Source organism: Microbacterium sp. USHLN272 (genome assembly GCF_037149655.1).
GTDB classification, from domain to species: domain Bacteria; phylum Actinomycetota; class Actinomycetes; order Actinomycetales; family Microbacteriaceae; genus Microbacterium; species Microbacterium galbinum.
Genome location: NZ_JBBCRA010000001.1, coordinates 1,357,103 through 1,412,629, shown reverse-complemented (window position 1 = coordinate 1,412,629; position 55,527 = coordinate 1,357,103). Strand labels below are relative to the sequence as shown.

The 55,527-nt window shown below is 68.3% G+C and carries 57 protein-coding genes (2 of these 57 only partly in view); 37 read left to right on the top strand and 20 right to left on the bottom strand.

Going from position 1 to position 55,527, the window contains the following annotated elements:
- Positions 1-1,197 carry the 3' portion of an MFS transporter gene (locus tag WFJ97_RS06870; RefSeq protein WP_336640914.1) on the top strand. It extends 267 nt beyond the left edge of the window, so the window shows 1,197 of its 1,464 coding nt (coding positions 268-1,464); the start codon falls outside the window, past its left edge; it ends in the stop codon at positions 1,195-1,197.
- A gap of 9 nt (positions 1,198-1,206) precedes the next feature.
- Here WFJ97_RS06870 and WFJ97_RS06865 read toward each other — a convergent pair whose 3' ends face one another.
- The 4 genes from WFJ97_RS06865 to WFJ97_RS06850 are packed head-to-tail and all read right to left on the bottom strand — an operon-like array spanning position 1,207 to position 3,546.
- Entirely contained in the window at positions 1,207-1,611 is a 405-nt protein-coding gene (locus tag WFJ97_RS06865; protein ID WP_336640913.1) for a VOC family protein, read from the bottom strand.
- Complete coding sequence (locus WFJ97_RS06860; protein WP_247623282.1) at positions 1,611-1,820, bottom strand: hypothetical protein; 210 nt, start codon at positions 1,818-1,820, stop codon at positions 1,611-1,613. The genes WFJ97_RS06865 and WFJ97_RS06860 overlap by 1 nt, the downstream gene beginning before the upstream one ends.
- A gap of 15 nt (positions 1,821-1,835) precedes the next feature.
- Complete coding sequence (locus WFJ97_RS06855; RefSeq protein WP_336640912.1) at positions 1,836-2,789, bottom strand: DNA-3-methyladenine glycosylase family protein; 954 nt, start codon at positions 2,787-2,789, stop codon at positions 1,836-1,838.
- A 46-nt stretch (positions 2,790-2,835) separates the two neighbouring features.
- Positions 2,836-3,546: a winged helix-turn-helix domain-containing protein gene (locus WFJ97_RS06850; protein WP_247623280.1), complete on the bottom strand. Its 711-nt coding sequence runs from the start codon at positions 3,544-3,546 to the stop codon at positions 2,836-2,838.
- Positions 3,547-3,871: 325 nt separating this feature from the next.
- Between WFJ97_RS06850 and WFJ97_RS06845 the strand changes: the two genes are divergently transcribed.
- The 5 genes from WFJ97_RS06845 to WFJ97_RS06825 all read left to right on the top strand — a co-directional run bounded on the left by WFJ97_RS06845 (position 3,872) and on the right by WFJ97_RS06825 (position 10,891).
- Positions 3,872-4,180 carry a GNAT family N-acetyltransferase gene (locus tag WFJ97_RS06845; protein ID WP_247623279.1) on the top strand — a complete coding sequence of 103 codons (309 nt, stop codon included), beginning with the start codon at positions 3,872-3,874 and terminating at the stop codon, positions 4,178-4,180.
- 52 nt (positions 4,181-4,232) lie between these two features.
- Positions 4,233-4,697: a DIP1984 family protein gene (locus WFJ97_RS06840; protein ID WP_336640911.1), complete on the top strand. Its 465-nt coding sequence runs from the start codon at positions 4,233-4,235 to the stop codon at positions 4,695-4,697.
- 326 nt (positions 4,698-5,023) lie between these two features.
- A complete protein-coding gene (locus tag WFJ97_RS06835) occupies positions 5,024-6,469 on the top strand; it encodes an MFS transporter (RefSeq protein WP_336640910.1) in 1,446 nt (481 codons plus the stop codon).
- A 120-nt stretch (positions 6,470-6,589) separates the two neighbouring features.
- Positions 6,590-7,759, top strand: coding sequence for an exonuclease SbcCD subunit D (locus WFJ97_RS06830; protein WP_336640909.1), 1,170 nt, complete (start codon positions 6,590-6,592; stop codon positions 7,757-7,759).
- Entirely contained in the window at positions 7,760-10,891 is a 3,132-nt protein-coding gene (locus WFJ97_RS06825) for an SMC family ATPase (RefSeq protein ID WP_336640908.1), read from the top strand.
- Between the two features lie 112 nt (positions 10,892-11,003).
- Here the strand turns inward: WFJ97_RS06825 and WFJ97_RS06820 are convergent, their stop codons facing one another.
- Positions 11,004-11,561: a phosphorylase family protein gene (locus WFJ97_RS06820; protein WP_247632818.1), complete on the bottom strand. Its 558-nt coding sequence runs from the start codon at positions 11,559-11,561 to the stop codon at positions 11,004-11,006.
- Positions 11,562-11,675: 114 nt separating this feature from the next.
- On the opposite strand from WFJ97_RS06820, the gene nadE reads away from it, so the two are divergent.
- From nadE to WFJ97_RS06805, 3 genes are all read left to right on the top strand, one after another.
- Complete coding sequence (nadE, locus tag WFJ97_RS06815; protein WP_247632817.1) at positions 11,676-12,494, top strand: ammonia-dependent NAD(+) synthetase; 819 nt, start codon at positions 11,676-11,678, stop codon at positions 12,492-12,494.
- A 70-nt stretch (positions 12,495-12,564) separates the two neighbouring features.
- Positions 12,565-16,068: a TM0106 family RecB-like putative nuclease gene (locus WFJ97_RS06810; RefSeq protein WP_336640907.1), complete on the top strand. Its 3,504-nt coding sequence runs from the start codon at positions 12,565-12,567 to the stop codon at positions 16,066-16,068.
- A 148-nt stretch (positions 16,069-16,216) separates the two neighbouring features.
- The gene (locus WFJ97_RS06805; protein WP_336640906.1) at positions 16,217-16,861 is read left to right on the top strand and encodes a GNAT family N-acetyltransferase; all 645 of its coding nucleotides are present in this window, start codon (positions 16,217-16,219) and stop codon (positions 16,859-16,861) included.
- 15 nt (positions 16,862-16,876) lie between these two features.
- On the opposite strand, the gene upp is transcribed toward WFJ97_RS06805, so the two are convergent.
- The gene (gene upp, locus WFJ97_RS06800; protein WP_247623271.1) at positions 16,877-17,509 is read right to left on the bottom strand and encodes a uracil phosphoribosyltransferase; all 633 of its coding nucleotides are present in this window, start codon (positions 17,507-17,509) and stop codon (positions 16,877-16,879) included.
- A 91-nt stretch (positions 17,510-17,600) separates the two neighbouring features.
- Here upp and WFJ97_RS06795 point away from each other — a divergent pair, with 91 nt between their 5' ends.
- Positions 17,601-18,056, top strand: coding sequence for a nucleoside deaminase (locus tag WFJ97_RS06795; protein ID WP_336640905.1), 456 nt, complete (start codon positions 17,601-17,603; stop codon positions 18,054-18,056).
- 17 nt (positions 18,057-18,073) lie between these two features.
- Here the strand turns inward: WFJ97_RS06795 and WFJ97_RS06790 are convergent, their stop codons facing one another.
- Positions 18,074-19,045 carry a cation diffusion facilitator family transporter gene (locus WFJ97_RS06790; protein ID WP_247632813.1) on the bottom strand — a complete coding sequence of 324 codons (972 nt, stop codon included), beginning with the start codon at positions 19,043-19,045 and terminating at the stop codon, positions 18,074-18,076.
- A 60-nt stretch (positions 19,046-19,105) separates the two neighbouring features.
- On the opposite strand from WFJ97_RS06790, the gene proC reads away from it, so the two are divergent.
- A complete protein-coding gene (proC, locus tag WFJ97_RS06785) occupies positions 19,106-19,945 on the top strand; it encodes a pyrroline-5-carboxylate reductase (RefSeq protein WP_336640904.1) in 840 nt (279 codons plus the stop codon).
- Positions 19,946-19,947: 2 nt separating this feature from the next.
- Positions 19,948-20,235 carry a DUF1905 domain-containing protein gene (locus WFJ97_RS06780; protein WP_336640903.1) on the top strand — a complete coding sequence of 96 codons (288 nt, stop codon included), beginning with the start codon at positions 19,948-19,950 and terminating at the stop codon, positions 20,233-20,235.
- 31 nt (positions 20,236-20,266) lie between these two features.
- Here WFJ97_RS06780 and WFJ97_RS06775 read toward each other — a convergent pair whose 3' ends face one another.
- Together WFJ97_RS06775 and WFJ97_RS06770 are read right to left on the bottom strand one after the other, a co-directional pair.
- Positions 20,267-20,938 carry a potassium channel family protein gene (locus WFJ97_RS06775; RefSeq protein WP_247623266.1) on the bottom strand — a complete coding sequence of 224 codons (672 nt, stop codon included), beginning with the start codon at positions 20,936-20,938 and terminating at the stop codon, positions 20,267-20,269.
- Positions 20,931-22,361: a TrkH family potassium uptake protein gene (locus WFJ97_RS06770; RefSeq protein ID WP_247955665.1), complete on the bottom strand. Its 1,431-nt coding sequence runs from the start codon at positions 22,359-22,361 to the stop codon at positions 20,931-20,933. The genes WFJ97_RS06775 and WFJ97_RS06770 overlap by 8 nt, the downstream gene beginning before the upstream one ends.
- A gap of 104 nt (positions 22,362-22,465) precedes the next feature.
- Here WFJ97_RS06770 and WFJ97_RS06765 point away from each other — a divergent pair, with 104 nt between their 5' ends.
- The 9 genes from WFJ97_RS06765 (at position 22,466) to WFJ97_RS06725 (ending at position 27,081) form a co-directional block, all read left to right on the top strand.
- Positions 22,466-22,882 (top strand): ArsR/SmtB family transcription factor, encoded by a 417-nt coding sequence (locus WFJ97_RS06765; protein ID WP_247623264.1) that lies wholly within the window; start codon positions 22,466-22,468, stop codon positions 22,880-22,882.
- A 270-nt stretch (positions 22,883-23,152) separates the two neighbouring features.
- Positions 23,153-23,344 carry a helix-turn-helix domain-containing protein gene (locus tag WFJ97_RS06760; protein WP_247623263.1) on the top strand — a complete coding sequence of 64 codons (192 nt, stop codon included), beginning with the start codon at positions 23,153-23,155 and terminating at the stop codon, positions 23,342-23,344.
- 136 nt (positions 23,345-23,480) lie between these two features.
- A complete protein-coding gene (locus tag WFJ97_RS06755) occupies positions 23,481-23,579 on the top strand; it encodes a 30S ribosomal protein bS22 (protein ID WP_003792170.1) in 99 nt (32 codons plus the stop codon).
- Positions 23,580-23,676: 97 nt separating this feature from the next.
- Positions 23,677-23,979 carry a rhodanese-like domain-containing protein gene (locus WFJ97_RS06750; RefSeq protein ID WP_247623262.1) on the top strand — a complete coding sequence of 101 codons (303 nt, stop codon included), beginning with the start codon at positions 23,677-23,679 and terminating at the stop codon, positions 23,977-23,979.
- Positions 23,976-24,239 (top strand): glutaredoxin family protein, encoded by a 264-nt coding sequence (locus tag WFJ97_RS06745; protein WP_247623261.1) that lies wholly within the window; start codon positions 23,976-23,978, stop codon positions 24,237-24,239. The genes WFJ97_RS06750 and WFJ97_RS06745 overlap by 4 nt, the downstream gene beginning before the upstream one ends.
- On the top strand, positions 24,236-24,538 hold the full coding sequence (locus WFJ97_RS06740; RefSeq protein WP_247623260.1) for a Dabb family protein: 303 nt from the start codon (positions 24,236-24,238) through the stop codon (positions 24,536-24,538). The genes WFJ97_RS06745 and WFJ97_RS06740 overlap by 4 nt, the downstream gene beginning before the upstream one ends.
- A 145-nt stretch (positions 24,539-24,683) precedes the next feature.
- Complete coding sequence (locus WFJ97_RS06735; RefSeq protein ID WP_336640902.1) at positions 24,684-25,496, top strand: basic amino acid ABC transporter substrate-binding protein; 813 nt, start codon at positions 24,684-24,686, stop codon at positions 25,494-25,496.
- Positions 25,497-25,531: 35 nt separating this feature from the next.
- Positions 25,532-26,329: an amino acid ABC transporter permease gene (locus WFJ97_RS06730; protein ID WP_336640901.1), complete on the top strand. Its 798-nt coding sequence runs from the start codon at positions 25,532-25,534 to the stop codon at positions 26,327-26,329.
- The gene (locus tag WFJ97_RS06725) at positions 26,326-27,081 is read left to right on the top strand and encodes an amino acid ABC transporter ATP-binding protein (RefSeq protein WP_336640900.1); all 756 of its coding nucleotides are present in this window, start codon (positions 26,326-26,328) and stop codon (positions 27,079-27,081) included. The genes WFJ97_RS06730 and WFJ97_RS06725 overlap by 4 nt, the downstream gene beginning before the upstream one ends.
- Before the next feature lie 66 nt (positions 27,082-27,147).
- Here the strand turns inward: WFJ97_RS06725 and WFJ97_RS06720 are convergent, their stop codons facing one another.
- The 6 genes from WFJ97_RS06720 to WFJ97_RS06695 form a co-directional block, all read right to left on the bottom strand.
- The gene (locus tag WFJ97_RS06720) at positions 27,148-27,324 is read right to left on the bottom strand and encodes a YegP family protein (protein WP_247623256.1); all 177 of its coding nucleotides are present in this window, start codon (positions 27,322-27,324) and stop codon (positions 27,148-27,150) included.
- An 87-nt stretch (positions 27,325-27,411) separates the two neighbouring features.
- A complete protein-coding gene (locus tag WFJ97_RS06715) occupies positions 27,412-28,503 on the bottom strand; it encodes an ABC transporter ATP-binding protein (protein ID WP_336640899.1) in 1,092 nt (363 codons plus the stop codon).
- The gene (locus tag WFJ97_RS06710) at positions 28,500-29,294 is read right to left on the bottom strand and encodes an ABC transporter permease (protein ID WP_247632808.1); all 795 of its coding nucleotides are present in this window, start codon (positions 29,292-29,294) and stop codon (positions 28,500-28,502) included. The genes WFJ97_RS06715 and WFJ97_RS06710 overlap by 4 nt, the downstream gene beginning before the upstream one ends.
- On the bottom strand, positions 29,291-30,247 hold the full coding sequence (locus WFJ97_RS06705; RefSeq protein ID WP_442928390.1) for an ABC transporter permease: 957 nt from the start codon (positions 30,245-30,247) through the stop codon (positions 29,291-29,293). Before WFJ97_RS06705 ends, WFJ97_RS06710 begins: the two co-directional genes overlap by 4 nt.
- Entirely contained in the window at positions 30,226-31,365 is a 1,140-nt protein-coding gene (locus WFJ97_RS06700) for an ABC transporter substrate-binding protein (RefSeq protein ID WP_247955671.1), read from the bottom strand. Before WFJ97_RS06700 ends, WFJ97_RS06705 begins: the two co-directional genes overlap by 22 nt.
- A 146-nt stretch (positions 31,366-31,511) precedes the next feature.
- On the bottom strand, positions 31,512-32,027 hold the full coding sequence (locus WFJ97_RS06695; RefSeq protein ID WP_336640898.1) for a GNAT family N-acetyltransferase: 516 nt from the start codon (positions 32,025-32,027) through the stop codon (positions 31,512-31,514).
- A gap of 125 nt (positions 32,028-32,152) precedes the next feature.
- Between WFJ97_RS06695 and WFJ97_RS06690 the strand changes: the two genes are divergently transcribed.
- A complete protein-coding gene (locus WFJ97_RS06690; RefSeq protein WP_336641865.1) occupies positions 32,153-32,935 on the top strand; it encodes a sulfite exporter TauE/SafE family protein in 783 nt (260 codons plus the stop codon).
- A 394-nt stretch (positions 32,936-33,329) separates the two neighbouring features.
- Here the strand turns inward: WFJ97_RS06690 and aspS are convergent, their stop codons facing one another.
- The gene (gene aspS / locus WFJ97_RS06685) at positions 33,330-35,111 is read right to left on the bottom strand and encodes an aspartate--tRNA ligase (RefSeq protein ID WP_336640897.1); all 1,782 of its coding nucleotides are present in this window, start codon (positions 35,109-35,111) and stop codon (positions 33,330-33,332) included.
- A 116-nt stretch (positions 35,112-35,227) separates the two neighbouring features.
- On the opposite strand from aspS, the gene WFJ97_RS06680 reads away from it, so the two are divergent.
- Positions 35,228-35,626 carry a DUF5684 domain-containing protein gene (locus tag WFJ97_RS06680; RefSeq protein ID WP_247623250.1) on the top strand — a complete coding sequence of 133 codons (399 nt, stop codon included), beginning with the start codon at positions 35,228-35,230 and terminating at the stop codon, positions 35,624-35,626.
- A gap of 1 nt (position 35,627) precedes the next feature.
- The gene (locus WFJ97_RS06675) at positions 35,628-36,257 is read left to right on the top strand and encodes a histidine phosphatase family protein (RefSeq protein WP_247623249.1); all 630 of its coding nucleotides are present in this window, start codon (positions 35,628-35,630) and stop codon (positions 36,255-36,257) included.
- Positions 36,258-36,282: 25 nt separating this feature from the next.
- Here the strand turns inward: WFJ97_RS06675 and WFJ97_RS06670 are convergent, their stop codons facing one another.
- The gene (locus WFJ97_RS06670) at positions 36,283-37,188 is read right to left on the bottom strand and encodes an NAD(P)/FAD-dependent oxidoreductase (RefSeq protein WP_336640896.1); all 906 of its coding nucleotides are present in this window, start codon (positions 37,186-37,188) and stop codon (positions 36,283-36,285) included.
- A gap of 265 nt (positions 37,189-37,453) precedes the next feature.
- Here WFJ97_RS06670 and WFJ97_RS06665 point away from each other — a divergent pair, with 265 nt between their 5' ends.
- From WFJ97_RS06665 to WFJ97_RS06640, 7 genes are all read left to right on the top strand, one after another.
- Positions 37,454-37,939 carry a MarR family transcriptional regulator gene (locus WFJ97_RS06665; protein WP_247623247.1) on the top strand — a complete coding sequence of 162 codons (486 nt, stop codon included), beginning with the start codon at positions 37,454-37,456 and terminating at the stop codon, positions 37,937-37,939.
- Positions 37,940-38,177: 238 nt separating this feature from the next.
- The gene (locus WFJ97_RS16445; protein WP_442928389.1) at positions 38,178-38,480 is read left to right on the top strand and encodes a helix-turn-helix domain-containing protein; all 303 of its coding nucleotides are present in this window, start codon (positions 38,178-38,180) and stop codon (positions 38,478-38,480) included.
- Positions 38,481-38,485: 5 nt separating this feature from the next.
- The gene (locus tag WFJ97_RS06660) at positions 38,486-38,866 is read left to right on the top strand and encodes a MerR family transcriptional regulator (protein WP_336641864.1); all 381 of its coding nucleotides are present in this window, start codon (positions 38,486-38,488) and stop codon (positions 38,864-38,866) included.
- Between the two features lie 92 nt (positions 38,867-38,958).
- The gene (locus WFJ97_RS06655; RefSeq protein WP_336640895.1) at positions 38,959-39,582 is read left to right on the top strand and encodes a hypothetical protein; all 624 of its coding nucleotides are present in this window, start codon (positions 38,959-38,961) and stop codon (positions 39,580-39,582) included.
- Between the two features lie 293 nt (positions 39,583-39,875).
- Entirely contained in the window at positions 39,876-41,006 is a 1,131-nt protein-coding gene (locus WFJ97_RS06650) for a hypothetical protein (RefSeq protein WP_336640894.1), read from the top strand.
- Between the two features lie 78 nt (positions 41,007-41,084).
- Complete coding sequence (locus WFJ97_RS06645) at positions 41,085-41,525, top strand: metallophosphoesterase (RefSeq protein ID WP_336640893.1); 441 nt, start codon at positions 41,085-41,087, stop codon at positions 41,523-41,525.
- A 3-nt stretch (positions 41,526-41,528) separates the two neighbouring features.
- Positions 41,529-41,897 carry a hypothetical protein gene (locus tag WFJ97_RS06640; protein WP_336640892.1) on the top strand — a complete coding sequence of 123 codons (369 nt, stop codon included), beginning with the start codon at positions 41,529-41,531 and terminating at the stop codon, positions 41,895-41,897.
- Between the two features lie 612 nt (positions 41,898-42,509).
- Here WFJ97_RS06640 and WFJ97_RS06635 read toward each other — a convergent pair.
- Complete coding sequence (locus WFJ97_RS06635; RefSeq protein WP_336640891.1) at positions 42,510-44,552, bottom strand: KAP family P-loop NTPase fold protein; 2,043 nt, start codon at positions 44,550-44,552, stop codon at positions 42,510-42,512.
- A 459-nt stretch (positions 44,553-45,011) separates the two neighbouring features.
- On the opposite strand from WFJ97_RS06635, the gene WFJ97_RS06630 reads away from it, so the two are divergent.
- From WFJ97_RS06630 to ccsB, 6 genes are all read left to right on the top strand, one after another.
- The gene (locus tag WFJ97_RS06630) at positions 45,012-46,349 is read left to right on the top strand and encodes a hypothetical protein (RefSeq protein WP_336640890.1); all 1,338 of its coding nucleotides are present in this window, start codon (positions 45,012-45,014) and stop codon (positions 46,347-46,349) included.
- A 725-nt stretch (positions 46,350-47,074) separates the two neighbouring features.
- Positions 47,075-47,326: a MerR family DNA-binding protein gene (locus WFJ97_RS06625; RefSeq protein WP_336640889.1), complete on the top strand. Its 252-nt coding sequence runs from the start codon at positions 47,075-47,077 to the stop codon at positions 47,324-47,326.
- Between the two features lie 63 nt (positions 47,327-47,389).
- Positions 47,390-48,040 (top strand): TlpA family protein disulfide reductase, encoded by a 651-nt coding sequence (locus tag WFJ97_RS06620; protein WP_336640888.1) that lies wholly within the window; start codon positions 47,390-47,392, stop codon positions 48,038-48,040.
- Positions 48,037-48,807: a cytochrome c biogenesis CcdA family protein gene (locus tag WFJ97_RS06615; RefSeq protein WP_336640887.1), complete on the top strand. Its 771-nt coding sequence runs from the start codon at positions 48,037-48,039 to the stop codon at positions 48,805-48,807. Before WFJ97_RS06620 ends, WFJ97_RS06615 begins: the two co-directional genes overlap by 4 nt.
- Positions 48,808-48,850: 43 nt before the next feature.
- Positions 48,851-50,629: a cytochrome c biogenesis protein ResB gene (gene resB / locus WFJ97_RS06610; protein WP_336640886.1), complete on the top strand. Its 1,779-nt coding sequence runs from the start codon at positions 48,851-48,853 to the stop codon at positions 50,627-50,629.
- Between the two features lie 4 nt (positions 50,630-50,633).
- Positions 50,634-51,611, top strand: a complete 978-nt coding sequence (gene ccsB / locus WFJ97_RS06605; protein WP_247623242.1) for a c-type cytochrome biogenesis protein CcsB — start codon at positions 50,634-50,636, stop codon at positions 51,609-51,611.
- Between the two features lie 191 nt (positions 51,612-51,802).
- Here the strand turns inward: ccsB and WFJ97_RS06600 are convergent, their stop codons facing one another.
- Both WFJ97_RS06600 and WFJ97_RS06595 read right to left on the bottom strand, forming a co-directional pair.
- Complete coding sequence (locus tag WFJ97_RS06600) at positions 51,803-53,683, bottom strand: YhgE/Pip family protein (RefSeq protein ID WP_336640885.1); 1,881 nt, start codon at positions 53,681-53,683, stop codon at positions 51,803-51,805.
- On the bottom strand, positions 53,680-55,527 hold the 3' portion of the coding sequence (locus WFJ97_RS06595; protein WP_336640884.1) for an efflux RND transporter permease subunit. It continues 924 nt past the right edge of the window; 1,848 of the gene's 2,772 nt are visible here — the last part of the coding sequence; the start codon falls outside the window, past its right edge; it ends in the stop codon at positions 53,680-53,682. The genes WFJ97_RS06600 and WFJ97_RS06595 overlap by 4 nt, the downstream gene beginning before the upstream one ends.

Here is a 55,527-nt window from a genome sequence, read left to right as displayed (position 1 = left end):
GCAGCACTCGTGCTGCCGTTCACCGACTCTTTCGGGGTCTTCCTCGTCGCGTGGACGCTCATGGGCTTCTACGTCGTCTGGCTGCCGCTCGAGATCGCCCTGATCTGGTCGCGGTCGCGCCGGATGGAGGGGCGCTCCACGATCACGGCGAAGGCCGCGGGTCTCCTCGTCGCCGCCCTCGAGGGGGGAGCGATCCTGGGTGCACTCGCCGGAGGTGCACTCATCGATGTGCTGCCGCTGACGGTCGTGCTCCTCGTGCCGGCGATCCTCATCGTCGTCTGCTTCTTCGTCATCCTGTTCGGGGTGAGGGAGTCGCCCGACCCCACGGGCGGTGCGTTCGACACGGTCGGGCTCATCCTCATCTCGCTCGCCCTCGTGTGCTTCACCGGTGGACTCAGCCTGCTGCGCCTCGAGGGCGGCCTCGTGAACCCGTGGTCGTGGGCGGTGGTGCTGCTCGGGATCGTGCTGGTCGTGCCGTTCGTGCTCTGGGAGCTCCGCCGCGACGATCCGCTGATCGACGTGCGCATGTTCCGCTCACCGGCACTCGGCCCGGTGTTCCTCACCGCCGGTCTCTTCGGCGTCAGCGTGCTCGGCGCGCAGGCTCCGCTGTCGACCTTCGCGCGCACGGACCCGGGTGCGCACGGCTACGGGCTGGGCACCTCCGGCTTCCAGACCTCGCTCATCATCGGGCTCTATCTCATCGCGATGATCGCCGGCGCTCTCCTGTTCCCGCTGGTCGCCCGTCGCACCACGCCCCGGCTCACGCTGATGGGCGCGTCGCTCCTGGTCGGGATCGGGTTCCTGCTGTTCCTGCCGTTCCACGACACCTACGCGCAGGTCGTGACGAACATGGTGATCGCCGGGCTCGGCTCCGGAGCGCTCGTGGCTGCGCTTCCCGCGGCGGCGGCATCCGGTGCGCCCGCCACGCAGACGGGCGTGGCGACCGGCCTGACGAACTCCGTCAAGACCGTGGGCGGGGCGATCGCGTCGTGCGTGTTCGGCATCGCGCTGTTGAACGGCGTGGCCGAGTCGGCCGGTGCGGCGGCCGAGGGCACCGCTGGGTCGCTCGCCGGGTACTTCACCGTGTGGATCGTGTGCGGCGTCACTGCCCTGGTGGCGGCCGTCACTCTCGTCTTCGTGCCGAAGACGGCGTTCACGGATCGTCCCGCCGAGGTCGAGGCGTCGCCGGTCGTCTGATCTCGGGTGTCAGGCGTCGCGCGGCGGGTTGTGCATGAATTCGATGCGGATGCCGCCGTCGTCCTCGACGAACGACGCGTAGTAGCGCTCGGTGAAGCGCGGGTACTCCTTGGGCTCGCGCACGGGTGTCCAGCCGGCGGTGACCGCGATGGCGTGCAGACGCTCGACGTCCTCGCGGGAGCCGACGGCGAACGCCAGGTGCTGCCAGCCGACGCGTCCGTGACGGTGCGGTTCGGGGTCGTCGTCGCGCGGTGCCATGAGGATCAGCTCGGTCTCGTCATCCTTGTTCCAGGAGAGCGAGTGATCGTCGCCGTGACCGATCGCGAAGCCGAGCGCGGCGAGCACAGGCGCGAACTGGGCGCGCCCGCGTTCGAGGTCGGCGACCGTGATGCCGAGATGATCGAGGAGGGGCATCAGAGCTCGATGCCGTGGTCCTCGTCGTTGACGCCGGCGTTGTGCCCGCGCCGCGACTCGTAGCCGAGGAACCACCCGATCCAGACGATGGCGGCGAGCAGCACGCCGAGCCAGACGTTCTGGAAGATCAGGCCGATCACCACGCCGAGCACCAGCAGGCCGACGGTGACGATCAGGCGGAGCGCGAGTCGACGACGAGACGGGTTCATGGTCACAGCCTAGGGCTAGCGGGCGCGGTGGTCCTCGGGCGCGAGGCGCGGACCTCGGCGCGGCTCCTGCACGCCGCTGGCGTGGATGAGGCGGAGCACCCGCTGCCGATGGCCCTCCCACGGGGCGAGGAGCGCGAGCATCCCGTCGTCGTCCGTGCGCGTGCCGGTCAGTGCATAACCGACCTGGTGCGCCAGGTGATAGTCGCCGACACTCACGGCATCCGCATCTCCGAGCGCGCGGATGCGCGTCTCGGCCGAGGTCCAGAGGCCGATCCCGGGCAGGCTGGTGAGCACGCGGTCGCGGTCGACGCCGGTCTCTGCGGCGCGCGTGGCGCGTTCGATGCTGTCGCCGCGCTGCGCCGCGCGCACGAGCGTCTTCGACTGCGGCGGCTCGACGCCGGCGCGCTGCCAGATCCACGACGGGATCGTGCGCCAGACGGAATGCGGGGGAGCGGCGTGCATCGGCCGCGGGGTCGGGCCGGGGGCGCGCTCGCCGTAGCGGGTGACGAGGTAACGCCAGGCCCCGAAGGCTTGCATGCCCGTGACCTTCTGCTCGATGATCGCGCACGCGAGCGCGTCGAACACCTCGTCGGTACGCGTGAGCCGCAGACCGGGGTGACGGTGGGCGGCATCGGCGATCAGCGGATGCCGGGTCGGATCGAAGCCCTCTGCGTCGTCGTCGGCCCCGCAGAGCCGGGGGACCCGGTCGAGAGCATCGCCGGCTCCCGGGCCCCAGGCGGTCGCCCGCACCTCTCCCGAAGAGGCGCGGAGTGCGATCGTCGCGATGCCGGAGGGGGTGCGCAGAGCGCGCCAGATGACGCCGCCGTCGATGACGGTCGTGGGGTCGTTCCGTCCGCGACGCAGCATCCCCACGGTCCGCAGCAGGTCGAGCGGATGCTCCGGTCGGTACACGATCTCGTGCGGAGCGCGCGCGGCCTCGGCCGCATCGGCATCCGCTGTCATCGTCATGCGCCCACCCTACGTCGGGCGTCCGACAGAGCGATGGGTGCGCGGGTCAGAAACGGTCGGGCGAGGGGGTGCCGTGTCCGTAGCGGATGACGACGTCGGCGTGGCGATCGAAGCGGTAGCCGATGCCGCGCACGGTGCGGACGATGTCCTCGTAGCGGCCGAGCTTGGCGCGCAGTCGGCGAACGTGCACGTCGATCGTGCGCTCACCGGGCGTCTCGTCGTCCTGGGCCTGCCACAGGGCCGAGACCAGTTCCGAGCGCTCGATCGTGCGGCCCTCGCGGAGCACGAGGTACTGCAGCAGCTCGAACTCCTTGTAGGTGAACGCCGCGGACTCGCCGTCGATGAGCACGCGCTTGCGCGAGATGTCGACCGTCACGCCGCCCTCTTCGTCGACGGCGTCATCCTCGGCCGCGGCCTTGGTGCGGGCGATCGCACCGGGCTCGTGCAGGGCGAGACGCACCACGTCGAGGTCCTTGCCGCCGGAGCCGTGCGGGGCGAGGGCCACCGTGGCGTGCGTCTCGGCGCCGGGGGCGAGTTCGGCGAGCGTGCGGCGGAGGGCGTCGACGAGCAGCGGAAGGCTCACGCCGGCCTCGGCGGCCTTGATCTCGTCGAGACCGACATAGAGGGCGAAGCCGCGCGGCGAACGGGCGGCGGGAAGATCGGCGGCGGTGTTCAACGGTGCGTCTGCCTCGGTGCGTGCGGGAACGGTGCGCAGCGGGGCGGTGGCGGGACGCTCGAGAAGTGCGATGTTCGACATGATGATGAAGTCCTCAGGACGTGAGCCGATGGGCTCTGATGCGTTGCATGAATGACCGGGGCGAGCCGGGAAGCGAGCAAAGGGTGGATGCTCGGGGACCCCTGCCTCGAAGATCGCGAGGGACGGGGTCGGCGGGTGGCTGTTCGTTCAGCTGCACATTCGGCAACACATGCCAACGCGACCGGGCATCATCATCCCGGCAGTCCCGTTCGCCTCCTGGGCGGACAAAGGGCGTGCGTTGGTGGTCATGGGGGGATTATGTCCGATCGTGTCGGCCCGTGTCAAAACGACCACACGATCGCGCGGCGGGCGTAACGTGGTTCCGATGACGAAATCGACGCTCGCCTCCGGCTTCATCCTCACCGACGAGAAGGACGCCTCCCGCTACACGCTGACCCGCGACGGGCAGCTCGTGAGCGTGCTCGACTACCGCGACGACGGTCGCACCATCGCGCTCACTCGGGCCTTCACGATCCCGACTTTCCGCGGCCACGGCTATGCCGGGACGGTCGTCGAGGGTGCGGTCGCCGAGATCGAGGAGCGGGGCGACCGCAAGGTCGACGCGGTCTGCTGGTACGTCGCCGACTGGTTCTCGGCGCACCCCGAGAAGGCGTCGTTGCTGCGCTCACGGTGACCGCCTCGTCCGTGACGTTGTGTTACGACGTCGATTTGGAAGGATGGGGCGTATGAAACTCGCCGAGGCACTCACCGCACGGGCCGATCTGCAGCGCCGGATCGAACAGCTTCGCGCGCGGATCACAGCGAACGCCCGTTTCCAGGAGGGGGAGGAGCCCTCCGAGGATGCGAACGCACTGCTCGTCGACGCCGAAGCCGACCTTGCACGGCTGCGCGATCTGATTCGCCGGATCAACGCCACGAATGCACGGCTCGATCTGGGGACCGACGGCACGATGACCGACGCGCTCGCGACGCGGGACGTGCTGCGGCTCCGGCATTCGCTGCTGGCGGATGCCGCGGCATCGGCATCCGGCAACACGCAGTTCCCCCGGCAGATGCGTTCGGAGCTGCGACAGATCTCGGCGCTCCCCGTGGCGGAGCTGCGGGCGAACGCGGATCGGGTCGCGCAGGAGCTGCGCGAACTCGACAACCGGATCCAGCAGGCGAACTGGACGAACGATCTGGAGGAGTAGCGGAAGTCGGTAGTCACGACGAGGCGGGCACAACCCCCGCCGGGAGGGGCAAGTCCCGGCACCTGTGGGCGGAGGGCAGCCCTGATCTCGCATCGCGCAGCCCCGCACGCCGCACAGGTGATCGCGCACCGCGCATCTCGCATCACCGCGTGCCGATCGTCGTGACGAGGGTGGGTCAGGGGACCTTCCGCTTACGAACCTCTCGATCGACTTGTTATAGTCGAGCTCTGCTCAGCCCCGTCGGCTGAGGTGGTCAGGCGCCCGCGGCGCGCTGGTCCGAGGCTCGAAACCTCCGGCATCCTTCACCAGACACCGGAGGTTTTTCCATGTCGTCATCCCTGCGCGCCCGCCCTCAGACCCGATGGTGGGCGCTCGTCGTCCTCTCGTTGACCCAACTGGTCGTCGTCCTCGACGGCACCATCGTCAACATCGCCCTGCCCCGTGCTCAGGCCGCTCTCGATCTCAGCGACGTGCAGCGCCAGTGGGTCGTGACGGCCTATGCCCTCGCCTTCGGAGCGCTCCTGCTCCTGGGCGGCCGGATCGCCGATTTCATCGGACGCAAGCGGGCGTTCCTGATCGGCATGCTCGGCTTCGGAGCCGCCTCCCTCTACGGCGGTCTCGCCCAGCAGGGCTGGGAGCTGGTCCTCGCGCGAGGCCTGCAGGGCGTGTTCGCCGCCCTCCTCGCGCCGGCGGCTCTGGCGTTGTTGACCGTGACGTTCCCGACTGGACGGGAGCGCAACACCGCCTTCGCCGTGTTCGGCACGGTCGCCGGCACCGGCGCGGCCATCGGCATGCTGCTCGGCGGCGTCCTGACCGAATTCGCCGACTGGCGTTGGTGCCTGCTCGTCAACCTCGTCTTCGTCGTGATCGGCGTGGCGGGTGGGGCGATCGTGCTGACCGAGAGCGCGGCTGAGGGCAGCAAGCGCCTCGATATCGCGGGTGCCTTGAGCGTCACCCTCGGACTCGGGTCCCTCGTCTACGGGTTCAGCCTCGCCGAGGGCGGGTGGGTGCAGCCCCTGACGATCGGCTTCCTCGTGCTCGGCGGCGTGCTCCTCGGACTCTTCGTCTGGGTCGAGAGTCGGGTCGCGCACCCGCTGCTCCCGTTGCGCGTGGTCGCCGACCGCGTGCGCGGCGGCGCGTTCCTCATCCAGGGTGTCGCCGGCGCGATCATGATCGGCGCGACCGTGTACCTGACGTTCCACCTGCAGTTCGTTCTCGGCATGGGAGCGCTCCAGGCCGGGCTCGCGAGCCTCCCGCTCCCGCTCGCGACCATGGTGCTCGCGCCGATCGCGACCAAGCTGCTGCCCGTGATCGGCCCGCGCCCGATGCTCGTGGTCGGCCCGCTGATCGCTGCGGTCGGCCTGTTCACGCTCTCGGGAATCACACCGGACGGTGCGTACGTCGTTCAGATCGCCCCGGCGCTGGTGCTGCTGGGGATCGGGATGGGCTTCGTGTTCATCCCTCTGCAGAACCTGGCGCTCTCGGGGGTCGCGCCGCACGACGCCGGGGTGGCGTCGGCGGTCGCGAACTCGGCGATGCAGATCGGCGGATCGATCGGGTTGTCGGTGTTCACGGCGGTCTACGCGGCCGCGGTCGGTGGACACGCGCAGACAGAGGTCGGTCCGGAGCGGCTCACGGATGCCTACGGCTGGACGTTCATCGCCGCATCGATCTTCATGGTCGCCGCCTCGGTGATCGCGGCGACCATGGTTCGCGGATCGAAGAGCGAGCTGCTGCCGTCGCTCGGAGAGGCCGTCCCCTCCGCGCACTGAGCGGAGCCGGTCGCCCGTCGGGCGGCGGATCGACGATCGGCCCCGTCGATCCGCCGCCGGGGAACGGCTGCTGCGGCACGCCTCGGACGGAATGTCGGTGGCCCTTCGTACCGTGTGATTATGCGCATCCTGCACACCTCCGACTGGCACATCGGCCGCACCTTCCATGGCAACTCGACCATGGACGCGCTGGCCGAGGTGCTCGGAGCGCTCACGGCGCAGGTGAGGGAGCACGCGGTCGACGTCGTGGTCGTGGCGGGCGATGTCTTCGACTCCGCGACGCCATCGGGTCCCGCCTACACCCTGCTCGGCGATGCGCTGGTCGCGCTGCACGACACGGGGGCGAGCGTCGTCGTGACGAGCGGCAACCACGACTCGGCGGCCCGACTCGGTTTCCAGGCCCGGCTGCTGCGCGAGGGCATCCACGTGCTCACCGATCCGCTGGCGATCGGCACGCCGGTGACGATTCACGATGTCGACGGTCCGGTGAACTTCTTCGGGATCCCGTACCTCGAGCCCGCGATCGTGCGCCAGCACTGGCCCGAGGGAGATGCCGAGGGACGTCCCCTGCGCACCCAGGCGCAGACGATGGCGCATGCCATGCATCTCGTCCGCGAGGGCATGGCGCGTCACGACGGTCGCTCGGTCGCGATCTCGCACTGCTTCGCCGCCGGAGTCGATGCGACGACGGGGCTCGAGCGCGAGGTGCGCCAGGGCGGGCTCGACGTCGTGCCGCTCGAGGTGTTCGACGGCCCCGACTACGTCGCTCTCGGGCACATCCACGGCCGAAACCGCCTGAGCGACCGCGTGCGCTATGCCGGAGCGCCGCTGCACTACAGCTTCGGCGAGCAGAGCAAGCCGCGCGGCTCCTGGCTCGTCGAGATCGGAGAGAGCGGGCTCGCCAGTGTCGAGTGGCTCGACCTCCCGGTTCCGCGCCGGCTCGTCACTCTGACGGGCACCCTCGACGAGATCCTCTCCGACGACAACGTCGCGGCTCACGCCGAGGATTGGGTGTGCGCAACCTACACCGACGCGCTTCCGCAGACCGAGCCGATGCGCCGCCTCCGCGAGCGCTTTCCGTTCTGCGCACTGGTGCAGCACCTGCCGGCGACGACGGTCGAGAGCGGTGAAGGGTCGTACGCGGCGCGTCTGCGCGAGGCCGTGAGCGACGACGAACGCATCGCCGCCTTCCTCGAGCACGTCCGCGAGGGCCACGGGCCCACGGCGCGTGAGATCGAGCTCATCCGTGAGGTGCTCGACGACCGGGTGCGCGCAGAGGCGCTCGTCTAGATGCGCCTGCACCGCCTGGAGGCCGAGGGATTCGGTCCGTTCCGCTCGCGCCAGGTCGTCGACTTCGACTCGTTCGCCGACGATGGCATCTTCTTGATCGCCGGTCGCACGGGTGCGGGCAAGTCGAGCATCCTCGATGCCGTGTGCTTCGGGCTCTACGGCGGAGTGCCGCGTTATGAAGGCGGCGAGAAGCGGCTGCGCAGCGACTACTGCGAGCCCGATGACATCTCCGAGGTCTCGATCGAGTTCAGCACCCCGGCGGGTCGCTATCGGGTCACTCGTTCGCCCGAGTACCTGCGCCCGGCCAAGCGCGGGGGCGGTCTGACCAAACAGGCACCGGCGGTGGCTCTCGAGGAGCACACGGAGTCGGGATGGATCGGGCGAGCCGCCCGCGCCGTCGACGTCGCTCACGAGCTCGACGAGATCCTCCAACTGAGCCGCGAGCAGTTCCTGCAGGTGATCCTCCTCGCCCAGAACCGCTTCTCGGAGTTCCTGCTCGCCAACAGCAAGGACCGCCAGGCACTTCTCCGCCGGCTGTTCGGCACCGAGCGGTTCGACGACGTGCAAACGCGATTCGATGAGCGGCGTCGAGCGTCGGAACGCGCACTCGACCTGCGTCTGGCGACGATCGGAGCGCGGCTCGACGAGGCCGAGGCGCTCGTCTCTCGGGAGGCGCTGGGAGCGGATGAGCGCGCGCACACCGCGGAGTCCGAGGCGTCCGGAGAGTCCGCGGCGTCCGGCGAGTCCGCGGCGTCCGGAGGCGCTGCGGCGGCGGATGAGCCGTTCGCTTCCGAGTCCGCCGGCGCTTCCGGTGGTGGGCCGACACCCGGAGCCGCGGCGTCGCGGGACGTGCCCGCCGCCGACACGGGCGGACGCCTCGACGATCTTCGCCGCGCCGAGGCGCGAGCCGCGTATCGCAGCGAGCGCCGCCGTGCCGAACGCGACGATGCCGAGCGCGCACTCGCGGCGGCGGATGCCCGACTCGCCGAGGTTCGTGAGGAACGTGCGGCGCAGAGCGAACGCGACCGTTCGCGTGCCGCGCTCGCGATACTGGACGCCGAGCAGCCGCAGATCGACGAGGATCGGGTCGCGCTCGCGTCCGCGCGCAGCGCCGAGGCCCTCCGCGCAGTGATCGATGCCGCCGAACGGGCCGCACGCGCCGCGGAGTCCGCGGCGGAGTCGGCGCGGATCGCGGAAGACGAGTGGGGCGCCGTCGATGCGGGTCTCGACGCCCCCACCGTCGACCTGCTGAACGACTGGGTTGCCGAGCGTCTGAGCGAGCGTGGCGCATGGGAGCAGGCCGCTCTGCTCGAGGAGGGTTCCGCTTCCCGCAACGCGGAGATCGAACGCGCGCGTGCCGCGGCGAGTGAGGCCGCCGCACGCGTCGCCGAGCTCGTCCGGGAGCAGGGCGGCCTGCCCGCCGAGCTCGCCAGGGAAACCCACGCGCGTGACGAAGCGAGGCGCACCGCTGACCGTCTCGACGACCTCACCCGACGGCGCGACCAGGCGATCACCCGCGCGGAGGCCGTGCGTCGTCGCGAAGAGCTGCGGGAGCAGAGCGACGCGGCCGAGCGTGCGCTCGCGGAGGCGACCGACGAGCTGGCGACGGCTCAGACCGCGCTCGCGCTCCTGCGTCGACGGCGCCTCGACGGCTTCGCGGGAGAACTCGCCTCTACTCTCACGGCTCAGGAACCGTGCCCCGTGTGCGGATCGCGCGAGCATCCGGCTCCCGCCGTGCACGCCGACCCGGTGTCGGCAGACGACGTCGAGGCCGCCGAGGCCGTGCGTGACCTGGCTGCTCGACGGGAACGTGCCGCCTCCGAGCATCACGTGTCGCTCCGCGAGAAGATCGCCGGAGCGGAGGCCGCCGCGGAGGGTCGTACCGCAGAGACGGCGCTGGCCGAACTCGAGGCGCTCGAGACCGAGCGGCGATCCTCGATCGAAGCGCAGAGCGCTCTCGCCACCCATGACGCCGCCATCGCCGCGATCTCCGCGCGAGCGGACGCCCTCGACGACGAGCGCGCCGCCGCGGAGGCGGCAGTGGGGGCGGCACGCGAGACGCTCGCCGCCCAGGAGCAGAGTGCCCGAGAAGCCGAGGCGCGCATCATCGAGGCACGAGGTGAATTCCCTTCGGTCGCATCGCGCATCGCGATCACCAGCGACGGCATCGCCGCTGCAACGGCGCTCGCCTCCGCGCTCCGCGACCTCGAACAGCGGGAGCTCGCTCGCGCCGAGGCTGAGACGGCTCGACGGAGCGCACTCGCCGACTCGCCCTTCGAGACGATCGACGACGCCCGCGCTGCTCTGCGCTCGCCGCGCGAGTGCGACGCACTCGAGGAGAAGATCACACGGCACGCGGTGAGCCGCGAGAAGGAGAAGAGCATCCTCCTGCCGCTCGAGATGCGTGCGCTCCCCGACGAACCGATCGACATCGCGCCGTTCGAAGCATCCGCCGCCGACGCCCGGGGCGGCTGGATCACCGCGGTCTCCGCCGCCGGAGCCGCAGCGGGTGTGCTCGAACGGCTGACGTCGCTCACCGCGGCCGCCGCAGACGAGCACGGTCGCAGCGCCGAGGAGATGGCCGAGCACGCCGTGCTGCAGAACCTCGCCGATTCGATCGCCGGTCGGGGTCCGAACACACGAAAGATGACGCTCGAGACCTTCGTGCTCGCCGCCGAGCTCGAGGAGATCGTCGAGGCGGCCAACCGTCGGCTGGGCGATATGTCCACGGGCCGCTACCAGCTCCGGCACTCCGACGCCCTCGCCGCACGCGGCGCCGCATCGGGGCTCGGCATCGTCGTCCACGACGCCTTCACCGGGCAGACGCGTCCCGCACAGTCGCTCTCGGGCGGCGAGACCTTCCTGAGTTCTCTCGCACTCGCGCTCGGACTCGCGGAGGTGGTCACGGCCCGGGCCGGCGGCATCCGTCTCGACACGCTCTTCATCGACGAGGGCTTCGGGTCTCTCGACGCCGACACCCTCGACGTCGCGATGCGCACGCTCGACGAACTGCGGCAGGGCGGTCGAACCGTCGGCGTGATCAGTCACGTCGAGGCGATGCAGGATCAGATCCCGGCGCAGCTCCGCGTACGTGCGACGAGTGCCGGGCCCAGCGTCATCGAGACGCGCTGACCCGACATCCGCTCAGCCGTGCGGACGCGGCATCCGCTCAGGCGTGCTGACGCGGCATCCGCTCAGGCGTGCTGACGCGGCATCCGCGCACATGCGCGGACGGCGGCACCGCTCAGACGCCGTACTCCTGCCGGATGACCTCGCGCAGCTGGACGCTGCACCGGGCGATCGCCGCCCGGAAATCGACCAGCGCGCCCTCCTCGGCGCGATCCGAGATCGCGCGGAACGCCCGGATCGGCACCCCGAACTTCTCGGCGACCCAGATGTACGCGTAGGTCTCCATATCGACGAGTCCGGCGCCGGACGGGCGGATGACCGCCGTGATGCCGGCATCGCCCACGAAGCTGTCGCCGGTCGCGATCAGCACGCCCTCGCGACCCGTCGACACGCGCGCCGGAAGTGAGACGTGCTGGCCCGCGATGCCGTCGAGATCGAACACGTCGTGCTGCAGGGCGCTCCCGATCTCGTGGACGCTCGCGTCGAGATCCGGATCGATCCCACCCGCGGTGCCGACGACGACGACCTCGTCGTAGGGCTTCGCGTCGAGCGCGCGTGTGAGGGCGTACGTCGCCTGCATCTTGCCCTCGCCGGTGACGAGCTGATCGAATCCTTCGAGGTTCTCGGGGAACGCTTCGAGTTCGGATGCCATGGCGGCGACGAGAAGTTTCACCTCGCCATCCTGCCAGGTGCCGGCGGGCGACGCGAAGCCGCGGGGCATCCGCGATGCGTCATCCCTCCGTAACAGGACCGGGAGATACTGGGACGAGGAAGAGTGGAGGAAGCCGTGTCCCTGCAGAAGCAGATCTCCGATGCCCTCGGTGTTCGCGCCGAGATCGATCCCGAGTCCGAGGTCGAACGGCGGGTGCAGTTCCTCGCCGACTACCTCCGAACCACCGGCGCCCGAGGCTACGTGCTCGGGATCTCGGGTGGTCAGGACTCGACGCTCGCCGGTCGCCTCGCACAGCTCGCGGTCGAGCGCGTGCGTGCCGAAGGCGGAGAAGCCCGTTTCCTGGCCGTGCGCCTCCCGTACCGGGTGCAGCACGACGCAGCGGACGCCGAGGCGGCACTCGCCTTCATCGCCGCAGACAGCTCGGTCGAGGTCAACATCCAGAACGGCGTCGACGGCGTCGAAGAGGACATCGAGTTCGCCGTGACCAGCGACATCAGCGATTTCAACCGGGGCAACATCAAGGCACGGGTGCGCATGGTCACGCAGTATGCGCTGGCCGGGCACGAGGGCGCCCTCGTCATCGGCACCGATCACGCCGCCGAGGCGGTGACCGGCTTCTACACGAAGTTCGGTGACGGGGCCGCCGACATCCTGCCGCTCTCCGGCCTCTCGAAGCGACAGGGTCGCGCGCTGCTGCAGTTCCTCGGCGCCCCCGACCGGCTCGCGTTCAAGGTGCCGACGGCGGATCTGCTCGACGGACAACCCGGACGCGCCGACGAGGACGAGCTCGGACTCACCTACGAGCAGATCGACGACTTCCTCGAGGGGCGCCCGGTGGACTCCGACGTGGCCGGCCGGATCGAAGCGCGCTACCTCGCGACCCAGCACAAGCGCAACCTCCCCGTGACGCCCGACGACACCTGGTGGCGCTGACCCGAGTGCCGTGAGCTGCGGCGATGTCGGATGCCGCAGCTAGTGTCGAAGCACGACGAAATGGAGCATCGTGCGGATCGACACTCAGGCGCAGCGCGTCATCTGGAGCGCCAGCGACCTCAAGGCCGCAGCCGAATGCGAGTTCGCCTGGTGCCGTGCGATCGACGCCAAGCTGGGCCGTGTTCCGGCGGTCGAAGAGCCCGAAGACGCGACACTCGCGCGTGCGGCGCTGCTCGGTGACGTCCACGAGCGGAACGTGCTCGCGCGGTACGTCGCCGAGCTCGGTGACGACGCGGTGCGCCAGATCGCGAAGGTGTCGTCGACGGATGCCGCGGCGCTGGGTGCTGCGGTCGAGGAGAGCCTGGCGGCTCTGCGTTCGGATGCGGAGGTCGTCTTCCAGGCGGCGTTCGCCACCGAGGAGTTCGTGGGGTTCGCCGATTTCCTGCGTCGCGATGCCGACGGCCGTTGGCGGGTGCAGGACTCGAAACTGGCGCGCAAGGCGCGCGTCACCGCGTTGATGCAGCTCGCGGCATACGTCGACCAACTCGATCGACTGGGAGTGCCGCGCGCCGATGAGGTCGATCTCATCCTGGGAGACGGCACGCTGAGCACGCACGCCGTCGACGACCTGCTCCCGCTCTTCCAGGTGCGTCGAGCCCGCCTGCGCGCGCTGATCTCTGATCGACGCATCGATGCGGGGGCGGAGGGCGAACCGCTCGCCTGGGGCGACGACCGGGGAGATCTGCAGGTCGTCGCCTGCGGCCGCTGTGCGACGTGCGAGGAACAGGTGATCGCGCACCGCGACCTGCTGATGGTCGCGCGCATGCGTCCTGTCCAGCGCGCCCGACTGCGTGCGGCGGGTATCGCGACCATCGACGAGCTCGCCGCCGCGCCCGCGGCACCGGCGGGAATGAACGTCGACACCTTCGAAGGACTCCGTGCGCAGGCGGCTCTTCAGCTCCGCGCCGATGCCAGCGGTGCCCCCACCTTCGACGTGCACTACGCGCCAGCGATCCACACCCTCCCGGTGCCGAGCCGCGGCGACATCTTCTTCGACTTCGAAGGCGACCCGCTCTACACGGAGCCGGCGCCGATCGGGGAGTCGCACTGGGGCATCGACTACCTCTTCGGCTGGGTCGACAACGCCGACCAGTACACGGCCATCTGGGCGCACACGTTCGCCGAGGAGCGCCGCGCGTTCGAGACCTTCCTCGACTTCGTCGCGGTGCGCCGGGCCGCCCACCCCGGCATGCACATCTACCACTACGCGCCCTACGAGACCTCGCACCTGGTGGCGATGGCGGCGCGACACGGAGTGCGCGAGGGAGAGGTCGATCGACTGCTCCGTGAGGGGGTCTTCGTCGACCTCTACCCCCTGGTGCTGCGCACGGTGCGCGTCGGATCGCGTTCGTATTCGATCAAGAAGCTCGAGCCCCTCTACATGGGCGACGACGTGCGCACGAGCGACGTGCAGAAGGGCGACGACTCGATCGTGCAGTACGTCGCCGCGCGTGAGCTCGCGGCCGCGGGCGAGCAGAGCGATGCCGACGCGGTGCTCGCCGATCTCGCGGACTACAACCGCTACGACTGCGTCTCGACGCGCCGCTTGCGCAATTGGCTGATCGAGATCGCGCGGCAGAAGGGCGTCAGCCCCGCCCCTCCCGACGCCGCCGATCAGGTGATCTACGAGCCCTCGCCTCGCTCGGTGGCACTCCTCGCCGACGCGGAGCGCGCCGTCGACGCGGGGCAGGACGGCCAGGTCCATCGCATCGCTGCGGCGGCGATCGACTACTTCCCGCGCGAGGCCAAGAGCTTCTGGGTGTCGCACTTCCAGCGGCTCCGCGAGCCCGTCACGATGTGGGAGGGCACGCGCGACGTGGTGCGCGTCGATGCGGGTTCCTCGGTCATGCGCCGCGAGTGGAGCATCGGCGAGGGACGTCGGGTGATGTCCCGCGACATCGAGATCCGCGGTGAGGTCTCGCCGGGAACGACGCTGGGTGTGGGAGCGCAGCCGTTCGCACTATACGAGGCACCGGCGCCGTTCGATGTCGACATCCCCTCGCGCGCGGTGCACGTGCCGCACGCCGTGACGGTGGCCGAGGTTCTCGACGACGGATTCCTCATCACCGAGACGGCGATCCAGGGGCAGACCTGGGACGAGCTCCCCCTCGCCCTGACGCCCGCCGCGCCGCCGCGGGTCGTCTCCCTGCAGGGAGCGATCGACGAATGGGCCGACGCCGTGCACGCCGCAGCTCCGGGGTTCCCGGAGGATCCGGCGACCGACATCCTGCGCCGGATCCCGCCGCGTACACGCTCGGGCGCGCCGCTTCCGCCGGTGGAGGCCGTCGCCGGCGACCCGATCGACGCCATCGTCCGGGGCGTGCTCGACCTCGACCGCAGCTACCTCGCGGTGCAGGGGCCTCCCGGAACGGGCAAGACCTACACGGGGTCACGCGTGATCGCCCGGCTCGTGAACGAGCACGGGTTCAAGATCGGGGTCGTCGCGCAGTCCCACGCCATCATCGAGACGTTGCTCGCCCGAGTCGTCGCCGACGGCGTGGCGCCCGCGCAGGTCGCGAAGGCGCCGAAGGACCCCGACTCCGATCCCGCGTACACGGTGATCCCGAAGAGCGGCATGGCGGCCTTCCTCGCCGAGCACGCCGATGAGGGTGTCGTGGTCGGGGGCACCGCCTGGGACTTCAGCAACACCGCCCGCGTCGAGCGTGGAGGTCTCGATCTGCTCGTGATCGACGAGGCGGGACAGTTCTCGCTCGCCTCGACCATCGCGGTCGCGGCGGGTGCGAAGCGCCTGCTGCTCCTCGGCGACCCGCAGCAACTGCCGCAGGTGAGCCAGGGGGCGCACCCCGAACCCGTCGATACCTCGGCATTGGGATGGGTGATGGACGGCGATGCGGTCGTGCGCCCCGAGTACGGCTACTTCCTCGCCCGCTCCTGGCGCATGCATCCGTTCGTCGCCGCGCCGGTGTCGAAACTCGCCTACGCCGGCAAGCTCGCCTCCGCGCCGGGAACCGAGAAGCGATCCGTCGACGGCATCGACCCCGGGCTCCACGTCGTGCCGCTGAGACATCGCGGCAACGCGACGCAGTCGCCCGAGGAGGCCGCCGAGGTCGTGCGGATCGTCCGTGATCTCGTCGGTCGGACGTTCACCGACCACACCGGCGCCAACGCCGACACCGACGATGACAACGTGACGACCCGCCCGCTCACCCCGGCCGACATCATCGTCATCACGCCGTACAACGCGCAGCGCCAGCTCGTGCACGAGGCGCTCGCGTCCGCGGGCTTCGGCGATGTCCCTGTCGGAACCGTCGACAACTTCCAGGGCAAGGAAGCGGTCGTCTCGATCACCTCGCTCGCCGCCTCCAGCGGACGCGATGCCCCGCGAGGTCCCGAGTTCCTGCTTCTGCAGAACCGATTGAACGTCGCGATCTCCCGCGCGCAGTGCGTCGCCTACCTGATCCACTCGCCGGCACTGCTCGACGATCTTCCCTATACGCCGGAGGGTGTGGCGCGGCTCAGCGCCTTCGCCCGCCTGGTGGGCGCGGCGGACTGACCGAGGCGAACCTGTGCACACCCGAGACGAGATACTTCGAGCAGCCGCGGAGTGGGCGTGGTTTCCCCGAGGATCCGAGAGCGAGAACGCGGAGCTGCTCCTCGTTCGCTACCCGCCTCGCTTCGGTGGGGGAGTACGAGGGTCGCAGGTGCGCTCCTCGCGGCGTGCGGACGAGATTCTCGACCATGCGATCTCCCGTACGGTGCGCTGGGGCGAAGACACCCTGACGTTCTGGACGAACCCCTCGGACGAGCCCGATCTGGAGGATGAGCTCCGCCGGCGTGGAGCCGAACACATCGACACCGTCGCGGTGTTCGCACGACCGATCGATGGGGAGGCCGCGGCCGCAGCACCTCCGCCGAACGGGGCCATCGCCGAGCTGGTCACCGACCTCGACCAGATCCGAGCGGTCGACGGGATCAACGTCGCGGTGTGGGAGCAGCTCGCTCTCGACGACGAGGGCTTCCGTGCCGAGTTCGATGAGCTCACCGCGTCGCTGGAGTCGCGCACCCACGGACGTGTGCTCGCGCGCCTCGCGGGGCAGCCGGTGAGCACGGGAGGGTGGACACTCGCCGACGGCTTCGCGCGTCTCTGGGGCGCGGCGACTCTCGAAGACCATCGCGGACGCGGCGCCTACCGTGCAGTCCTGTCCGAACGCCTCCGGATCGCGGCGCAATGGGGCGCCATGACGGCTCGGGTGAAGGGACGCGTCTCGACCTCTGCGCCGATCATCGCGCGCGCCGGCTTCGAGCACTACGGGGATGAGCGTGCGTACCGCCTCATCGTGGGCTGAACAGCCGCCTGCGGCTCAGACCGTGCCGTAGAGGCGGTCGCCCGCGTCGCCGAGGCCGGGCACGATGTACCCCTTCTCGTTGAGACGCTCGTCGAGCGCACCCAGCACGAGCGTCACATCGCGGTCGCCGACGAGCGCCTCGATCGCCGCGACGCCTTCGGGCGTGCCCAGGAGGCAGATCGCCGTGACGTCCTTCGCCCCGCGATCGAACAGGAACTGGATGGCCGCGGCGAGCGAGCCGCCCGTCGCGAGCATCGGGTCGATGGCGAAGCACTGCCGGTCGCTCAGGTCGTCGGGAAGACGCTCCGCGTACGTCGTGGGCTCGAAGGTCTCCTCGTCGCGCACCATGCCCAGGAATCCGACCTCGGCGGTCGGGAGCAGCTTGACCAGGCCCTCGAGCATGCCGAGGCCGGCCCGCAGGATCGGGACGACGATCGGGCGGGGCTCGGAGATCTTCACACCCATCGTCGTCGTGACGGGGGTCGTGATCTCGATCGGAGAGACCTTGACGTTGCGGGTCGCCTCGTACGCGAGGAGCGTCACGAGCTCCTCCGTCAGCTGGCGGAACACCGGCGACGGGGTACGCGCATCGCGCAGCACCGAGAGCTTGTGGGTGACGAGAGGGTGGTCGGCGACGTGAACACGCATGGAATACAGGCTAATGCGCCGAGCGGCCCGGCACGACATCGGATGCACCGCGCGCGGCGGACGCCGCACGCCGCTGTCGTAGGCTCGATCCATGACCGCCGCCGACCTGCCCGCGATGCGCCGTGCGCTCGTGCTCGCGGCGGAGGCGAGCACCGCGGACGAGATACCGGTGGGTGCCGTGGTCGTCGACTCCGCCGGTCGCATCATCGCCGAGGGGCGCAACACCCGCGAGGAGACGCACGATCCCACGGGTCACGCCGAGGTCGAGGCGCTACGCCGGGCCGCGGCATCCGTCGGCTCCTGGAATCTCGAGGGGCACGCCCTCGTCGTCACCCTGGAACCGTGCCTCATGTGCGCCGGAGCGATCCTGCAGGCGCGCATCGGACGGGTCGTCTTCGGGGCGTGGGACGACAAGGCGGGAGCCGCGGGGTCGATGTACGACGTGCTGCGCGATCGCCGTCTCCCCTACCGGGCCGAGGTCGTCGGGGGAGTCGAAGCGGATGCCGCTACCGCTCTGCTCCGCGACTTCTTCGCCCGCAAGCGCTGACGCTGCGGCCTAGGCGGTCAGTCCGAGGACTTGAAGACGAACGCGTCGGTCGGGGGCTCCGGATCGAGGGCAGGCCGGTACACGTCCGGCTCGATGTAGATCACGCGGGCGGCGGGAACGGCCTCGCGGATGCGCGCCTCGATCTCATCGATGTCGTCGGCAGCCTCGCGCACCGACTTGTCGGCGGTCAGTGCGATCTTCGCCGCGACCATGAGCTCGTCGGGGCCGAGGTAGAGGGTCTTGATGTGGATGAGCTTCTCGACCTCGTCGCCGGCGGCGATCGCGTCGACGATGCGATCGAGGTCGGCGGTGGTGGCGCCTTCGCCGACGAGCAGGCTCTTGGTCTCGATGCCCAGCACGATCGCGATGAGCACCAGCAGCACACCGATCATGAGCGTGCCGATCGCGTCGAACACCGAGTTGCCGGTGATGACGGTGAGCCCGACGCCGAGCAGCGCGAAGCTCAGGCCCGCCAGTGCACCGGTGTCCTCGAGCAGAACGACGGGCAGTTCAGGCGCCTTGGAGCGGCGCACGAACGACACCCAGGACTGCCCCTTCTCTCGAACGAGGTTGCTCTCCTTGATCGCGGTGCGCAGTGAGAAGCTCTCGAGTCCGATCGCGATCACGAGCACGACGATCGGCAGCCACCACCACACGGGGTCCAGTTCGTGCGGGTGCGTGAGCTTGTCGATGCCCTCGTAGATGGCGAACAGACCGCCGAGCGAGAACAGGATGATCGACACGACGAACGCCGAGACGTACCGCTCGCGGCCGTAGCCGAAGGGATGCGCGCGGTCGGCCTCGCGGCGCGACTTGCGTCCGCCGAGCAGGAGCAGGAGTTGATTGCCGGAGTCGGCGATCGAGTGCACGGCCTCGGCGAGCATCGAGGCGGACCCCGAGAGCAGCCAGGCGACGAGCTTCGCGAGCGCGATGCCCATGTTCGCCAGGAACGCTGCGATGATCGCCTTGCCGCCGCCGGATGCACTCATGTGTCGAGTCTAGATCGCCCCCTCTGGGGATCGCAGGTGCGCCCGCCGTAGGATGACGACATGGCTGACTCTCTCCCCGCTCTCGCGTTCCTCGGTGCCGGTTCGATGGGAGGGGCGATCCTGCGCGGCGTCGTCGCCTCGGGCGTCGCCGTCGACGGTGGGATCACCGCAACGAACCGCTCGCGGGTGACTGCCGCCGACCTCGCCGACCTTCCCGGCGTCACGACCATCGCCCTCGAAGAGCGTCCCGACGGTAACCGCGACGCACTCGCTTCCGCCCGGATCGTGCTGGTGGGCGTGAAGCCGGGGATGGTGCCGGATCTGCTCCGCGAGATCGCCCCGCACCTCGCCCCGGACGCCATCGTGGTGAGTCTCGCCGCCGGTGTGACGCTGGCCACGTTCGCAGACGCGCTGGGCGCCGACGTGCACGTCATCCGCTCGATGCCCAACACCCCGGCGACGGTCGGCAAGGCGGTCACCGGTCTCGCCGCCGGTCCCGCATCGACGCCCGACGACATGGCGCTCGTGCGCCGCCTGTTCGAGACGGTCGGCGCCGTGATCGAGGTGCCGGAGTCGCAGATCGACGCGCTCTCGACGATCTCGGGTTCGGGCCCCGCCTACGTCTTCCTGCTCATCGAGGAATGGACGAAGGTCGGCCTCGGTCTCGGCTTCAGCGAGGCGGACGCCCGCCTGATGGCGGAGCAGACCTTCATCGGCTCGACGGCGCTGCTCGAAGCGTCGGGGGAGACCCCGACCGAGATGCGCCGACGGGTCACGAGTCCGAAGGGCACCACCGAGCGTGCGATCGCGGTGCTGCAGGATGCGCACCTCGAGAAGACGTTCGCGGATGCTTCGGCGGCCGCGCTGGCGCGCGCTCGGGAGCTCGCCGCCGGGGCGTGACCATGCGGCTGCGATTCTCGGGCGAGATCTGGTTCTGGCGCGGGCCCGCGCCGTTCCACTTCGTAACCGTGCCCGAGACCGAAGCGGTGATGATCGGCGCGGTCGCCGCGGTCGTCACCTACGGGTGGGGGATGATCCCGGCATCCGTCACGATCGGCGGAACGCGCGTGACGACGTCGCTCTGGCCGAAGGACGGCGGCTACATCGTCCCGATCAAGAAGGCTCTGCAGGACGGTGAGGGCATCGGCATCGACGACGTCGTCGACATCACTCTCGACATCGACGCCTGACGCCTCGCCCGACCTGTACGAGTCGCGCGCGTCAGCGGTCGAGGGCGGCGAAGCGCTCGATGTCGCTGTTGGTGCCGGAGACGATGATCAGGTCGTGGTTCGTGACGATCGTGTTCGCCTCGGCGTAGCGGAACGGCTTGCCCGGGCTCTTGACGCCCACCACCGTGACGCGGTACTTCGTGCGCACGCCGGACTCGTTGAGGCCGATGCCTCGGATGAACTTCGGCGGGTACATCTTGGCGAGCACGAAGTCGTCGTCGAAGCGGATGAAATCGAGCATGCGGCCGCTGACGAGGTGGGCGACGCGCTCGCCGGCCTCGCGCTCCGGATAGATGACGTGGTTCGCTCCGACGCGGGCGAGGATCTTGCCGTGCGACTGCGAGACGGCCTTGGCCCAGATCTGCGGGACCTTGAGGTCGACGAGGTTGGCGGTGATGAGGACGGATGCCTCGATCGACGAGCCGACCGCGACGACCGCCACCTGGAAGTCCTGGGCGCCGATCTGGCGCAGGGCGTCGATGTTCTTCGCATCGGCCTGCACGGTGTGCGTGACGCGATCCGACCACTTCTGGACGAGCTCGAGGTTGCCGTCGATCGCGAGGACCTCCCGGTCGAGGCGATCGAGTTCGCCCGCGCAGGCGGCGCCGAACCGGCCGAGACCGATGACGAGGACGGGAGCGTCGCCCCGGAGGACTTCAACCAACGATCGGCCTTTCCACGGGCAGTGAGTAATACTGCGATCGCGATGTCGCGGCGACTGCCGCGGCGAGAGTCACTGTACCAATGCGCCCCATGAAGATGGTGGCGGCGAGCACGTAGGAGCCGGCGTCGGGGAGCTCGGCGGTGAGGCCCGTCGAGAGTCCGACGGTGGCGAAGGCGGAGATCACGTCGAACAGCACGTGGCTGATGTCGGCCTTCGTGATCTGCGCGATGACGATGGTCGACAGGGCGACGATCGTGGCTCCCCAGGCGACGACGCTGAGCGCGACGCGCTGCACGTCACTGGGGATGCGCCGGCCGAACACCTCGACGGACTGGCGACCCTTCGCCTCGGACCACACCGCGATCGCGAGCACCGCGAGGGTGGTGACCTTGATTCCTCCGGCGGTTGACGCCGATCCTCCACCGACGAACATGAGCATGCTCGCGGCGACGAGCGACGAGCCGTTGAGGTCGGCCATGTCGATCACGTTGAAACCGCCCGAGCGGGTCATCGCCGACAGGAAGAAGGCCTGGAACGTCGTGTCGGCGGCATCCATCGAGCCGAAGGTCTTCGGGTTCTGGTACTCGAGGATGAGGAAGACCGCGGCCCCGAGGACGAAGAGCAGCACGGTCGTCACGAGGGTGAGCTTGGTGTGCAGCGACCAGCGCTTGACGTGCCAGACGTGCTTGGCCAGCGAGTAGATCACGGGGAAGCCGATGCTTCCGAGGAAGACGCCGACCATCAGCAGCGACAGCACGAGGTAGTCGTCGGCGAACACCGCGACGCCGCCGTCGTTGGGGGCGAAGCCCGTGTTCGTGAACGCCATCGCGGCGAAGTAGGGGGCTTCCCAGAGCGCCGCGATCGGACTCACCCCGGCCATCACGAGTCCGGGGTAGAGGAGCACGGCGAGCGCGCCCTCGATGATGAGCGCCGAGAAGGCGACGGTGCGCAGTAGCTGGCCGACCTCCCCGAGGCGGACGGTCTGGCTCTCGTTGACGACGCCGCCGTGCGCGCGCATCGGGTTGGTGTCGCCCGCGGCGAGGAGCTTGGCGCGCAACCCCAGGCGCTTCGAGATCACCATGCCCATGAGGGAGGCGAGGGTCAGAACGCCGAGACCGCCGATGTTCACGCCGACGAAGATGAGCACGTGCCCGAACGGTGACCAGTGGTTCGCCATGTCGACGGTCGCGAGGCCGGTGACGCAGATGGTCGAGACGGCCGTGAACAGCGCGTCGCTGAGCGGGGTGACGGTGCGATCGGCCGCAGCGATCGGCAGCGAGAGCAGCACCGTGAACACGAGGATCAGCAGCGCGAACACCACGATCGCGAGACGCGAGGGCGAGGAGGTGAGGATGTGGCGACCGTGGGCGGCGACATTGCGCAGGCGTTGCTTGGGGGACGACGCAGACACGATGCCCGACATCGCGTCCCCTTTCGTCTGCCTCCGCCGCAGATCGGCGCCGGCTCAGCACCTGCGACCGAGCCCTCGTCATGGTACTCCGTGCCGGGGACGACTACCCTGAACACATGACCGACATCTTCGACGTGATCGCAGACGGTACGAGGCGAGACATCCTCCAGCTCCTCCTGCGGCGCACCACCGAAGGAGAAGCGGGCACGAGCGTCAGCCAGATCGTCGCCGACCTCGGCATCAGTCAGCCCACGGTGTCGAAGCACCTCAAGGTGCTCCGTGACGCCGAGCTGGTGACCGTGCGCGAAGACGGTCAGCGTCGTTTCTACAGCCTCGCGGTCGAGCCGCTCGAGGTCGTCGACGACTGGCTGGTGCCCTTCCTCGTCGACGCGTTCGGCGACGACGCCCCCGACATCGCCTACCCCGGGGCCCCGATCCCCGAGAGTGCCGCGCACGCGGCGGAAGTGGTCGGGCGCGCGGCGGCATCCGCGAAGCACGTGGTCGCCACGGCCCTCAAGCGACTCGGCGCCTGACGCCCCGCTCGACACAGTTCGCCCCCGGCGACCGGGGGGCTGTCGTCGGGGGCGATGCCGCGGGCCCCAGCCCGCGTGTCCCGAGGCGGTGCCTGCCCCGGTCCTGCGCCGAGTGTGACACTTTCGGCTGAGTGAACCTCGGAGAGAGGCTATGCCTCTGCTGTGACGAGTGACGGCACCGTGAGTCCCACTGTTCACACCGGCCCCAAGGGTTTACACGCGTCACTGCCAACCCATAGAGTGTGCTCATTCGAGAAAGGGGTATGTGGGATGCCCGAAGTTCCTGACGTCCGGTTCCTCACTGTTGCTGAGGTGGCCGGGATCATGCGCGTGTCGAAGATGACCGTCTATCGGCTCGTGCACTCCGGCGACCTGCCGGCCATCCGTTTCGGACGCAGCTATCGCGTGCCGGAGTCCGCCGTGGCGGACGCCCTCCAGCGCCCGATCGCCGACGTCGGCTGACCGTGCGGGCGCCCGCATCGTCGGTGTGACGGCGCAGGCCCGACGGTTTGCTAGACTGATCCGAGGCATTTTTCCGTGCCCGTACCCGGGCGTCCGATCATCGCGACGCCCAACCCCCTGACTTAGTGAGGTTTCCGTGGGTTCTGTCATCAAGAAGCGCCGCAAGCGCATGGCGAAGAAGAAGCACCGCAAGCTGCTTCGCAAGACTCGCCACCAGCGCCGCAACAAGAAGTAAGCGGCCAAGACACGAGCGCCCCCGACAGCTCTTCGGAGCATGTCGAATGGGGGCGCTTTGTGTCTCTGCCGAAGGTCCGAGCAGCTCGAAGGAAGCCATGAAGTCGATCACCGTCACCGAACTCGCCGACCGCACGGGCACGCCGCTCATCGACGTGCGCGAGAAGGACGAGTTCGCGGCGGGCCACGTGCCCGGCGCCGTCAACATCCCGATGTCCGAGATCGGCAACCGACTCGAAGAGCTCCCGGCCGAGTCGTTCGACGTGATCTGCCAGGCCGGCGGCCGTTCGGCTCGCGTCGTCGAGGCGCTCGAAGCGCGCGGCTACGACGCCACCAACGTCGAGGGCGGCACGGGCGAATGGATCGCGCAGGGACGCGCGGTCGAGGTTCCCTCGGCGTGACCACGCTGACCCTCATCGGCAAGCCCGACTGCCACCTCTGCGACGTGGCCTCCGAGGTCATCGACGCCGTCGTCGCCGAGCTGCCGGATGCCGCGGCCGAGCGGATCGAGATCGTCGAGGCCTCGATCACCGAAGACCCCGCCCTGTTCGATCTGTGGTGGGAGAAGATCCCCGTCGTCCTGATCGACGGAGAACTGCACGCGCACTGGCGACTCTCGCCGGACCGACTGCGCACCGCCCTCGAGGAGGCCCTGAAATGACCATCCGCCATGTCGTCTCCTGGAAGCTCGCCTCGGAGGACGCCGACGAGCGCGCCGCGCAGGCCGCCGAGGTGGCCCGCCGCCTCAACGCCCTCGACGGTGTCGTGCCGCAGCTGCTGTCGATCTCGGCCGGCGCGAACGTCGTGCTGCCGGAGTCGAACTGGGATGTCGTGCTCGTCGCCGACTTCGACTCCGTCGAGGCGCTCGACGAGTATCAGGTGCACCCCGCGCACGTCGAGGCGTCGGGATACATCCGGTCCGTCGTGAGCGCACGGGTCGCCGTCGACTTCGAGATCTGATCCCCGCACGCGTAACGCACCGAAACAAAACCGTAATCCTGGATCGGGCACTCTTAGTAGGGCATCCACCCGGCACGTGCCAGGATGTTCACCTATCGGCCCACTTCGGTGGGCCTTACCCTGCCATCGACTCTCAGGAGCTGTTATGCACCGTCGCACTACCTTCGCCGGCCTCGCACTCGTGGCTGCCGCAACCCTCGCGCTCGCAGGCTGCGCCGGCGGAACCGACTCCGGATCCAGCGAACCCGCCGCTGGTGACGAGTACGGACTGGTCACGGCCGGCACGCTCACCGTGTGCTCCGACATCCCTTACGCACCGTTCGAGTTCGAGGGTGGCGACAACGGAACCGGCTACACCGGCTTCGACATCGACCTTCTCGACGCGATCGCGAAGAAGCTCGATCTCAAGCTCTCGGTGCAGGACGTGGGCTTCGACGCGCTGCAGTCCGGCACGACCCTCGCCGCGGGCACGTGCGACATCGGCGCCTCGGCGATGACCATCACCGACGAGCGCAAGGCCAACATCGACTTCTCCGACCCGTACTACGACTCGCTGCAGTCGCTGCTCGTGCGCACCGACTCGGGCATCACGGGCATCGACGACCTCGCCGGCAAGAACGTGGGCGTCCAGCAGGGCACCACCGGTGAGACCTACGCGACCGAGAACGCCACGGGCGCCGAGCTCGTGCAGTACCCCTCGGACGGCGAGCTGTGGCCGGCAATGCAGTCGGGCCTCATCGACGCGATCCTGCAGGATCAGCCGGTGAACCTCGAGCACGAGAAGGCCGACAGCGCCTACGAGATCGTCGAGACTTACAACACCGACGAGTCGTACGGCTTCGCCTTCGCGAAGGGCGAGAAGGACGCGCTGCTCGCGGCCGTCAACGACGCCCTGCAGGAACTGCGTGACGGCGGCGAGTACCAGACGATCTACGACACCTACTTCACGGCCAACTGAGCCGTGCGTCGTAGTCGTCTCGGAGGTCCTTCACAATGGCGTTGAAGCGAACTACCAAGAGCAAGCTGTACCGCTACATCGTCTACGCGGTCCTGATCGCCATCGTCGTCTGGGCGGCGGTCGGGACCAACTGGGCGAAGATCGGTCCGCTGTTCTTCAACCCGGAGATCGCGGTCAAGATGTTCCCCGGGATCATCACCACCGCACTCGTCAACACGCTGTGGTTCACGGCCGTCGCCTTCATCCTCGGACTGGTGCTCGGCGTGATCCTGGCGCTGCTGAAGATGTCGTCGATCCTCCCGTTCCGGTGGATCGCCACGGCATGGATCGAACTGTTCCGTGGGCTTCCCGCGATCCTGACGATCTTCGCCGTGGCCTTCATCCTGCCGATCGCGTCGGGAGTGCCGGGCAAGGACCTGGGCGGCCCCGTCGTCCTGGGGCTGATCGGTCTCATCCTCGTCGCTTCGGCGTACATGGCCGAGACGATCCGCGCCGGCATCCAGGCGGTTCCGAAGGGGCAGACCGAGGCCGCGCGTTCGCTCGGCATGTCTCCCATGAAGACCACGTTCTGGATCGTCGTGCCGCAGGGGTTCCGCATCATCATCCCGCCGCTCACGAACGAGTTCGTGCTGCTCCTGAAGGACACCTCGCTGCTGTTCATCGCGGGGACGTTCATCTGGTCGAAGGAGCTCACCAACTTCGCCCGTGATGCGGCGACGCAGAACTCCAACGCGACACCGCTGATCATGGCGGCGATCCTCTACCTGATCGTGACGATCCCCCTCACGCGCTTCAGCGCGTGGCTCGAGCGAAGGATGGCGAGGCAGCGATGATCACCGAACTGATTGATGTCCACGCCCCGGCGATCGATATCCAGGGTCTCGTCAAGACCTTCGGCGACAACGAGGTGCTCAAGGGCATCGACCTCACCGTCACCAAGGGCGAGGTCGTCTGCGTGATCGGCCCCTCGGGCTCGGGGAAGTCGACGCTGTTGCGCTCGGTCAACCTGCTCGAGGAGCCGACCGGCGGCAAGGTGCTGATCGAGGGGATCGACATCACCGACCCCGAGACCGACATCGACCGTGTGCGCACCCGCATCGGCATGGTGTTCCAGAGCTTCAACCTGTTCCCGCACCTCGACGTGCTCGGCAATCTCACGATCGCCCAGCAGCGCGTCAAGAAGCGCGGCAAGGTGGAGTCCGAGAAGATCGCGCACGAGATGCTCGCCCGTGTCGGCCTGGCCGAGAAGGCGAAGGCGTTCCCGGGGCATCTGTCGGGTGGGCAGCAGCAGCGCGTCGCGATCGCGCGGGCGCTGTGCATGAACCCCGACATGATGCTGTTCGACGAGCCGACGTCGGCGCTCGACCCCGAACTGGTCGGCGAGGTGCTGCAGGTCATGCGCACGCTCGCCGACGAGGGCATGACGATGCTCGTGGTCACCCACGAGATGGGCTTCGCCCGTGAGGTCGGCTCGCGCCTGATCTTCATGGACGGCGGTCACATCGTCGAAGAGGGCGACCCGCGCGAGGTCATCGGCAACCCGCAGCACCAGCGCACGAAGGACTTCCTCTCGCGCGTGCTGTGAGACGTTCACACACGATGAGGCCCCCGGAGCGAATGCTCCGGGGGCTTCATCGTTGTGAACGAGGGATCAGACCTCGACGACCTCGGCGTCGGGGGCGTGGGTGCGCACGGACTCGATCCCGTTCTCCGCGGCGGACTTCGAGGAGTAGCCCTCGCTCGTCGCGATGACCTGACCGTTGCCGGCCTTGAGGCGGAACCGGTATTCGCCGGACCTGTCGGTGTAGAGCTCGAACTTGCCTGCCATGAGGCATCCTCTCTGTGGTGTCTGCGAGGCGGAGGGCCTCTCGTGCATCACGGTAGCGCCCGACCGCGTGCGGCGGGAGGGCGGGATTCAGGCGCGCGGGTGCACGGCCACGGGCTCGGGCGCGACCGCGATGCGGACGCGATCGCCGAAGGCGGGGTGGATGCCTGGGGCGTGCTGCACCCGGACGATCTCTCCCGCTTCGGTGCGAACGAGCGTGCGACGCATGCTGCCGAGGAAGGTGCTCTCCTCGACGATCGCGTCGGTCGCGGCATCCGCCTCTGACGCGAAGAACACGTTCTCGGGGCGCAGGTACACGTCGACCGGGCCGTCGGCGGGCGTCTGCAGCGGCAGCCGCTGCCCCCAGACGACGACGTGGTCGCCTTCGGCGACGCCGGCGACGATGCTCGAGAGACCCACGAACGCGGCCACACCGGCGGTCGACGGCGTCGTGTAGAGCTCCTCCGGCGAGCCGATCTGCTCGATGCGGCCCGAGTTCATCACGGCGATCCGGTCGGAGACGGCGAGCGCCTCCTCCTGGTCGTGCGTGACGAACACGGTCGTGATGCCCAGGCGCAGCTGGATGCGGCGGATCTCATCGCGCAGCTGCACGCGCACCTTGGCGTCGAGCGCCGACAGCGGCTCGTCGAGGAGCAGCACCTTGGGCTCGGTGACCAGGGCGCGCGCCAGTGCCACGCGCTGCTGCTGGCCGCCCGACAGCTGGTGCGGGTAGCGGTCGGCGAAGTCGGCGAGACCGACCAGGGCGAGAGCATCCTTCGCGCGCTTGGCGGATTCGGATGCCGACACCCCGCGGCGGCGCAGCCCGAAGGCCGTGTTCTCGGCGACGCGCAGGTGCGGGAACAGCGAGTACGACTGGAAGACCATGCCGATGTCGCGCTTGTTGGTCGGGACGCGCGAGACGTCCTGCCCGCCGAGCAGCACCGCGCCCTCGTCGGAGCCCTCGAGGCCCGCGAGCACGCGCAGGAGCGTCGTCTTGCCGCAGCCCGACGGACCCAGCAGCGAGACGAACTCACCCGGGGCGATGTCGAGGTCGACGCCGTGCAGCACGCGGTTGCCCGCGTAGCTCTTCACGATGCTCTGCAGCTGCACCCGGGTGCCCTCGCCGGCCTCGGCGAGCAGCAGGTTGTCCTGGGTGCGGGGGAGTGCGTGATCGATGGTCATGAGTGGGCCTTTCCGTTGCCGCGTGCGACGCGACCGATGAGGAGGAGAAGGAGGAACACGAGCGCGAGTGCCAGCAGCGTGAAGATCGCCGGCGCGTACGGGTCCTGCTTCTGCACGACGACCATGGCCGTCTGGAACACCTGCCTGTTCAGCAGCGAGGCGATGGTGAACTCGCCGAGCACCACCGCGATGGAGATGAGCGACGCGGCCAGCAGGCCCTGGCGCAGATTGGGCGCGAGCACCTTGAGCACGACCGTCGGCCAGCCCGCCCCGAGCGACCGTGCGGCCTCGGAGAGCGTGCGCAGGTCGGCGGCGTCGATCGACGCCTGGATCGAGCGGTAGGCGAAGGGCAGCACCGTGATGCCGTACGCGAACGCGAGCGTCCACGTGCCGGTGCCCACCGAGCGGCCGATCTGCAGGTAGATCGGGGCGAGACCGACGACCAGCACGATCGCGGGGATCGAGATCGGCAGCAGCACCGCGAACTCGAAGATCGGCTTGAGCTTGCCGAAGCGCAGGTTCACCAGGATCATCGTCGGCGCGAGCAGGAACAGCACGATCGCGACGGTGACGACGGCGAGGATGAGCGAGTTGCCGAGACCGGTCCAGATCGGCTTGATCGCCGCGGAGGCGGCGGGGTCGAACAGCGCGAGCCAGTGGTCGAACGAGAGCCCGCTCTCGGTGTCGCGCAGCGTGTAGAGGAACGTCGACACGAGCGGGATGGCGAAGAACAGGCCGACGAGGATGCCGATGACCCAGCGGGTCGTGAGCGAGGGGGCGAGACGGTTCACGACTGCCACCTCGCAGCCCGACGCTGGATCAGCGAGTACAGGGCCATCACGACGCCGACCACCACGATCATGCCGAGGACGAGCGCGCCCGCGAGGTTCTCGCGACCGAGCACGGTCTCGCTCGTGAGTGCGGTGCGGATCTGCAGCGGCACGATCTGCGAGCCCTGGCTCGCGAGAGCGGCGGCCGTGGCGTAAGAGGAGAACGAGTTCGCGAACAGCAGCAGCAGGCTCGCGAGGAACGACGGGGCGAGCACCGGGAGCCCGATGCGCAGCCAGAAGCTCGTGCGCGTGCCGCCGAGGGTGAGGTTCGCCTCGGCCCACTGCGGCTTGAGCGCGGCGAGGGCCGGCATGAAGGTGATGACCATGAGAGGGATCTGGAAGTAGATGTACGGCAGGATCAGACCGGGCAGTTCGTAGAGCCACGTGCCGTTCTCGTAGATGTTGATGCCGAACGTGTCCTTGAGGAACACGGTCAGCACACCCTGGATGCCCATCATCGCGATGAACGCGAACGCCAGCATCACGCCGCCGAACTGGGCGAGGACTCCGGCCGCTGCATCCACCGACGAGCGGATCGCGCCCTGCGGATTCATCCCGAGGAGGGCGTAGCAGACGAGCGCGCCGACGACGGCGCCGACGACGGCGGTCAGGAGCGAGATCCAGGCGGAGTTGGCGAACGTGTTCAGCACGACGGGATCGCCCAGTGCCGACACGTTGGTCCAGGTGAACGAGCCGTCCTTGGTGAAGAAACCGGAGCCGATCGCGAGCAGCGTCGGCACGGCCAGGAACAGCACGATGTAGGCCGCGAAGGGTACGAGACCCAACCAGGCCCAGGAAGGCGCGGACCGCCGGGCCCGCGCGGTGTGCGCGGGCCCGGCGGTGGTAGCGGGAGCGGATGCCGGAGCATCCGCCCCCGTGTCGACGAGAGTCGTCACTGGACCGCCGCTGCCCACTTCTCACCGAGCAGCGTGCCGGCGTTGGTGGACTGCTCCTCGGTGGGGACGACCGTCTCCTCGGGAACCTCGGGCAGAGCCGCAGCGAGGTCGGCGTCGATCGTGCCGGCCTCGGTCATGGCCTCCATGCGCACGGGGCGAGCGCCGCCGCCGAGCCACAGGTTCTGCACCTCGTCGCTGTAGAGGAACTCCTGCCACAGGCGCGCCGCAGCCGGGTGCGGGGCGTCGACATTGACCGCCTGGTTGTAGTAGCCCGCGTAGCCGGTGCCGTCGAAGACCACGACCTCCCAGTTGGGGTTGTCGGCCTTGTGCGAGGCGTTCAGGTAGTCCCAGTCGAAGACGACGGGGGTCTCGCCGCTCGCGACGGTCGCCGTGGTCACGTCGACCTTGAGCAGGTTGCCGGCCTTCTGCAGCTCCGAGAAGAAGTCGATGCCGGGCTGGAAGTCGTCGAGCGTACCCTCGGACTGGACGGTCGCGAGACCGACCGCGGCGAACGCGGCGCCGGCCTGGGTCGGGTCGCCGTTGATCGCGACGGCACCCTTGTAGTCGGCCGAGAGCAGGTCGGCGAGCTCCGCGGGAGCGTCGAACTTCGACGAGTCGTAGCCGACCGACATGTATCCGCCGTAGTCGCCGACGAAGAGGCCGGTCGGCTCCTTGAGCTCTGCGGGGATGTCGTCCCACGTCTGCACCTTGTAGGGGGCGAAGTAGTCGGTGTTCTGGAGCGCGACCGTGAGGCCGATGTCGAACACGTCGGGAGCGGTGTCGAGGCCCTTGTTGGTCTCGGCGGCCTGGATCTCCTCGGCGCTGGACACGTCGGGGGAGGCCTCGTTGATGGTGATCTCGGGGTACTTCTCGGCGAAGAGGTCGAGGATCTCGCCGTAGTTCGCCCAGTCGCGCGGCAGCGCGATGACGTTGAGCTGGCCCTCCGCCTTGGCGGCGGCCTCGAGGTCGGCGAAGGTGCCGAAGTCAGCGACGGACGTCGCGGTCGCGGCGTCGGTCGAGCCCTCGCCGGCGTCGGTCGCGTCGGCGGCGCCGGAGCAGGCGGTGAGTGCCAGAGCGGCGGTGGTGACCAGTGCGATACCGGCGCCGATGCGCGCGCGGCGGGTGAAGCGTGCCATGAGTGTCCTCTCGGGTGTCCGGCGGTGCGCCGGTTCGGGTTGCGAGAGGAAACTATGGGCCGTGAGTTACCGGTCGGAGCGGCGTGGGTGAACGGAGGGTGACCGGGTGGTGGCGGGGTGGGGTGCGCCGCGTCGTGGCGCGGAGTTCAGGCGGTCTCGACCGTGTATTTGAAACCGAGATGTGACCCGATGTACCCCAATTTCTCGTAGAAGCGGTGTGCGTCGGTGCGCGCGGCATCCGAGGTGAGCTGCACCATCGCTGCTCCGACCGCGGGTGCGGCCTGCTCGCCGACCCAGCGCATCACGGCCGACCCGATGCCCGACGACCGCAGGTCGCTCTGCACCCGGACGGCCTCGACGAGCAGCCTCCGGGCGCCCCGACGCGCCATGCCCGGGATCGAGGTGAGCTGCAAAGTGCCGACGATCGCCCCGTCGAGCTCGACGACGATCAGGTCGTTCGACGGCTCGGCGAGGATCTCGAGAAGCGCCTGGGCGTACGCGGGTCGGTCGTCTTCCGAGGCGACATCGCCGCGCGCCGCGCTGATCGGGTCGTCGGCGAGCAGGGCGATCACGGCATCCGTGTCGTCGGCCGTGGCGCGGCGCAGCACCGTGCTCCCCGGGCGCGACGCGAACGGGTACGGCAGGGGGAGGGCCTCGATCATGCCTCCAGTCTGTCAGCGGGAGCGTCGCGCCGTGGCGAGCGGATGCCGGTGCGCGCCCGAGTCTCTGGAATCATGGCCGGGTGGACATCGGCACCGTGCTCGGACTCGAGCAGCTCACCTGGGGGATGCTGCTGCTCGTCGTCATCGCCGCCTTCGCCGCCGGCTGGATCGACGCCGTCGTCGGGGGCGGAGGGCTGTTGCAACTGCCCGCGCTGCTGCTCATCCCCGGGATCGCGCCGATCCAGGCGCTCGCGACCAACAAGCTCGCCTCGGTGTTCGGCACTGCGACCAGCAGCGTCACCTACTATCGGCGCGCGAAACCCGACATCTGCACCGCGATCCCGATGGCCCTCATCGCGCTCGCCGGATCGTTCGGCGGCGCCGCGGTGGCCACGCTGCTGCCCGCCGCGGCGTTCAAGCCGATCATCGTCGTGGCGCTGCTCGCGGTCGCGCTCTTCACCGCCTTCCGGCCGCAGATGGGCGCGGCGACCATGCTGCGCTTCCACGGGCACAAGCACCACATCATGGCCGGCGCGGCCGGTCTCGTGATCGGCTTCTACGACGGCATGATCGGGCCGGGAACGGGGACGTTCCTCGTGATCGCGCTCGTCGCGCTGCTCGGCTACGACTTCCTGCAGGCCAGCGCCAAGGCCAAGATCGTCAATCTCGCCACGAACCTCGGTGCGCTGCTGCTCTTCATCCCGCACGGCTCGGTGCTGTGGGTGCTCGGGGGGATTCTCGCGGTCGCCAACGTCGCGGGCAGCTACCTGGGGTCGCGCATGGCGATCTCGCGCGGCACGAAGTTCATCCGCGTGGTGTTCCTCGTCGTGGTGATCGCCCTGATCGCCAAGCTCGGCGTCGACGTGTGGAACGAGAACCTGGCCCCGGCGCTCGGGCTGGCCTCCTAGGGGCGGGAGCCTTCTACAGGCTCAGGGGCCCAGTCTCGCGGGGCGGGACCCTTCGACAGGCTCAGGGACCCAGTCTCAGGACCCGGGTTGCTGAGGTCTTGGATCCGAACTGGGTTGCCGAGGCTGTCGAAGCATCCCCGCCGGCGTCAGCATCCGTTTGCACGGAGTGCGCACGGATGCACGGCGATACGGGCGGATGCTCCGTGCATGTGTGATGCGTCCGTGCGGGTGTGCGGGGCGGGGCCCTTCGGCAGGCTCAGGGACCCATTCTCTCGGGCGGCGCCCTTCGACAGGCTCAGGGACGCAGCTCATGTCGAACCCGGGGACGCGACAGGCCCAGCACCCGAAACCGGGTTGCTGGGCCTGTCGAAGCATCCCCACAGGGGGCAGAGGGTCAGGCCTCGTCGTCCTCGGGCTCGAAGTCGACGCCGGCCTCGGCGCGCTGCTCGGCCGAGATCGGAGCGGGCGCGGACGTGAGCGGGTCGTAACCGTTGCCCGACTTCGGGAACGCGATGACCTCGCGGATCGACTCGGTCTTCGTGAGGTGCTGCAGCACGCGGTCCATGCCCAGCGCGATGCCGCCGTGGGGCGGCGCGCCGAACTTGAACGCGTCGAGCAGGAAGCCGAACTGCTCATCGGCCTGCTCGTCGCTGATGCCCATGACCTCGAAGACCCGCTTCTGGATGTCTTCGCGGTGGATGCGGATCGAGCCGCCACCGAGCTCGGAGCCGTTGCACACGATGTCGTACGCGTAGGCGAGGGCCGATCCGGGGTCGGTGTCGAACGTCGCCTCGAACTCCGGCTTCGGTCCGGTGAACGCGTGGTGCACGGCGGTCCAGGCTCCGGCGCCGACGGCCACGTCACCCGAGGCCACGGCATCCGCCGCCGGCTCGAACATCGGGGCGTCGACCACCCAGGTGAAGGCGAACTCGTCGGGGTTCAGGTAGCCCAGACGGCGACCGATCTCGACGCGCGCGGCACCGAGGAGGGCGCGGCTCTCCTTCGTGGCGCCCGCGGCGAAGAACACGCAGTCCCCGGCCTCGGCGCCGACGAGCTCGGCGAGACCCGCCTGCTCGGCCTCGGAGAGGTTCTTGGCGACGGGGCCGCCGAGCGTTCCGTCCTCGTTGAAGAGCACGTAGGCGAGGCCGCGGGCGCCGCGCTGCTTCGCCCAGTCCTGCCAGGCGTCGAGCTGCTTGCGGGGCTGGCCCGCGCCACCGGGCATGCGCACGGCGCCGACGTACTCGGCCTGGAAGACGCGGAACGTGGTGTCGGAGAAGTACTCGGTCGCCTCGACCAGCTCGAGGCCGAAGCGCAGGTCGGGCTTGTCGGAGCCGTACTTCGCCATCGCGTCGGCGTAGGTCAGGCGCGGCAGCGGGGTCTGCACCTCGACGCCGATCGTCTTCCACATGGCGACGACGAGCGACTCCATCAGGCGGATGACGTCTTCCTGGTCGACGAAGCTCATCTCGATGTCGAGCTGCGTGAACTCGGGCTGGCGGTCGGCGCGGAAGTCCTCGTCGCGGTAGCAGCGCGCGATCTGGAAGTACTTCTCGACGCCGCCGACCATGAGCAGCTGCTTGAAGAGCTGCGGCGACTGGGGCAGGGCGTACCAGCTGCCCGGGCTCAGGCGCGCAGGCACGAGGAAATCGCGGGCGCCTTCCGGCGTGGAGCGCGTGAGCGTCGGGGTCTCGACCTCGGTGAAGTCGTCGGCGTGCAGCACGTCGCGGATCGCCTTGTAGACGTCGGAGCGCAGGCGAAGGGCGGATGCCGGGGCCGGACGGCGCAGGTCGAGATAGCGGTACTTGAGGCGGGCCTCCTCGCCGACGGTCTCGCTGTCGGCCAGCGCCGTCGAGACCTGGAAGGGGAGGGGAGCGGACTCGTTGAGCACCTCGACGGTGGTCGCGATGAGCTCGATCTCGCCGGTGGGCAGGTTCGGGTTGGCGTTGCCCTCGGGGCGGCGCGACACCTCGCCCGTGACCTTGAGCACGAACTCGTTGCGCAGCGGGTGGGCGATCTCCTCGTCGCGGATGACGACCTGGGCGATGCCCGACGCATCCCGAAGATCGATGAACGCGACTCCTCCGTGATCACGACGGCGATCGACCCACCCCGCGAGGGTGACGGTCTGACCGATGTGCTCGGCTCGCAGTGAGCCTGCCGAGTGGGTGCGAAGCACGGAGTATTCCTTCTGTTCTGTGAACGGGCGAACCCGCCCATTCTACGGGGGCGCGCGGCGTGTCTCCGGCGGGCGGAGGGGATCAGTAGGGTGGCAGGGAAAAGGAAGGTGCTCCCATGGAACTCGCCCTCGTCCCCGCCGCCGATGTGCCGGTCGTCCCCGATTTCGTCTCCGCGTTCTTCTCGGGAACCACGAGCGTCATCGGCATCATCTTCTACGTGCTGCTGGCGATCGCCTGGTGGAAGGTGTTCACGAAGGCCGGATACCCGGGCATCCTCGCACTGATCCCCATCGTCAACGCGATCTTCCTGCTGCGCATCGCCGGGATGTCGGGCTGGTGGGTGCTGCTCTACCTGGTGCCGATCGCCAACGTCATCCTCGCGATCGTCGTCGCGGTCAAGGTGGGCGATCGTTTCGGCAAGGGTGGTGCGTTCTCGTTCTTCCTGCTGTTCCTGATCCCGTTCATCGGGTACTTCATCCTCGGGTTCGGGGACTCCCGCTACCGCAAGGCCTGACGTGCCGGCATCCCGTCTGCACCTCGTCCGTCACGGCGAGGTCCACAATCCCGGCCGCGTGCTCTACGGCCGTCTGCCCGACTTCCACCTCAGTGACGACGGACGGCGCATGGCGCAGTCGGCGGCCGAGCACGTCGCAGGCCTCGGTCGCGACGTCGAGGCCCTGCGGTGCTCGCCGCTGGAGCGCACGCAGGAGTCGGCCGCCCCGTTCGCCGAGCGCTTCCACCTCGAGCCGGTGCTCGACGAACGCGTCATCGAGCCGACCAACGTCTTCGAGGGCACGCAGATGCGCCGCTCGCTCATGAACCCCCTCAACTGGTGGCATCTGCGGCAGCCGTCTGTGCCCAGCTGGGGCGAGCCGTACGTCTCGGTCGCCGAGCGCATGCGCGCCGCGATGGACGAGCTCTGGCACACCACCGAGGCAGGCGACGCGGTGATCGTGTCGCACCAGGCACCGATCTGGATCACACACCTGTCGGTCGCCGGACTCCCGCTGCGGCACGATCCGCGCACCCGGCGCTGCGCCCTGTCGAGCGTGACTTCGTTCGAGCGGGTCGGCGACGTGTGGCGTGAGGTCGACTACGCCGAACCCGCGGCGACGGGCGGCGCGGTCGACGTCGGCGCCGTCTGAGGCATCCCGCTCGCGGCCCTGGGAGCTACGCGCCCTCGGCCATCAGCGACTGAATGTGACCGACGGCGGCGAGCTGACCCGCCGCGACCGCCAGCGCGACCGCGGCCATCGCGCCGGGCAGCGAGGCGCGGTGCGCGATGTCGCCCGCCGCCGACACCCCGGCGACGGACGTGCGGCCGAAATCGTCGATCTCGATCGCGCCGGACGGGAGCATCGCGAGTCCGAGCTGCTCGGCGAACGGGGCGCGCTGGCGCGAGACCACCGAGGCGACGAAGATGCCGGCGACGGATGCTTCGCCCTCCGCCGTGGTCAACATCACCGTCTCTCCCTTGCGCGTGATCGACAGCGGAGCCGAGGGGGCGACGACGGCGCCGAGCGCCTCGAGGGTCGCGCGGTCCTCCCCTGTGAAGGAGCCCTCGGCGGGGAAGACCGTGATCGACGACACGATCCGGCCGAGCAGTCCGATCAGGTGGGCGGCGCGGGCGGCCTCGCCGATCACGGCGATCGGCTTGCCCGCGTGCTCGTGCCCGTCGCAGAACGGGCAGCTGAACGCCCCGACGCCCCACAGCTCCTGCAGCCCGGGGATCGCGGGCAGTTCGTCGGCCATGCCGGTCGCGAGCACGATGCGCCGAGCCGCGACCGTGCCGCCGTCGGCGAGTTCGAGCGTGAACGCCCCCTGCTCTCCGTCGATCCGCTCGACGCGGGCATCGCGCACCTCGACGTCCGCGTACTCCGCGAGCTGGGCGCGGGCGGTCGCCCGGAAGTCGGCGGGCGGGGTGCCGTCGTTCGCGGCGAAGTTGTGCATGTGCAGCACCGTGCCGTTGCGGTACTCGCCCGAGTCGAGCAGCAGCGCCGAGCGGTGCATCCGTCCCAGCGTCAGCGCCGCCTGCAGGCCCGCGGGGCCTGCGCCGATCACGATCACGTCGTACATGAGGGGTCCTTCCGACCGGGTGGATCTTGCGTTCGCGATCAGTCTGTGACTTCATGTCGGGATGAAGTCAAGCGACGGGGCGCGAGGTTGACATCACTAGTTCGGCTAGTAATCTAGTTTTGCGAGCATTGTCCGGATGTTCGCACCACACGGAGGGAGCGGGACATGATCGAACGGGAAGAGATCGCTGCGAACGAGGATGGCGCGGGCGCCGAGGGGGAGCGCTTCGGGAAGTGGTTGTCCCTGATCAATCAGGAGGACTGAGGTGAGCACCGCGGAGGCTCCCGCCACCATCTGGAACGCGATCGATCAGTCGTACGCGCTCGACGTCGCCCGCGCCGTGGAGCGCGTGCGCGTCGCGGAGGACCAGCTGGCGCGCCGACGTCAGGCTTCGTGTGGACCGAGTCCGCTGCTTCGCGAGATCACCCGGCTCATCGCCGAGGCCGACCATCGCAACGAGGCGATCACTCCCGGTGACCTCGCGTCCGAGTTGCAGGTGACGACCGCCGCGATCTCGAAGGCGCTCGAGAAGCTCGAGACCGCGCGGGTCATCACCACGCAGCGGAATCCCGCGGACAGTCGCTCGAAGCTTCTCGTTCCCCTGCGGCGGATCGATCCCTCCGAGGGGCTCGACGCCACGGCGGTCGCCGTCCACCGGATCGCGACGGACCTGAGCGCCGAGCAGTCGGCGGTGGTGAGCGACTTCCTCGAGAAGGTCGCCGATCTCATCACGAGGGAGTGCCGGGACTGACGGCGTCGCTTCGGCGGTCGAGCGGCGGACCTTGCGTCCACGCTCCGTTTGTGACTTCATGTTGGGATGAAGTCATATGCCGAGCATCCGTGGTCCGTCGGCGATGTCGCCGCCCGCGTCGATCTGCCATTCGTCACGCAACCCGGTGTTTTTGTACCTCCAACCTGCACCTGCCGCAGTGAGATGACCCAACGCACCCTATTTGACCCGCAGAATTTCGGGGTCCCGGTACTTACCAATGGAGAGTGCCGTGCCTAAGTCTCAACGCGAATCGCCAGCGGAACTGACCGCATCCTGGCCGGACACTCCTTCGCTGGACCCTGCCGGCGAGACCGCCCGGCTTCTGGCGAACAACCTGCGTCGTTCTATGGGGAAGGCGAGCATACGATCCGTCGCCGATACTGCGGGCCTCGATGAGGGGACGCTTCGGAACGTCCTGTCGGGTGCGCGATGGCCAGACTTGCGGACGATTGCTCGTCTGGAGGATGCGTTGGGTATTCCGCTTTGGCCCGTGTATGAGGAACGAGGCGGACTGTGGTGACGCTCATGAGCATCGGGGACGTCGCTCGCGTGATGGGGCTTCCGACCAACGTCCTTCGTCACTGGGAGACCGTCGGGTTGTTGACGCCGCAGCGCGGCACGGGTGGTCGGCGGAAGTACGACGAGGACCAGATCGTGCGGATCGCTGTCATTCAACGCAGCAAAGGCGCGGGGATGACGTTGGAGCAGATCGGCGTGATGCTTGACGACGGCGCTAGAGAGCGGCATCTGGTGCTGCAGCAGCATCTTGACGACATCGACCGACGTATGGAGGACATGCGCCGTTCTCGGGAGATGACGGAGCATGCGATGAGCTGCCGCTCGCACGACATCGCAACCTGTCCGCGCTTCCGGGAGGGCGTTGCGGACGTCATGGCCCGCTTTTAGCGGCGAATCGGCGTACCCGAAGGGATCGCCGCCGTTCCAAGGTCGCGCTTGTCGTCTGCGCTCCAGTCGCGGAGCACCCGTATGCTCTACCGATGGACCAGAGTCAGGTGTTCACCGGCGTCGTGCTGCCCGGCCTCGCCGTAGTGATCTCTACGGTGATTGCTGTCTGGATCGCGGCAAGCGAGCGACGCGCCGCGAAGAGGGACAGAGCCGCCGCCCGGACAGAAGCGCTGATTGAGCGTGCGGTGGCGGCCCTGTCCGGGTTGATGTCCGAGCGATTCGGAACGACGGCGTGGGACCGACAGCTCCGGGCGCTCGTAGGCGTTGCCAACTCACTCGAAACCGTCGACGATCCGCGGAGCCGATGGCTAGGAAAGTGGCTTCGTGCGGAGACCTATGGAGTCGCCAACGCGCTGATCAAGCGAGCTCTCTCCATACTTCGATTCGTACCGGGCTGGCGTGTGCTCCGACTGGAGCGTCGACTTCCTCAGATCCTCGAGGTGACAAGGTGGGCACAACTGACGCTGTGGGTGGTCATCGAATGGTCGCATCGTCACATCGACGACTCGCTCCTCGCATCTCGGACTCGCTCAATCGAGGCGGGCAAGGTGGACCAGGACGATGAGCTTCGGTGGCACCAGGAGGTCTTGCGTTCTCCGCTCATCCTTCGGCGACCCTTGCCCGACGCCACGGCGGAGCACAGGCGTTCAGCTTAGGATTCGCCGGGCTCCGACTGCCCCCGCGCGTGCGGCGCGCAGTTGAACATGACGTTCGGCATCGCGCTCTTCGGCAGCCATGCCGGCGGCGCCCACGCTCAGCGGGAAGTTCGAGATGCCGTGGAACGAGCGCCGTCGACGCCATCGTGGCGGGGGAGAGCATGGAGCGTCGCGACCGGTGCCAGAGGGGGAAGGGCGTGCTGTTCAGGATGGTCATACGTGCTCCTTGCGCGCCGTTCCGAACCTGTATTCTCGGCGGCGGAGGTAACCGAATGTGTTGAGGAGTCTGTTGGATGCCGAAGATCCCCTACGACGCATTGAAGTTCCCTGTGTCTCTTCCTGTGTGGTCGCGGACGACGACGGGGCGAACGCCAGGTTCGCACAGTGGTGAAGCCAACGCGCCGCTAGCGGAGTTGATGGCGCACGCTGCGAGCGTCGGTGATACCTCGATAGTGACGGGCACCGCCACGAGGCGTGCGCTCGACATGAGATGGCGCCTGGCTGCGATAGAGGCAGCGCTCGAAGACGTGGGCGGGTACTGGGCGCCCTCTGAGGCATACCTCGAACACCTCGACAGCAGCGAGAAGACGTTCGTGAGCTACCTGCTCGGCATGACGCAGGCATCGCTCATGTCGGAACACATACTCGGCACGGTCGCGTTAGTTCATGTGGATGCTGTGCTCAGGCTCTTCGGGCACCTCCACCGGGCCAAGCGTCCTGACTTGATTGGTTACTCTGCGTCGGCTGCGGCGTTTGGTCGACGCGGTGGAACACCGCTCGGTCGCGTGCTTGTGGAGGCGAAAGGCACCTCGGGCCCGAAGGATCAGCAGGCTATTGACGATGCCCTAGCTCAGCTGAAGCCGGGGGTGGGCACGCTGCCGAACCCGAATCTCCGGCAACTTGCGTTCCTTCTTGGCAGGCACAGCCTCCGCGTGGTGTCGCATGCGTACTTCGATCCCGCGTTCCCGGGTTCGGCGTCGCCAGTATGGTCGAGCCACCTCGAAGATCCTCCAGGTGACGGGGATGTGCCTTCTGAGTGGGACGATGACGAGTTCCGGGGGCTTCTGCTTCTCGCCAAGTTACTGCCTGTCGCCGACGCCATGCGATTGAACCCGGAGATCGACTTTGAGTGGCCTGAAGCGGTTGGCGCCGAGACGAGTGCGGTTCAGGTTGCACCTGGAGTCGTCTTCGGTCTTCCGGCTCACCTCGGTGAGATGCTGCAGGGAATCGTGGGACTTCACCCGCTCGGTTTTAGCCGTTCGGAACAAGATCAGGTTGAGGTTCGGCGTCTGGCGAGGCTCGCAAACGACTTGAGACCACCGGAGATCATGCTCCCGCGCAACGCGAGTCGTTTCCAGGATTGGGAGATCGGGAAGTTGCTGTCCGGCTTCTGCGTTGCCCGGTTCGTAGGCGACGGCGACTAGAGCGATACGGGTCTCAGAAGAATACGGAATTTATTCCGCAATTGAGCTAGCATGCAAGACATCTTCGAAGGAGGTGTCATGGACGCGCTGCAGTACGACCGAGACATCACGCCGCCCGACCGACGGGTGGCGGTGTGCGGGGACTGGCACGGCAACGTCGGATGGATCCGAACGCTCTCTCGTATCCTGCCGGCACTTGCCCCCGACTTGACCACGATCCTCCAGCTCGGTGACTGGTGGATTGATCCCGATGTTGTCGATGAGGCGCTAGCCGACACCAAGATCGACCGCATCTACGTCACCCTCGGCAACCATGAGCCGTGGGATCAGGTCGCCCGTGTTGTCGATGCGAACAGTGCAGCCGTGCGCGTCTCGGAGCTCACCTGGCTCCTGTCGCGTCCGGCCAGGCTGACAATCGGTGGAAGGTCGGTCGTGTCGCTGGGTGGTGCCGCCTCTGTCGACCGGCTCTGGCGCATCGCAGGAGCCGGCTGGTGGCCCGACGAGAGCATTACCGATTAACACGTGGCCGCGGCCATCGCCGGCGGACCCGCCGACCTGATGTTGACGCACGAGTCGCCGGCCCGCACGCCCGTCTGCGCCGTACAGGAGGTACTGCGGTCGAACCCGATGGGATTCCCTGACGAGACGCTCGCAGAGTCCGCCCAGTCACGCGAGCGAGTCGCCCAGGTCTGGGACGCTGTCCGACCCGAACTCTTGATGCATGGTCACATGCACGTCGCCGGCGGCGGCGCGACCGACGACGGGCGCCGAGTGGCGAGCTTCGGACGCGACACGATGCAGGGGAGTCTCGCATTCCTCGATCTCCGCACGCTCCGGTTGGAGGTACCGACGATCCAGCAGATGCGAGAAGCGGCTTTCCCTGATGGGTGACGGTGACCGCGGTCGTGCACGGCAGGAGCGGTTGAAAGGCGTGCTCGAGGCGTTCCGCTCCTGCCAGCTCGACGGGGTGCGCCCGACGCGGAACGCTGTCCGGGACGGATGGGATTACATCAAGGGCCGCCGATGCCTAGACGTGATCATCGACGACGTTCGCCGACGCCACACCCGCAACCCCGAGGGCGGGCCATGAGCGACGACGAACCGAACCCCTGGGCGGAGATCGTCGGCCCCTGCTGCACGTTCACGAGCATGGCGCGCACCCTCGGGTGGACGGAGGCCGAGGTCATGGCGGCTGGGAACGATCTTCGCCTCCTCATGCTGCGCACCGACGACGACGTCCACCTCTTCCCTGCGTTCCAACTCCGCGACGGGAAGATCGTTGACGGACTCCAAGACGTCCTCCGCGTCCTCGCGACCGGGACAGGGAGCAGATGGACGTGGGCACAGTGGCTGAACGTCGCGTTGCCCGACGAGGACACGCCCCGCAACCTCACGCTGCTCTACGAAGGTCGCGTCGAGGAGGCGCTGCGGAACGCCCGGCACGATGCGTGGGGGGGGGGGAATCGTAGGCGAGGTCGTCGCTCAACTACCCATTGCGATGGACTAGTACCTCTCGGGGCGCCAGCCCGAAAGATACTTCTCTGCGAGTTCGACGAGCTCTGTGTCTCCGTCAGCTTCGCGAAGTCGACCAACTTGGACTGCGAGTTTCTCAGCACCACCGGCGACACGAACGAGAGCGTCCCAAGCGAGACGAGGTTCCTCCCGCACGTGACGCGATCCCTCCGACTGTGCCCTCGAGACAGAACGCGAGGACTGCAGGAGTGCGCGGACATCGGCCACCTCGGGCAGCGACGGAGGAACATATGCTTCACCTCTGAAGTCCGCGACGACCAAGTACACCGTCAGAAGGTTCCATTCCCTCTCAGGGGCTCGCGACGGTCCGGCCTCGGCTTGATCAACCAGCTGGGCGGTCAGGTCTTCGACGCACTCCGCGGAGATCAGGTCATTAGCTGGATCCTTCAGCGCCCCAACACTATGGATGAGAACTTCGCGCGACGAGAGCGTTTCCACCCCGGCGAATATCTGTCGCACCGCGGCATCGCGTGCGGGCTCATCGTCGATCCGTCTCAAGAGACGGATCACAACTCGAGTCACGACGATGTCCGGCGACGACCAGTCGAGCATGCCGCGGTTCTGACGCTCGGGCATGTCGGGGATGCGGTTGAGCAGGGCGATGGATGCGGGAATCACCGATTCCGCAACGAAATCGGTTTGGTACGTCTCGAGTTCTGAGATGACCGATTCCCAGTCCTTCTTCGGAAGCGCGTCCAAGTATTCGGCCAGGGCGGTCGGGTCTGTCAGCCGGGCGAGCAAGACCTCGGCATGTTGAACGGCGACAAGATCCGTCGGGAGGGTGCGCCCAAAGTACAACTCGAGGTACCCGATGTAAGCGACGCGGTGATCACGTTTCCAGGTGGGTTTCCACTCCGCGCCGTAACTAGTGTTCTCCAGGTACGTCCGTGCCGCGGGGAAGAGCCTTCTGATGAGCGCTCGGACGACGTCCGAGTCCTGATCCGCCACTGCCAGCAGCTTGTCGATAGCGGATTGGTGGTCGGAGTTCTTGTTACCGCCGAACGCGCCTTGAGTCTCGGTCAGGGCGACACGGGCGCGATGGATAGCCGCGAAAATCTCGGGACGGAACACTCGCAGTGCCTCGAGGGCGAGCACATCGACGGTCTCAATCCTTGAACCAAGGGCGCGAAGTGTCGGCTTGGCCGAGAGAGCAAACCGCGTGGCATCGCGCAGGTTGTGCACCAGCGGTTCAATGATCTCGACGTAGACATCCGGCCAGACGGTGTTGTCGAAGCGCGCGCCGTCAGTATCGCCGAGAATCAGGTTGAGCCGCTCGAACACCTGAGCTCGGAGAGTCTCGGCGGCAACCATCGGCACATCGAAGCTCAACTGAAGGATCTTCTCCAGGTACGCCCGTCCCGGCGCGCCATCCTCGCCAAGTGCGTGCTCGACCCGATGCCGGTCGAACGCGAGCACGTAGATAACATTGGGAAAACTCGCCGTCAGCCGGACCAGCTTGAAGATGTCCCGAATCTCGCCCGTCGTCAATCGGTCGATATCGTCAATCACGACCACGATGGGTTGGGCGAGGTCCCTGAGGGCGTCGACCACCTGATCCTTGAAGGTGCGACTTCCCTTCTTGCGCTCACTCCACCACTTCGTGGCCGCCTTCGTCGCCCGGAACGACCGGTCGAACCACCCTCCGAACATCGGCACCAGCGCGAGCGGGCTCAGGACGTCCCCATACTTTTCGAGGCCCGCGGCGATAGTCCCGAACCTCGTCTCGTCTTTCATTCGAAGTTCAGCGGCTACCTCACGAAAGAAGACGTCAGTGAGTTGCTGATCTCCCGAGAACGCCCACGGGTTGAAGTCGACCACCGGAAGTCCGGGTGCCATAGCGAACTGTTCCCTCATCAAGTTGACGAATGACGTCTTGCCGTGACCCCAGGCCCCCAGCACGCCGACGACGACACCGTGCGACGCGTCCAGTTCGCGCACGGCGGTCGCGAAGTCGTGTGCCACAGAGGCGCGGCCAAGGGTGTCCTGCGTGGAAGACTCGATTGGGTTGTCCACGGGCATGCTTGTCGAGTCGGTCATCGGTTCCCCCGGGTCATCGTTGGCATCACTGGCACGAATGCTCGCTGAAGATATCATCGGCCCTGGTGCTGGACTGTCTTTGAGGAGGTTAGCGCGGGCCCGCATCGTTCCCCGCTCCGCGGCCGGGTCAATCTCCGTCGGCGACGGTCACCGCGTTCCCCCACACCCAGAAGATTCAGGCGCTGACGCACGCCGACTTTCGTATAGTGTGCCTAGTTCGTGCCCTACCCATCGTTCACCACTCGCGTCGGGCACTCCGCCATTCATCCACAGGAATCGAACCCGGTGCAGCATATGAGACATCGTCTTCGCGAGTGTGTTCTTCAAATAAGACAACGCACGCGCGCGTTGAGTGGTTGGATGAGGCAGGGGGTCCGCGACCATCCGCCCAGGCCAAAAGCGGTTTCGCCAGTGCCGGGGCGGGCGCTGATTCACATGAAGGATGCCGACGAGGTCGATCTGCGGCTTGGAGCAGCGCTTGTTGAGGCCACCCTCTTCTGGCCGCGATGGGTGCATCGCCGTGTGGACAGTGTGCACGTGTTGGAGGGAGAAAACGGCAGGCGACGCCAATCCATAGACTGCAGGCCGCTCGATGACGCAAGGCTCGCTTACACAAGGAGCGAGCGTGACAAGGTCGAGCTGGCGAACGTCGACGGGCAGATCATGATTCCGCTGATGTATGTCACGAAAGGACCCTTGCGTCACTTCGACGCATCGAAGGCTGACGGTAGCCCGATGCCCATTCTCGGCACACGCGAAACAGCGCGATGCGGGGTCGCGATGGTCGTGCGAATGCTCCATGCGGACCGTATCGAGTTCGCCCCGATCCTCGCCGAAGCCCTTCTCCACATTGCCGGCCCGAACGTCACGAGCCCAGCTGATGATGCCGTTGTTGATCTTCTCGAACGAGGTCTGTGGCGTGGGAAGCAGGTGGTCCACTCTCAAGCGCTCTCGGATCAGAAATCTAGCGTGCGCAGCCTCATCGAGACTCTGTCGGCTTCATTTCTCCTAGTCGGCCTACTTGACAGCTCTTCCGCGCGTGCCCGGCAGATTCTGAAGATCTCCTATCACTGGCACATCCCTGCCGCCGAACAGGGTTGGGGGAGGGCTGTGCTCATAGCAGCCGGGTTCAAGAAGCGGCGTCTACGGTTGCAGCCTGATGCCGCAGCGGCAACATCCTCTTATCATCTTGAAGTTCGTACGCCTCGAGAAGCCCAGTGTGTGTTGCTGCAACTCCCCGGCGCCGAAGACGGCGGAGGCGGAGTAGACGCTACAGGCAGACCAACCGCGCATGTGTACATGTCGTTCAAAGAGGAGCCATCAGAGGACGCTGTTGCCATCTTCCGAACACCACTATGGGGTCTGCGTGGCGCTGCCGTTGCCGTCACGCTCTTCTGTCTCGTAGCCATCGTTCTCGCGCTCACGCTCGACGACGCCAAGGGAGTGTGGCGTGCGGAACCGGACGGACCCGCGACTGTGCTCCTAGTGGGGCCAGCGTTGTTCTTCACGTTCCTAGCATCTCGAGGTGAAAGCGCCCTCATGCGTCGCCCGCTCACCGTGCTGCGACTGTGTATCGGAGGCGCCGGACTCAGCCTGCTCCTCATAGCTGCGAGTCTTGTGGGCCGTCTGGATGATGGGTGGATCGAAAGCCTTTGGATTGGAATGGCGGTGTACAACGGCGTCGTGGCGGCCTTCCTTTTGGTCGGCATCGTCTCAGAGTTCATGTCAGTACAGAAGGATCGGTCAGGAAAAGCAGCCAAAGGTCAGGAGTGAAGGGTAGGCTGGCGGACGAGCAGGAGGACAATCATGACACCGATAGAACGTGCACGTGCTGAAGAAGCGCGACGCTCTGCGGTAGACGGTGGACGGATCCAGTCTTTGAGCGGCGCGAGCACCGTACCCGTGTCGCGCGATCTCGACTCTCGGTTGAGCCGATACATCAGCGAAGATTCTCGCCTCACGTCGGATCGCTACTCGTTCTGACGCCGTGCGAGCGCAAGCCGAGGCTTGTTGAGCGTGAATCGCGCGCCTGAGCTTGGGGCGGCGGACCTGCTGAGTTGATTGACGGCACCGACTCCTGCGTCTGACGTAAGTGGTCCGCAGCCAACCGAAGATGAAGTCAACATCGCCTCTCGGGTAAAGCCCAACCTCTTCGCCGTGCACGGGTCCCCGATAGAACTGCTTCGGATAGGGATCTCATGCTGGCCATCGGGCGAAAAAACGCGCGAGCGTGAGGGGCGGGAGACTCTTGCAGATTTGGGCCTGCAGCCGACTCATTCTGCTCTGTGCAAGAACGGGTCAACCGCTGTGACGACATGAGTGACGAGTCCTGGCTGCGAACGCCGAAACTCCGGGGATCATGTGTCGCAACATCGGTATAGAAGCAGCGACGAACGACACGATCTGCCCACCAACGTGCTGCGCCACTGGGAGTCGGTCGGACTGTTGACCCCGCCCGTGACGACGCCGGCCGCCGTCGGTACGGCGAGGACGACGTCGTGCGTATCGCCGTGATCCAGCGCAGCAAGGCCGCGGGCATGACGCTCGATCAGATCGCGGTGCTGCTCGACGACAGCAGCTGGGGGCGCCATCAGGTGCTGCAGTCGCACATCGACGACATCGACCGCCGCATGGAGGAGATGCGTCGCTCGCGCGAGATGACCGAGCACGCGCTGCGCTGCCGCTCGCACGACATCGCCACTTGTCCGCGTTTCCGGGCCGGCGTCGACGACGTGCTGGCGCGGTTCTGAGGGGCTCCGGCGGGGCGTCCGCGTCCGGCCTAACCATAGGAACCTCGGCGTAAACTCGTAACCGTGCCACTCGCCTCGAGGATTCACCCGATCCGCAGCGGCCGCCCCTCCCGCACTCGCCGTTCCCGGCGTGCGGTCGGAGCCGCGCTCGCCGCGGTGCTTGCCGTCGGCCTGACCGCGTGCGCTCCGGATGCCGTGAGCGATTCGTTCCTGAGCGGCGAGAACACCGGCTACGTCGCCGCCGATGGAGCGATCAAGGAGATCCCCGTCGCCGAGCGCGGCGAGCCGATCGATTTCTCGGGCGTCACCGAAGACGGCGAGGCCTTTGACAGCGCCGACATCGCGGGCCAGGTCACGGTGGTGAACTTCTGGTACGCCGGTTGCGCGCCGTGCCGCGTCGAGGCCGGCGATCTCGAGTCGGTCTGGCAGGAATACGAAGACCAGGGTGTGTCGTTCGTCGGCATCAATACCCGTGATCAGGCCGACACCGCCAAGGCCTTCTCGACCGAGTTCGGCATCACCTACCCGAGCCTGATCGACGTCGACACGGCGCAGGCCAAGCTCGCCTTCGCGGCCGAGACGCCCATCCAGGCCACCCCCACCACTCTCGTGCTCGACAAGCAGGGCCGCGTCGCCGCCCTCATCATCGGGCCCATCGACGGGACCTCGATCCTGTCCACGCTCGTCAAGGACGCGCTCGCGGAGAGCGCGTGAATCCCCAGGACATCATCGGTTCGGGAGCGCTCTGGCTGGCGATCCCGGTCGCTCTGCTCGCCGGGCTCATCTCGTTCCTGTCGCCCTGCGTGCTGCCGCTCGTGCCGGGGTACCTCGGCTTCCTCGGCGGATCCGTGGCTCCCCGCCCGACGAACGGCGCGACCGCGTCGACGGATGCCTCGGCCCCGGGGCGTGGTCGCCTCGTCGTCGGCGTGCTCCTCTTCATCGCCGGCTTCAGCGCCGTCTTCGTCGCGATCACCTCTCTCGGTGGTGTCGCGAGCGTCTTCCTGATCCAGTGGGGCGAGCTCATCACGCGCATCCTCGGCGTCGTGATCATCCTCATGGGGCTCGTCTTCCTCGGGCTGTTCGGCTTCGCGCAGCGCGAGCTGCGCTTCCACGTCGACGGCAAGTACGGCGTGATCGGGGCGCCGCTGCTCGGCATCGCCCTCGGGATCGGCTGGGCGCCCTGCCTCGGCCCCACCCTGACGGCGATCTTCGCCCTCTCCTTCAACGCCGGCGACCCGGTGCGCGCGGGTGCCCTCGGCCTCGCCTACTCCCTCGGCCTCGGCATCCCGTTCCTGCTCGTCGCCCTCGGCTTCAGCTGGGCGACCACGGCCATCGGATTCCTGCGCCGCCACATCCGCGTCGTCAACATCATCGGCGGCGTGCTGCTGATCGCCCTCGGCGTGCTGATGGTGACGGGGCTGTGGACCGACATCATGTCCCGACTGACGGCGGTGATGAGCAGTGTCATCCTCCCGCTCTGATCACGAGACGACCGAGAAGAAAACCCGGAAGAACGAGAGTGCCGTGAGCAGCAAGACGCCCAGGTCCAGCGATCCGCTGCGGCCGTCCGACCACGTCGACGGCGACGACTCGATCACGCAGCCGCGCCTCGGTTTCGTCGGGTGGCTGCGCTGGGGTTGGCGCCAGCTGACCTCGATGCGCACCGCGCTGATCCTGCTGCTCGTGCTCGCGGTCGCCGCGATCCCCGGATCGATCTTCCCGCAGCGCATGGCCGACCCGAACGGTGTCACGCAGTGGCAGCGCGACAACCCCGATCTCTTCCCGATCCTCGACGGCCTCAAGCTCTTCGACGTCTACCTGTCGCCGTGGTTCTCGGCGATCTACCTGCTGCTGTTCACCTCGCTCGTCGGCTGCGTGATCCCGCGCATCCGGCACCACTGGAAGGCGCTCCAGGCCCGCCCGCCCCGCACGCCCGCGCGGCTGCAGCGGCTCGACGACTTCCGGGCCGTCACCCGCGACTTCTCCGCGACCGCGGCGAACGGCGAGAAGACGGATGCCGAGGCCGAGGCATCCGCGTCGATCGCCGTCGCGACCAAGCAGCTCAAGGCGCTCGGGTATCGGGTCGAGCGCTACGACCGTGGGCGCACCTTCTCGGTGTCGGCCGAGCGCGGGTACTGGCGCGAGACCGGGAACCTGCTCTTCCACCTCGCGCTCGTCGGCGTGCTGGTCACGGTCGCCATCGGCGGCGGTTTCGCGTATACCGGTCAGCGGGTGCTGGTCGAGGGCGAGACGTTCGCGAACACGCTCGTCGACTACGACTCGATGAACCGCGGACGGTTCGTCGCCGACGACGCCCTCGCGCCCTACTCGATGCGCCTCGACACCTTCGACGTCTCGTACACCCCGTTCGGCGAGGCGGGTTCCGGCCAGGCCGGCGACTTCTCGGCGAACGTCACGGTCAAGGAGAACGGCGAGGAGCGCACCGGCTCCATCAAGGTCAACGAGCCGCTGCCCGTCGCCGACGACGACATCTTCCTGCTCGGCAACGGCTACGCCCCCACGATCACGGTGCGCAACGCCGACGGCGACGTGGTGTTCACGAACAGCGTGCCGTTCCTGCCGCAGGACACCAACATGACCTCGCTCGGCGTGATCAAGGTCACCGACGGACTCCCCGAGCAGCTCGGCCTGCTGGGCTTCTTCTACCCGACGACCGCCGTGCTCGACACGGGCGCGTTCTTCTCGGCCTACCCCGCGCTCACCAACCCGACCCTCACGCTCGACGTGTACTCGGGCGACCTCGGCATCAACGACGGCACCCCGCGGTCGGTCTACGTGCTCGACACCACCGACCTCACCCAGCTCACCGGTCGCGCGGTCGACAAGGACTCCATCGAGCTCGCTCCGGGCGAGACCGCCGACCTGCCGAACGGCATGGGAACGGTCACCTTCGAGGACGAGTCGCCCGAGGGCGCGACCGACGCCACGCAGTCGGTCAAGCGCTTCGCCTCGCTGCAGATCCACCGCGACGAGTCCGGCGTCTGGGTGCTCGGCTTCGCGGTGCTCGCGCTCGGCGGACTCATGCTCGCGCTGTTCGTGCCCCGCCGCCGCATGTGGGTCAAGGCCACGGTCGAGGGCGACTCCGTCTCGCTCGAGTACGCAGGCCTCGCCCGCGGCGAGGACCCGACGATCGCGGTGGCGCTCGACGACATCGTCGCCGGCCACGGTCGCCTGCTCGATGCGGCCGGGGGCACGGTCGCCCGCGAACCCGCCTCCGACGACCTCACCGAAGATCTCGCGGATGCCGACCCGACGGCATCCGACTCCCCGAAAGTAGACTGACACCATGTTCGACCTCGAAGTGATCTCGCCGGTCCTGCTCTGGACCGCGATCGCGATCTACGCCGCGGCTTTCATCGCGTTCGCATTCGACCTCGCGCGCCGCTCGCAGATCTCCGCCGACGCGCAGACCGTGCGCGAGGCCGAGCTGGTCGGCGCCGGCGCGCGCGGGGGAGCGACGCTCACCGCCACCGGAAAGCCCATCGAGCCGAAGCCCCAGCGCTTCGTCATGGCGCGCATCGGCACCTCGCTCACCGTTCTCGCGTTCATCTTCCACCTCGGTGCGACCCTCACCCGTGGCTTCGCGGCCGGTCGCGTGCCGTGGGCGAACCTCTACGAGTTCGCGATGATCGGCACGCTGCTCATCATCGCCGTCTACCTGATCGTGCTGGTCAAGGTCGACCTGCGCTTCCTCGGCACGTTCATCACCGGCCTCGTGGTGGTGCTGCTGGGCCTGTCGTCGACGAACTTCTACGTCGAGGTCACGCCGCTCATGGACCCGCTCAAGAGCGTGTGGCTCGTGATCCACGTCTTCGTCGCCTCGCTGGGCACGGCATTCTTCGCCCTCGCCTTCGCGCTCTCTGTCATCCAGCTCATGCAGTCGCGGCGCGAGCGCCTCGTCTCGGAGGGTGCGGCCAAGACCGGCCCCGGGTTCCTGCGCACGTTCCCCTCGGCCGAGCGCCTCGAGAGCATGGCGTACCGCTTCACGATCATCGGGTTCATCCTCTGGACCTTCACCCTCATCGCAGGTTCCATCTGGGCCTACTACGCGTGGAGCCGCTTCTGGGGCTTCGATGTGAAGGAGACCTGGACCTTCGTGATCTGGGTGCTCTACGCCGGCTACATCCACGCCCGCGCGACCCGCGGCTGGCGGGGAAACCCCTCGGCCTGGCTCGCGATCGTCGGCTTCACGGCCGTGCTGTTCAACTTCACGATCGTGAACGTGTTCTTCAAGGGACTGCACGCCTACTCCGGCATCAGCTGAGGCATCCGCCCCTGACATCCACGACGCCCCGTCTCCTTCCGGAGGCGGGCGTCGTGGATGCGGGTTCGAAAACGGAGATCGGATGCCGGCGACAGGGCGTGTCGTTCGCACGACTCGGCGCCGCGCGGCCCGGACGTCTCGGTTTCCCGAGACGGGGCGGGGGAACGAAGAGGCAGGGCGGATGCCGCGGCTCAGGTCGCGAGCACCGCCGTGGCCGAGGTCGTGCGGCGCAGGGCTACCGCGAGGGTGGTCGCGATGAGGGCGAGCACACCCCACACGACGAGGCCGGCGACGGCGGAACCGCTCCCGGCGATCAGTCCCGCGAATGCGGGTGAGGTCGGAAGCGCGGCGCCGAGGCCCGCGAGCCAGTCCGGCACGGTCGAGATCAATCCGGTCGCGACGGCCAGCACGCCGATCAGGGCGCTGACCCAGCGTCCGACTCCGCCGAAGATCGCGACGAGCGCCTGGTTCACCGCGGCGAAGACGACACCCGCGAGCACGGCGGTGCCCGCGAAGGTCCACCAGGCGGCCGCATCGTACGAGGCGACGAACTGCACGATGATCGAGACCAGCAGTCCCTGTCCGGCGCCGATCAGCGCGGCGGGCCAGAAGGCGCGCAGTGCGAGCGTCGGCGACGAGCGGCGCGACGTGAGGGTGCGGGCGGTGTGCGCGCGCATCACGATGAACGATGCCAGGCCACCGAACCACAGCACCACCGCGGCGAGCAGCGGGATGGCGGTGGGGCCGAAGATCGTGTCCATCGACGAGGTCGACTCGACCGGGTCGGCGATCACCGAGGCGATCGACGTCGACTCGGAATCGCTGAACGAGGGGAGCGAATCGGATGCCGTGCGCAGACCGCCGGCGAGGTCGCCCGCGCCGGTCGCGAGGGTGTCGAGGCCCGTCGCGAGTTCGGTGGCGCCGGTCGCGAGTTCGGTTGCGCCGCTCGAGAGCTGGCTCGCGCCGGTCGCCAGCGCGCGGGCTCCCGCGGCCGACTGGTCGACTCCCTCGGTCGCGAGCTGGTCGAGCCCGGCCGAGATCTGGCTGGCGCCGGAGCCTGCCTCGCGCAGTTGCGTCGCGATCGTGGCCGGCGCCTGCGTTGCAACGCCCTGGATGCCGGCGGAGGTCTTCGCAGCCCCCTCGGCGAGCTCGACGAGTCCCTTGCAGTACTCCTCGCCGAACACCTCGGGGATGCAGCTGTCGGCGTATCCCCTGATGCCCGTGGCCACCTTCGAGGCGCCGTCGGTCAACTCGGCCGGAACGATCCCCTGTGCCTCGAGATCGGCCGCCCCACCGGTCAGCCCCGCTCCGAGCTCGCCCGCGGCGCCGGCGAGCTGGCGCGTGTTCGTGGCGATCGTGTCGAGACCGGTCGCCAGCGACGTGGCTCCGGTGCCGAGGTCGCCCGCGCCGGTCGCGAGCTGGGTGGCGCCGTCGGGGATCGCGGCCGCGCCGGTCGCGGCATCCCGTGCGCCGTTCGCCAGGTCGAGTGCACCGGAGGCGGCCTCGCCGATCTGGTCGCCGATCGTCGTGAAGCCGACCAGGATGTTCTCGGTCGTGGCCTCCGACAGCGTGGTGCCGAGCGTGGACGCCGCGACGTTCGCGATCTGCCCCGTGATGAGGTCGTCGGCGACGAGACCGTCGTCGGGCGTGGTGACCTCGATCGTCGCCTTCTCGGGCGTGCCCTCGCCCTCGGAGATCGTGCGCCCGGCCGAGGTGGCCGCCGACGAGAAGTCCTCGGGGATGGTGATGACCGCCTGGTAGTCGCCGTTCGCGAGACCTTCGGCGGCGTCGTCCTCGTTGGAGATCACCCAGGTGAGGTTCGAGTCGAGGTCGTCCGACCCCTCCACGAGTCCGGACGCGAGCTGACGCCCGAGGGGCGTGACCTGTCCGTCGATCTCGACCGGCTCGTCGAGGTTCACGATCGCGGCGGTCATCGAGTCCAGGCGCTCGGTCGGATTCTGGAGAGCGGTGACGAGGATGCCGCCGATCGCCGCCGGCAGCAGCAGGATGCCGAGGATCGTCAGCCACGTGATGGGCTTGCGGGAGCGTGCGCGCTCGATGGGTAGGGTCATGCGGTCACCTCGGTGGTTGCGGTCGCCCGTCGCGGGGCGCGGGTGTCGAGAAGGTTCGCGTCGGGCCAGCCGGCCTCCGCGAGGACCGTGCGGGCGGTCGCCGCATCGGACGCCGTGGCGAAGACGGCCAGGGAACGTGTGGACGCGGCATCCCGCAGCATCGCCGTCACCTGGTCGCGTCGGCCTCCGGACAGTCGGTCGATGCCGTCGACGACCACGACCTCCGAGCGCCCGCGCAGGGCCTCGGCGAGGTCGTCGAGTGCGGCATCCGCGTCGTCGACGATCACGCAGCCGACGTGCGCCCGCACCCAGGCGGCCCGGCCGGGGAGCAGGTGCCCGACGACGCGGAGTCGCCCCTCGTCGGCGGACACGCGACCGGCGACGGCCAGAGCGAGGGTCCGCCGCTCACGGGCGTCGCCACCGGTCGCGATCAGCGCTTCGCCCGGAGCGACCCGGAACGACAGGGCTTCCACGACCGGTGCGTCGGTGCTGACCGTGAGCTCGTCGGCCGCGACGACCGAGCCGTCGCCCGGCCACTCGGCCAGATGGCGTTCGCGCTCGACGGCTTCACCCTCGATGTCGACGCGGGGGAGGATGCGCTCGAGCCAGGCGGGGATCTGCCAGGCGTGTTCGCCGAGGATCGCCATGAGGGCGGGGATGAGCGTCATGCGCACGAGGAATGCGTCGATCGCGATGCCGGCGGCGAGGCCCAGCGCGATCGGCTTGAGAGACGAGTCGCCCTCCGGCACGAACGCGACGAACACCGCGAACATGATGAGTCCGGCGGCGGTGACGACCTTCGCCGATCCCGTGAAGCCGCTGCGGACGGCGCGCTGAGCGGCGGCCCGGCGTTCGGCGCGCGAGGCGGAGCGCGAGGCGCGATCGTGCACGAAGTCCTCGCGCATGCGCGAGACGAGGAAGACCTGGTAGTCCATCGCGAGGCCGAAGAGCACGCCCATGAGCACGATCGGCATGAAGCTGATGATCGGGCCGACCTTCGCGACGTGCAGCAGATCGGCGAACCAGCCCCACTCGAACACCGCGCCGACCACGCCGAAGGCGGCGACGATCGAGAGCAGGTAGCCGAGGGCCGCCGTCACGGGCACCCACAGCGAGCGGAACACGATGGTGAGGAGCACGAGCGACAGCCCGATCACGAAGATCCCGAAGGGCAGCAGAGCGCCTCCGAGCTGGTCGGAGATGTCGATCCCGACCGCCGTGAACCCGGTGACCTTGAGGTCGATGCCGAACTCGTCGAGCCACTCGTCGTGGTGCGAGCGAAGTTCGCGCACGAGGTCGGCGGTGGCGGGGTCGTCGGGCGCGGTCTCGGGGATGATCTGCACGATGCCGGTGTCCGCCGTTTCGTTCGGGGTCGAGAGCGCGACGTCCTTCACCCCGTCGATCTTCGCGACCGCGTCGCTGAGGTCGTCCATCAGCCCGACCGGATCGGTGGAGGTGACGATCGTGCCGGTGAGGATGAGTGGGCCGTTGAAGCCGGGACCGAACTCCTCGCCCACGATGTCGTAGCTCTGGCGGGCCTCGGAGTCCTTCGGCAGCACGCCGGCGTTGGGGAGGGCGAGGTCGAGGCTGAGGGCGGGCACCGCGACGACGCCGAGGCCGAGCACGACGGCGATCGACACGAGCACCGGATGCTTCGTCACGCCGCCGACCCAGCGCTCGCTGAACGCCCGGCGGGGGGCGCGCGCGGATCCGTCCTTCTTCGTCGCGGCGCGCTCCCGTCGGGGGCGGCCGACGATGCGGCCCTTCATGAAGCCGAGCACGGCGGGGGTGAGGGTGACCGCGATGGCCACGGCGATCGCGACGGCGACGGAGGCGGCGATGCC

What these genes read in the sequence shown, in the direction of transcription:
- WFJ97_RS06690 (WP_336641865.1), top strand. Translation starts at nt 32,153, where the DNA reads ATGCTGCTGCTCGTCGTCATCGCCGCCTTCGCCGCCGGCTGGATCGAC.
- WFJ97_RS06760 (WP_247623263.1), top strand. Translation starts at nt 23,153, where the DNA reads ATGCCCGAAGTTCCTGACGTCCGGTTCCTCACTGTTGCTGAGGTGGCC.
- WFJ97_RS06840 (WP_336640911.1), top strand. Translation starts at nt 4,233, where the DNA reads ATGAAACTCGCCGAGGCACTCACCGCACGGGCCGATCTGCAGCGCCGG.
- WFJ97_RS06830 (WP_336640909.1), top strand. Translation starts at nt 6,590, where the DNA reads ATGCGCATCCTGCACACCTCCGACTGGCACATCGGCCGCACCTTCCAT.
- upp (WP_247623271.1), bottom strand. Translation starts at nt 17,509, where the DNA reads ATGCGTGTTCACGTCGCCGACCACCCTCTCGTCACCCACAAGCTCTCG.
- WFJ97_RS06720 (WP_247623256.1), bottom strand. Translation starts at nt 27,324, where the DNA reads ATGGCAGGCAAGTTCGAGCTCTACACCGACAGGTCCGGCGAATACCGG.
- WFJ97_RS16445 (WP_442928389.1), top strand. Translation starts at nt 38,178, where the DNA reads ATGGAGAGTGCCGTGCCTAAGTCTCAACGCGAATCGCCAGCGGAACTG.
- WFJ97_RS06750 (WP_247623262.1), top strand. Translation starts at nt 23,677, where the DNA reads ATGAAGTCGATCACCGTCACCGAACTCGCCGACCGCACGGGCACGCCG.
- WFJ97_RS06765 (WP_247623264.1), top strand. Translation starts at nt 22,466, where the DNA reads ATGACCGACATCTTCGACGTGATCGCAGACGGTACGAGGCGAGACATC.
- WFJ97_RS06770 (WP_247955665.1), bottom strand. Translation starts at nt 22,361, where the DNA reads ATGTCGGGCATCGTGTCTGCGTCGTCCCCCAAGCAACGCCTGCGCAAT.
- WFJ97_RS06650 (WP_336640894.1), top strand. Translation starts at nt 39,876, where the DNA reads ATGCCGAAGATCCCCTACGACGCATTGAAGTTCCCTGTGTCTCTTCCT.
- WFJ97_RS06740 (WP_247623260.1), top strand. Translation starts at nt 24,236, where the DNA reads ATGACCATCCGCCATGTCGTCTCCTGGAAGCTCGCCTCGGAGGACGCC.
- WFJ97_RS06700 (WP_247955671.1), bottom strand. Translation starts at nt 31,365, where the DNA reads ATGGCACGCTTCACCCGCCGCGCGCGCATCGGCGCCGGTATCGCACTG.
- WFJ97_RS06825 (WP_336640908.1), top strand. Translation starts at nt 7,760, where the DNA reads ATGCGCCTGCACCGCCTGGAGGCCGAGGGATTCGGTCCGTTCCGCTCG.
- WFJ97_RS06725 (WP_336640900.1), top strand. Translation starts at nt 26,326, where the DNA reads ATGATCACCGAACTGATTGATGTCCACGCCCCGGCGATCGATATCCAG.
- WFJ97_RS06790 (WP_247632813.1), bottom strand. Translation starts at nt 19,045, where the DNA reads ATGAGTGCATCCGGCGGCGGCAAGGCGATCATCGCAGCGTTCCTGGCG.
- proC (WP_336640904.1), top strand. Translation starts at nt 19,106, where the DNA reads ATGGCTGACTCTCTCCCCGCTCTCGCGTTCCTCGGTGCCGGTTCGATG.
- WFJ97_RS06730 (WP_336640901.1), top strand. Translation starts at nt 25,532, where the DNA reads ATGGCGTTGAAGCGAACTACCAAGAGCAAGCTGTACCGCTACATCGTC.
- WFJ97_RS06715 (WP_336640899.1), bottom strand. Translation starts at nt 28,503, where the DNA reads ATGACCATCGATCACGCACTCCCCCGCACCCAGGACAACCTGCTGCTC.
- WFJ97_RS06865 (WP_336640913.1), bottom strand. Translation starts at nt 1,611, where the DNA reads ATGCCCCTCCTCGATCATCTCGGCATCACGGTCGCCGACCTCGAACGC.
- WFJ97_RS06695 (WP_336640898.1), bottom strand. Translation starts at nt 32,027, where the DNA reads ATGATCGAGGCCCTCCCCCTGCCGTACCCGTTCGCGTCGCGCCCGGGG.
- WFJ97_RS06600 (WP_336640885.1), bottom strand. Translation starts at nt 53,683, where the DNA reads ATGACCCTACCCATCGAGCGCGCACGCTCCCGCAAGCCCATCACGTGG.
- WFJ97_RS06795 (WP_336640905.1), top strand. Translation starts at nt 17,601, where the DNA reads ATGACCGCCGCCGACCTGCCCGCGATGCGCCGTGCGCTCGTGCTCGCG.
- WFJ97_RS06645 (WP_336640893.1), top strand. Translation starts at nt 41,085, where the DNA reads ATGGACGCGCTGCAGTACGACCGAGACATCACGCCGCCCGACCGACGG.
- WFJ97_RS06860 (WP_247623282.1), bottom strand. Translation starts at nt 1,820, where the DNA reads ATGAACCCGTCTCGTCGTCGACTCGCGCTCCGCCTGATCGTCACCGTC.
- WFJ97_RS06630 (WP_336640890.1), top strand. Translation starts at nt 45,012, where the DNA reads ATGAAGGATGCCGACGAGGTCGATCTGCGGCTTGGAGCAGCGCTTGTT.
- WFJ97_RS06845 (WP_247623279.1), top strand. Translation starts at nt 3,872, where the DNA reads ATGACGAAATCGACGCTCGCCTCCGGCTTCATCCTCACCGACGAGAAG.
- WFJ97_RS06735 (WP_336640902.1), top strand. Translation starts at nt 24,684, where the DNA reads ATGCACCGTCGCACTACCTTCGCCGGCCTCGCACTCGTGGCTGCCGCA.
- WFJ97_RS06835 (WP_336640910.1), top strand. Translation starts at nt 5,024, where the DNA reads ATGTCGTCATCCCTGCGCGCCCGCCCTCAGACCCGATGGTGGGCGCTC.
- WFJ97_RS06660 (WP_336641864.1), top strand. Translation starts at nt 38,486, where the DNA reads ATGAGCATCGGGGACGTCGCTCGCGTGATGGGGCTTCCGACCAACGTC.
- WFJ97_RS06855 (WP_336640912.1), bottom strand. Translation starts at nt 2,789, where the DNA reads ATGACGATGACAGCGGATGCCGATGCGGCCGAGGCCGCGCGCGCTCCG.
- WFJ97_RS06780 (WP_336640903.1), top strand. Translation starts at nt 19,948, where the DNA reads ATGCGGCTGCGATTCTCGGGCGAGATCTGGTTCTGGCGCGGGCCCGCG.
- ccsB (WP_247623242.1), top strand. Translation starts at nt 50,634, where the DNA reads ATGTTCGACCTCGAAGTGATCTCGCCGGTCCTGCTCTGGACCGCGATC.
- WFJ97_RS06670 (WP_336640896.1), bottom strand. Translation starts at nt 37,188, where the DNA reads ATGTACGACGTGATCGTGATCGGCGCAGGCCCCGCGGGCCTGCAGGCG.
- WFJ97_RS06680 (WP_247623250.1), top strand. Translation starts at nt 35,228, where the DNA reads ATGGAACTCGCCCTCGTCCCCGCCGCCGATGTGCCGGTCGTCCCCGAT.
- WFJ97_RS06850 (WP_247623280.1), bottom strand. Translation starts at nt 3,546, where the DNA reads ATGTCGAACATCGCACTTCTCGAGCGTCCCGCCACCGCCCCGCTGCGC.
- WFJ97_RS06655 (WP_336640895.1), top strand. Translation starts at nt 38,959, where the DNA reads ATGGACCAGAGTCAGGTGTTCACCGGCGTCGTGCTGCCCGGCCTCGCC.